Below are 55,521 nucleotides of genomic sequence, written 5' to 3' on the forward strand. Positions count from 1 at the left end.
GGGGGCATGCTTCAGCACGGCTTCCAGCACGATGGATGTGTTTATTTTTTTTATAAGGGTCAAATCGCCCGTTGTAGTTACTTTCAACTGCAATTGCCTCCGTCCATGTCGTCCATTAAGCCTATTGTAACAGAATTTCCCCGTGATTGGCTGTAGTAAACATATTAACACAAAAACTTAGTTTGTTTAATAGACAAACTAAGGATGGGAGAAATGAAGGTGTAGAAGTGGATATGCGATTCGTCCATTGTTGGACAAACAGTAATGAGGTTATTAAACGATGCAGGGGAGAAAAAGGGGAAAGCCTGTTTGAGGTAAATTTGAGTTCAAATCTACCTCTTATTTATGTTGACGCTTCGACAGGATAAAGCGTTTAAAAGCATTGATTTCATTTAATTCTTCCTCGGTCCAATCCTCGCCGTTTGTTTCTTCTTGATTAGGATGAAACGTAAGATCCATTCCATTTTCTTCGATGAGATTACTCTTCTTGAGTCCAAATCTGTTCGCGATCTTCTCGATTGCGCCCATGCGAGGCTCTTTCAGGCCTGTTTCCCAAGCGGAAACGGCTTTATTCGTAACACCTGCAATATCAGCGAGATCCTGCTGCGTTAGGTCGTATTTTTCACGTAGCTTTTTTAAATTTGCGCTGATACTCAACATAATCACTCCATACTTGTTATAAGGTAATTGTACAAAAAAGGCTGATCCAAATCAACTTAAGGGTAGAAAAAATCGTGTTTTTAACGTTGACAATCTACTTTAAGAAGAATATTATGGAAGCAACTTAGGCATACGAGAGGATGATGCAATTTGAAAAATGAATATCGCTGAAAGGAAGATATTTTTTTGATTAGTAATCTACTTTAAGTAGATAAATCCACTTATGGTGGATAGCTGTTGGCTTAACCGGCAAAGCAGGGACTGCCTTGGGGTAGGAGCCAAGACAGTCTTAAGGCAAATCTAATTATTGATAGTATAGCAAATATTGCGAGATATGAAAGGTTCTAATCAAATATATATTAAGCCCGGCAAAGGAGAAATTGAGGATGAGTGAAAAAACAACGGAAGAAAAACAAGTTATTCATCAATTAAATAGATATAAGCAAATTCAGGCTAGAATTCAGGTTCTCGATCATTACCCGATAGGAGCCGGTTTGACGATGAGACGGCTTAATCAGGACGATAAGCTGCAGGCTTTGCATCAAAGTTTGAGAGGGATGCCAAGTTATAAGTACTTAACGAAACACGAACAGAAATTGGAAAGAGCGGCAAACGCCTATTTGTCCAAACAACGGACTGGTCTCAAAAGTCAGCTTGCCGTGATTCCAAAGGAACCGGAAAACGAAGAGGACGAGATGCTTCTGGCTGAGCTGCGCGGGAAAATCAAGAAGGTGATTGCCGCACGGGGATACGATGATACGAAAAATGATTTTGACGCGGTTCTTGATCGTATAACCGAGCTGCAGTATTTGCAGGAGGAGCTTAGTCAGATTGACACCATCCTAATGGCGCTCGAGTGCTATAAACCGAATTTATCCAAGCTTCTTCGCTTGAGGTATGTTGAGGGAGAAACGGTAGAAGAAACGATCAGCCTTCTGGGGATTGTTGAACGAACGTATAAGCGTTGGAGAAAACAGGCGATTGAGCAGTATATTATTCTTTCCGCTTAAAGTTGTCCCTAAAGTTGTCCCCTTAAATGTACTGTTTTGGCAAGTCAACCCATGCTAATATGATAGTATCAAATGAAATGTTAACCAGTAGCCAGCCGCCTTCCTAGGGCGGCTTTCTACTTGGATGCCAGGCTGCGGACAATAGTTCCGCAGCCTTTTATCGTAGGCTAACATTATCGGATGATGAAGGGGGAGGAGATGCCATATGCGCTAACCAGCGGTTTGGGTGAAAAATGAAATGGGTTGATCGGCAAAGCTTTGCGAGAGCGCAGGGCTTTTTTTGTTGTCTATTCTTAAAAGGAATTGAGGTGATGCCGTGCAGATATCGATTAACGATGTAAGACATGCTGTGATTCAAGCCCTGATCAACGAATTTCCGCTAATACCGGTCTCGGGCGATGACATTAAGCAGGTGCTTGAGCCGCCGTGCTTTTACGTAAAATTGTTGGAGTCAACCCATCGGCTTGAGCCCGGCAATCGTTATCATCGGGATTTTCCGTTTCTCATTCTGTATTCCGGTACAGACGGAAACGAGGATCTGTACGATGTGGCGGAGCAGTTAACGTCGAGTTTGCAGGTAATTGCGGTAGAAAGTGGTCCATTCAATGGCGCGAACATGAGGCACCAAATTGTAGAAGGGGCACTTCATTTTAATGTCGATTACAGTTGTACGGTTAGTAAGGAAGCAACAAATATTCCACGGATGATGACATTGCAGCAAACAGGAGGTATAAAGGCATGAGCAAATCAGTGAAGCAAACCACTTATTCCAAGGCGCAAATCTTGAAGGCAAGTTGTTTTACGCCGCTGCAAAGGGATTTTCTTAAAGCCTTATTAGAAGAAGGCAAATTTTACACGGTCGACGATGCAGCAAAACAAATCGAGCAGTATCTAAAACAGGAGGCGAAGTAAAAGATGGCAGGTGGAACATTTACGATGCAAAATAAGGTCCGGCCAGGTGTTTATGTGAACGTTGGCGGCAAAGGACAAGCGCTTGGAACTCTGGGGATTCGAGGAATTACGGCGATGGCGCTTCCGCTCTCGTGGGGAGCACCACAAAAGATGATCACTTTGGATGCGGGGGACGATTCGCTGACTAAGCTCGGCTATGACTTGAGCGCCGGCTCCATTCTGCCTGTCCGGGAGGCGTTGAAACGTGCGAAGACGCTGTTCATTTATCGGTTGAATACGGGTGAAAAAGCAACCATTACAATCGGTCAGCTGACAGCAACGGCGAAATACGGCGGTATCCGGGGGAATGACCTGACGGTTGTTATCGAGAATAATATCGATGACTCCGCGAAATATGATGTAAAAACGTTTGTAGACCAGGCCCAAGCCGACCAGCAGACGGTAACGATGATTTCCGAATTGAAGTCAAATGATTGGGTCGATTGGACGGGGACTGGTGCATTGACGCCAAGCGCAGGCGCGCCGCTTGCGGGCGGTACGAATGGAGCGGTTACTAACGCAGATCATTTAAACTTTTTGTCTGACCTGGAGTTGTTCGATTTCAACACGGTTGCTTATGTTGGAACGGACAATACGCTTAAAAATGTGTATGCCTCCTTTGTTAAGAGACTTCGTGATGACGAGGGCAAGAAGGTACAGGCGGTTGTCGAGAATGATCCGGCAGCTGATTACGAAGGCGTGATTAGCGTTAAGAACGGTGTAGTACTCGGCGATGGCACGATTCTCACGGCGGCGCAGGCGACAGCATGGGTGGCCGGCGCAACAGCGGCAGCTGATGTGAACGAATCACTTACTTATAGCGTTTATGACGATGCGGTAGATGTCTCTCCGCGTTATACCAATAGCCAGATCAATGCGGCGCTCAGAAACGGCGAGTTTGTGTTTACGGCGAGTAGTGGCAGAGCGGTAGTCGAGCAGGACATTAACAGCTTAACAAGCTTTACGGCGGAAAAAACGAAAGCCTTCAGCAAAAACCGCGTAATCCGGGTTTTGGATGGCATTAATAATGATTTTGTCCGTATTTTCTCTGACTACTATCTTGGTAAAGTTTCGAATAACGCCGCAGGACGCAACTTGCTCAAGTCGGAATGCATTAACAATATCGGCACGCTTCAGGGGATTGGGGCGGTACAAAATTTTGACGCTCAAAATGATATCTCTGTATATGCCGGGCAAGAGACCGATGCGGTCAACATTGATTTGAATGTTCAACCCGCGGACAGTGTCGAAAAAATTTACATTACGGTAACCGTAAACTAAGGAGATGACTTAAATGCCTTTTATGTTGGAATCTGATGCCATTAGCGGCAAACAAGCGACGGCGACTGCAACGATTAACGGCCGTGTGGAAGAGTTGTTTTATGCAAAATCGATTGAAGCAACGATTGAAAAAAATAAAGTGGATGTGCCGGTTCTAGGGCGAACCAATACGCCGCAACGTTCAGCAGGCTGGAAAGGCAGCGGTACGCTGACGGTTTATTATGTGACTTCCGTGTTCAGACAGCTGATGTGGTCTTACATTCAGACCGGTCAGGATTTCTGGTTCGATCTTCATATTACGAACGAGCAGCCGGGATCCGCTTCCGGCAAACAATCGGTTATGCTTAAGGGCTGTAACCTGGACAGCATCATCGCAACGAAGTTTGACGCGACCAGCGACGATATGCTCGACGAGGAAATGCCGTTTACCTTTAACGGCTATGATTTGCTTGATCAATTCAATACCATTACGGGCGCCTAACAGGCGGCCTCATTTCATATACGGAGGTAGATCTCAATGAATCTGCAAGAATTTCTTAATAACCACCCTGTTGATAATCTGACAGAGGAAATTATCGTTTCCCCGCGCTTCAAGAATGCCGATGGACTGCCGCTTAAATTTACGATTAAGGCGATGACGAGCCAAGAATTCGAGGAAATCCGCAAAAGCGCGACCGAGATCCGCAAAGGCCGCAAGGTAGAGTTCGATGCGCAAAAATTCAATTTGCGTGCGGTTATTAACCATACGATTGTGCCGGATTTCAAGGATGCAGCTAGCATTCAAAAGCTTGGCTGCCGCACGGCGGACGAATATGTGCAAAAAGTGCTGCTGGCCGGTGAAATGTCTACCATCGTGAGCAAGATTCAGGAGCTTAGCGGCTTTGACGTCGGAATGAACGAATTGATTGACGAAGCAAAAAACTAATCATGGAGGGGGACGGCGAAGCCAATTACGCCCACTACGCCCTCCATCAGCTGTATATCCTCCCGGGACAATTTGTTCAATTACCCCGGGAGGAAAAGGCCTTTATCATGGCATCCATCGATATTCGGATTAAGAAAGAGAAGGAAGCCGCGAGGAAAAGGTAATCGATACGTTATTTTGGAAAGGAGGTGAAAGTTCTGGCTACATTTGCTATTGCAATCAACCTGATAAATACAATGTCCAAACCGCTTGGCGGCTTAATTAAGCAAGTGCAAAAGATGGAAGCTGCCGTTGATCGGCTAGATCGGACGATGGCAGGATTAGGCGGGATGCAAAGTCTGGTTCAAAATAATTTGAAGGTTGTACAGGTTACCCAAACCATTAATAACAACTACCAACAAATCAATAATACGCTTACTCAAACCGCCAGCAGCTATCAGCAAATCAACAATTCGCTCACTCAAACCAACAATACGCTGGGTCAAACCGCAGCCCAACAAGAGAATGTAAACGCCGTGGTTAAGCAAGGACAAGGCGTTGTAGGCTTGTTGGATAAAGGGCTTAAGGGTTTAATCAGCAAGTACGCATCTATTCAAAGCTTGCAGGACGGTATGAAGCTAAGCGACGATTATATGAATTCGCTGACTCGAATCGAAGCGATTAATGACAAGCTGCAGTCGCCTGAACAATTACAGTCGAAAATCTTTGCCGCTTCCGACCGCTCAAGAGGGAGTTATTCCGACATGCTTGGCATGGTGGGCAAGCTCGGAGCAACAGGGGCTTTTAAGAGCAATGATGAGGAGATAGCATTCGCGGAAACTATGCAAAAATCGTTCCGGTTAGGCGGAACCAGCATGGCAGATCAGAAGTCGGGGATGGATCAAGTTGCCGGTGCAATGTCGGAAGGAAAGCTGAGCGGCGACGGATTCAAATCCATTTTGGAAAAAGCCCCGATGATTGCAGCGGCTATCTCTCAATTTACGGGTAAATCAGAAAGCCAGCTGGAAAAAATGGCGGAGAAAGGAGGCCTGACCGCAAATATTCTTAAAAACTCCTTATTTGCGGCTTCGGGCGATATTAGTAGCAAGTTCGGAGAGATGCCGTTGTCCTTCGCTGATTATATGGCGCAAATGCGGAGTACAGCGTTGCAGTCCTTTGGTCCGGTCATCCAGCAAATCAGCCAGTTGATCAACAGTCCTGCCGGGGGGCAATTCCTTCAAGGCTTTGGTGCAGCCATTTCTATTGCAGCACAACTTGCCGGCCAGTTGTTCACGGCAGTGTCTGCCGTAGTGGGCTTTATGAGCGACAATATGCCGATTATTGAACCAATTATTTGGGGGCTGGTAACAGCAATGACCGGCCTATGGTTAATAACCAAATGGCAAGCTATCACGCAGGTATTCCAGGCGGTAGCTTCCGGAATCTCCACTGCTGCCCTGTTCATCCAGATGGTAGCCGTTTTTGGTCTTCGGGAGGCATGGTCAACCTTAAACGCTACGATGAAGACCAATATTTTTATCGTTATTATTTCGGTTGTTGTCGGGCTGATCGTGTGGCTTATTCATCTTTGGCAAACGAATGACCAGTTCGCAGCGGCGTTAATGGGTGTTTGGAATGCCATACTCAATTTCTTTGACCAAATTCCAGGATTCTTTTGGGGTATGGTTGAAGCTATGCTAGCACCCTACGTCTGGCTTGCTCAAAAAATTGGCTTTATTTATGATAATGTAATAAATGGAATCATTGATGGTATTAATCATGTATTGCAAATTGTAAATAAAGTCACGGGCTCGTCCTTTGAAATACAAGGTCACTTCAGTATGGAGAATCTCACCAAAGGCATTCAGTCATTTGCGGCAGATCAGAAAAAGAATGCTTTCGCAAATGCTGCGGATCAAGCTGCTAAGCGACAGAATCGGACGGATGACATCATAAAAGCTCGTGAAGAAGATCGCTTAAAGAAAGAAAAAGAAAAGAATGCCAACCCTCTAGGTAAAGGGGATTATCGTAATTTGGTAAGCGGTACTTACTCCAACCCACCAGGAACAGTACCAGTAATCGGCGCCGGCGCCGGAACTATTCCCAAGATCGGAGAAGTGGGTGAAGTCGGCAAAATCAATAATACGGTCGACATCTCCAGCGAGGATATTGAAATGATGCGGAACATTGCCGAAATGAATGCGATTCAGAACTTTGTAACGCTGACGCCGACGGTTCAAGTAACGACTGGGCCGATATCGAAGGACGTTGACGTAGACGAGGTAATCCGAAGGATCGGCAGCACGATGGAGCAGGAGATTCAGTCTTCCGCGCAGGGTGCTTACGGTTAATAGGTTATGCGAAGGCGCTCTCTATTAAGAGCGCCTTTGTACGTTAAAAAAGGTGGTGTAAAAATGGCGGAGACAAGTCCGTTCACAATGATGATCGGCTGGAACAATGGTAAGGAGGGATGGGAGTTTCCGGTCTTGCCCGACGAAATCAACATTAAACGGGATGGATCAGGCAAGGAATACAATATTGTCGGCACCGGTCCAATCAGCACGATTGAGAAGCCGGGGCTTGCGGAAATAAGCTTCAAGAGTTTTTTTCCCGGACACAACTATCCCTTTAATCAAAGTATTTATCATTGGAAAAAGTATGATCCCGTTCTGGACCGAACCGAATCCTTGAATACGATTTTTAATGTGCTGCGCGGCGTCGACTGGAAACCGAAAGTACCGGATCCCAACGCCTATGTGAACGATATAAACAGATGGATGCACAGCGGTTACCCTGTCCGGTTTATTTACGTGGGCAGCAACACCCAGGATGATTCAGCGAAAATCAGTCTGCCGATGTCTATCGAATCCTTCGAGCGTTGGGAAGAGGCGGGATCCCCGGGCGATATTTTTTATTCGCTTAAGTTGAAGGAGTATGTCTTCCATTACCCGCAAAAAGTCAAAGCCGTAACAACGGCCGACGGTAAAACGAAACTCCTCAAGGGGTCTTCTACAAGATCGGATGATCGGGTGCCCCCAAAGACGTATACCTTAAAACCGGGCGATACCCTTATAAAGGTAGCCGGCATGCAACTAGGCGACAGCGCGCGGTGGAAGGATATTCAAAAGCTTAACGGAATTACGGATGCGGAGCTCAAGCGTCTGCCGGTCGGTAAAGTACTTAAATTGCCGGAGAGGCGCTGATGCCCATGTTTGAGCTTATCGTCGATAACCGCAATGGAACGCTCTGGAACCTTTCCAAGCTTGTACCGGAATTAAGCTGGAGTACAAAAAGAACCGGTAAAGCCGGCACGCTGCAATTTACGATTATTCGTAACCCGTCCTACCAGGAGTCTCATTATGAGATCAATTGCGGCGACGTCGTCAGGCTGCGCATGAACGATACGGTCCTTTTTTGCGGATATGTGTTTGTACTGGAGGATTCCGAGGACCGGGAATTAAAAGTAACGGCGTACGATCAGCTCCGGTATTTGCTCGAAACCGATACGTACGTGAAGACGAACGTTACCGCTACCCAAGTGCTGAAGGATAACGCGCATGAGGTGGGACTTGCAGTAGGGGATATCGCGGATACGATTCATCCCATAAAGACATTTTCGCAGGATGGGCAAAAAAGGCTTGATATGATTTATAAAGCGCTTGACGAGACGTTGATCGCTAAGGGGCGCATTTACGTTTTGTATGATGATGCCGGGTATCTAACACTCAAAGATATCGATAATATGACAATCGATCTGATTCTCGGTGATGGAAGTCTCGTATACGGCTATTCGCTGAAACGCGACATTGATTCGGATACGTTTAACCGGGTGAAGATGGTGAAGGATAATCAAGAAACGGGCAAGCGCGAAGCCTATATTCTGCAGGATAGCTCAAAAATTGGCAAGTGGGGACGCCTGCAATACTATCAGAAAGTTGATGACGGGCTTAATAAAGCCCAGATCAATGCGATGATGGAACGCGTGATGGAGCTGAAGGGCCGCGAGCAGAAAACATTTAAGCTGGATGCCCTTGGCTATATCGGCATGCGTGCCGGCGTGAAGCTGCAAATCACGATTAAGGAACAGGGGATTAATCAATATTTCCTCGTTGAAGAATGCACCCATCAAATGAAAGGGGACGAGCATACGATGAGCCTGGATCTAAAGGTGTATGGCGCATGAGCATTAACGACCAAGTAAAAAAAATCGTAAAGGAATATTTAAGCTCGATACAGCCGGTGGCCGTGATGTACGGAACGGTTACGAATGTAAATCCGCTGGAAGTGAACGTTGATCAACGTCTCACCTTTTCGGCGGATTTTTTAATTGTACCGGAGCATCTCGGTTCCAGTCTGGAACTTGGATCGAAGCTGATCTTAATGCGTGCGGCCGGCGGTGAGAAATATGTAGTGATAGGGAGGTTGCCGGATTGATCTTGCCTGAAGGAGCGGTTCTGAATACCGCGTCAGAAGAAGTAGAACAGACCAGCCGAACCTATCGATTGGATATTGAGCGAGGGAAGATTACGGGGCTAGTTGATGGGCAGGATGCCGTAAAGCAGGCGATTTACAAAATACTCGATACGGAGCGATTCGCCCATTTCATTTATTCCGGGAACTACGGAAGCGAGAAAAGTGGAATATTCCGCACCGATTACGAGCGCTGCATTCGTGATGCTCTGCTGCAGGATGAGCGCATAAGCGCCGTTCAGGATTTCGAAATATCCGGAAGCGGAGACGAGGCTGCCGTTCGTTTTACGGCTCTTACGATTTACGGCTCCGTAGCCATTGAGAAAGGAGGATTCTAATTGTACGAAACACAAACCTTCGAAATGATCTTGCAGCGTATGCTTGACCGGGTACCCGGCGCCGTAGACAAGCGCGAAGGAAGTATTATTTACGATGCTCTTGCTCCGGCGGCAGCCGAGTTGGCCCAAATCTATGCCGATCTCGATATCAACTTGAACCTGGTATTCGGAAATACCTCGTCCGGGGAGTATTTGGCGCGGCGAACAGCGGATTTCGGAATCGAACGCCAGCTCGCCTCTAAGGCCCAGCGGCTTGGTTTATTTTACAGCAATGAAAATGTACTTATGGAGGTTCCAATTGGCAGCCGTTATTCTTTGGATGGCTTGTCCTACAAAGTAACCGAGAAGATCTCGACCGGCAATTATAAGCTGCAAGCCGAGACGGCTGGAAGCGCGGGGAATGCCAATTACGGACAGATGCTTCCCATTGATTATACTAACGGTCTTGCGAAGGCGGTGTTATCAGAGGTTTTGATCCCTGGAGAAAACGAAGAGGATGATCATTCCTTAAGGCAGCGATTTCTAGCAAAGGTGCAAAAACCGGGAACCAGCGGGAATGTATCCGACTATAAAAACTGGGCCTTATCCGTGTCCGGTGTCGGAGCGGCTTACGTGAAGCCTCTGTGGAACGGGCCGGGTACGGTAAAAGTGACCATCCTGGACAGCGAGATGCGACCCGCATCCGCGGCTTTGACCGAGGAAGTGCAAAACTTCATTAGTCCGCTGCCGGGGATGGGACAAGAGGTGGCTCCTATTGGGGCTATCGTAACCGTATCCCCTGCAGAGGGAGTGGCCGTAAATCTTACGGCTAAGCTGATTCTGAGCGGTTCGGCATCCTTGGCGGATGTCCAGAAGAACGTTGAATCGGCGATTGCCGCCTACCTGAAGGGACTCGCTTTTGCGGAGGATCCTTCTCCTAAATACGTTCGTATCGGTGCATTACTTCTGGATATTGAGGGAGTTAACGATTACTCCTTCCTGCAGATTAACGGGGGCATATCCAACATCCCGATATCCCCGGATCAAGTAGCCATACTTGGAATGGTGAATTTGGAGGTGTAAGCATGCCTTATCATTTTGTACCCAAATTAAATGCCAAAACAAATGGAAGCCTTTATGTAATAGAAGAAAGAGTGAAGATGACGGGCGGTTCGTATGTCGGATTTCTGGCGCACGATAACATCCTGGAGAGTACGATTCGTGTCTATACGGGGTCGAAATATACGGGCTCGTTAGTCAAAGACGTTGTCGTCTCTATACCAGCGGAAACGCCATGGAGGCGTCAGGTCAAAATCTTTTCAAATGCGGATGAAGTTTACGTGACTTACGAGACGCCGGGCGATGTCGTTGAGGCGGATGATATTAACGGGCTGCAAGAAAGTCTGGCCGCAACGCAGAAAGAAATCGAGGATTACAGAACCAACGGTGTTGTTGACGGGGGATCTTTTATAGGGGAGTGATGGAATGGCTCAAACGATACAGCTGAAAAGGGGCACAAAAGCCCAACTGGATGCTCATGGGCCTCTCGTATCCGGCGAAATGGGATTTTGTACGGACACGAAAGAAATTTTTATTGGAGACGGCAGCGCAAATACGCTTATCGGACGGGCGATGTCCGGGACGGAGGCCGCAAGGCCAACGGCATCCGTTTTGGGACGTCTCTATTATGTGACAAGCGGAACAAATGCCGGTTACATGTACTTCGACAGTGGCACGGCCTGGCAAGCGGTCAATGCGCGGAAATTAACCGAGTTATCGGGCTCCTTGGACGATATCATTGATGGATCAAGCTACGGCAAAGTGTTAAAGACCGATCTTTCAAGCGGTCACGTTAATAAGATTTCGGATGGATCGAACACTTTGACGGCGGCGGAACTAAGAGGACATCTCAATGACGCCAGTCTGCACAGGCAGATTAACGATTCCGGTTTAGCAGTAACGGATTTATGGTCGGCCCAAAAGATTAGAAATGAGATCGAACTGGCAAAAAGAAATATTGAGCCGCAAGCTTCCGTAAAAAACCGGACAACGACAGCTCCACCATCAACCCCGGCTGATGGCGACCGTTATGTCATCCCTGGCAGCGCAACAGGCGTCTGGTCGGGCAAGACCAATCAGATTGCGGAATGGCAATCGTCCACCTGGACGTATTATCCGCCTGCGGTTGGCTGGACCTGCTATGTCGACGATGAGCAAAAGATTTACTCCTGGAACGGATCGGCGTGGGTTCGGACTGGCGGCGCGCTCCAAACGGTTGGGGCCGGCAACGGCCTAACGGGCGGAGGACAAGCAGACAGCGTGACTCTAAATGTTGGAGCGGGTAACGGGATTGCGGTTGCAGCAGACGCTATTTCAGTCGTGGCAGGTAGCGGTATCACGGTTGGCTCAAGCGGTGTTGCCGTTAATATTGATGCCGCCGCTATTATCTACGATGCTGCGAATGGCAATAGGCTCACCGTAGGAACCGTAGACGGCGGAACGTTCTGATGGCCAGGAGAGCACTAATTCAGATCCGCCGGGGACTGGAGATCAATATCGGTTTGCTGGCCGAAGGAGAGCTTGGTTATTGCACGGACAGCCAGAAGCTTTATATCGGAACCAGCGGAGGAAACGTTGTGCTAGTTGCTGCCCAGACTGCCGGAGATATGCTGAAGTCCATCTATGATACGGATAATGACGGCAAAGTAGACGCTGCCGTTGCTGCAGACAACGTTCCATGGTCTGGCATAAGCAATAAAACGGCAGCTTCCGTTACCGCGGCAGGTATCGTACAGCTTAACAGTACCGTTACGAGTACCAGCACCGTGCAGGCAGCCACCGCAAGCGCGGTCAAATCGGCTTATGATTTGGCCAGTGGAAAACTAAGCCCTAGAGTAACTTGGAATCAACTTAAGGGGGTGTGAACGTTTGGCATACGGAAATGAAGTCTATGGGGCGCTGGCATACGGAGCGGAGGAGGGGGAGGACGGCAATAGCAATCTTAATGGCATTGATCTATTAGCCTATCTACCTTCCTATTACAGAGAAATAACCGAAATGAAAGAGCTTCAACAAGCCGCCGGTTATGAAATTTCGGAGCTTGCTGAGAAAGGTAATGATCTGCTGGACCAGAGTTTTATCGACACGGCAACCTGGGGATTGATGCGCTGGGAAAGCGAGCTGGGCATTGCGGCGAATCGCGCGCAGTCTTACGAGCGGCGAAGGGAGCAATTGAAAGCTAAGCTATTCGGTTCCGGAACAACAACGAAACAGATGATTATCGATACGGCGGCGGCTTTTTCGGGCGGTGAGGTCGCGGTGAATGTGTATCCGGAGCACTATCTGTTTGAAATTGTCTTTGTCGGATCGAAGGGGATACCTCCAAACATGCCGGGCTTTATCCAGATGCTTGAGGATATCAAGCCGGCTCACCTGGCTTATAGCTTCAAGTACATTTATACGGTTTGGGATAACCTGACGGAATTATCGTGGGGAGATGCCCATGCAAAAACATGGTCCGAATTAAAAGTATACGAAGGAGGAAAGCAATGAAAACGACAAGTAATCTCGGGCTGATGAAGCCCGAAGGAACAGATGTTGTAGATATTGAGAATTTTAATGCCAACGCGGATACGCTGGATACCACGATCGGCGCAATGTCCACCGTGCCAACCGCGGCAAAAAATATTGCCGGGGCAATTAAGGAAATCCATATGGCAATGTCAAACCTGGACACCACGATATCGGATGGAGAAATTACAACGGCCAAGTTAGCTGATTCGGCGGTTACAAACGTCAAGCTTGCCGCCAATGCCGTAACAGGAGCCAAGATGGCGAGTAGTACCGTGACGGCAACTCAGCTTGCCGATGGGGCCGTAACATCGGCAAAGCTTGCCGATAGCGGAGTGAGCGCGGGGACCTACAAAAGCGTGACAGTGGATGGAAAAGGCCGGGTGACTGCGGGGTCGAATCCGACAACGCTGTCGGGTTACGGGATTACGGACGCTGCGTCTTTGGCTAGCCCGGCTTTGACGGGGACGCCGACAGCGCCGACTGCCGTAGCGGATACAAGTTCGTCTCAACTTGCAACAACTGCATTCGTACTTGGTCAGGCAGGATCGACTGCTCCAACTATGAATGGCGCAGCCGCTGCTGGCACGTCAGCGAAATATGCCCGCGCCGACCATGTTCATCCGACGGATACTACTCGTGCACCACTTGCATCACCAGTATTAACCGGTACCCCTACAGCACCGACGGCAGCTGTAGGTACGAACACTCCACAGATCGCTACTACTGCCTTTGTAATCGGTCAGGCGGGAACAGCAATTCCTAATTTAAATGGAGTTGCTGCTGTAGGCACGTCGACTATGTATGCGCGCGAGGATCATGTTCACCCGTTAGATCCAGATGTAAATAAAGATATATCCTACCTTAGACGGGAACTCGCACTGATGAAACAGCGTGAGGATGTTCGGGACCTTCAAGACCGTATAGACGGTGCAACTGATCTGTTCTATGACATGATTGGCGGTAATGACTCTTCTTCAATTCTGAAGCGTGATGACACTATGGCTACTGTTGAAGTTGCTTTGGGAACCGGATCAACTACGGCCACAGTAACATATGTGAAAGGAAAGTCATTTGCAGTTGGTCAAGAAGTAACTATTCACGACACGACAACTACAACGAAGTTTGAACGGGTTCGGATCACATCTGTTCCAAATAGCACTAGTATCCAGTTTACAGCGACTACACAGGGGTATGCTACCGGTGCTGCTATTTATAGATCTGCCGGAACCATCGGAGGAAATGGAAAGCTAGTATTCGGAGGGCTTCCAAAGCCTACTACTGTAACAGTTTCAGGGTCGTCCCTTACTACAGCATCAGCTGCCATGGTAGGAAACCGGGCGGGGGATAAGTTGGTTATGCTTGATAACGGATGGTTAGTAGCTATTACTATGCTAGGAAGCGGATCTTTCACTTCGACTATGCATGTATCCAAAGATGGAGGAGTTAATTGGAGTGTTGTTTGTACGTTATCTGGATTGGGCTTATATAGTGGACCACAGTATGGAAATGGGGGGATTCTCGCTGTGGGAAATTCCATTTTTTGGTTAGCCCCACCGCAGGATAGTAGAAAGATGCTTCTGTACAGAGTTGACGTGGCTACGCAGGCTAATGTAGACCTGACAACTACTACCCCTGTGTTTCAATTTCACCCCAAAGTTGGGAGTCTATATGTAGCTGGTATAACAGCAACGGATAAAAATCTTATTGTATCATACGTTCAATCACAACCTGTTGCAGGGTATAGAATGTATTTTAGGCAATCTACAGATCTGTCCGGGGCATACTGGGACGACGAGCAACCGTGGGACAATGGTTGGGTGACTGCGTATACTAGCTCTGGCCAGCAGCTACTTCCGTGGATCACCATGCGTGCTCTGGGGAGTGAAGTGCTTATGTCCTATGCTTCTTATGACGGGTCATCCTACAGTTATAATTATATCTTCACACTTAACACAGAAACGGATGTACGTACATTTACATCCCAGATGGGGGCAAGTTCTGGGAGTAGCTATTATAGGGGCTTATCTATTTGTCATATTCAGAAAAACGGCCCATCTGCGGGGCGTTACTGGGTGGCTTATAGCTCGGGTAACTACAGTACTTGGAACATCCAGTTCCATTATTCAGATGATAAAGGTGCTACATGGTCAGCGGCTGGTGCAGTTACTAATGGTTTATTATCAGAGCAAAGTGGAGGCTTTTGTGAGGATGCAACCGGTAATATCTATATCCCGTATAACGATAACAATGATGGTTTGTCCTTTGTTAAGTGTCCTGTAGGAACTACTACCTTTGGACCTGCTGTAGTAATAGATTCAACATTTAAGGATCTAACAGGGGTATGTTTTACGCTCCCATATATTCTAGGAACAGTTACTGTTCCTCCTGTATTGTACGGTGCAGCAGCATCGTCATACGTCAAATTTCGAGGCACGTATACTTGGGCGAATAAGGTACAGCCGTTGGCCATGGATGTCCGTTATGCTGGTGATCCGTCTGACAAAATAGATACCATCGCTTTATGGATACAACGTGACATCGACTCTAATCTCACGGTAATTCCGACTGCTTCAGTTCATGTGACTAATGAAGTTTATTCAGCTATGAGTGCATCCTCAACGATCAATATCGACGGGAATACATCTGAAACAAGCTATACTTATAGAATAGGGACACCTCAGGAAAGAGCGGCTATCCGGCTGTCGGTAACGCGCTCAACGACGAGCAATATATCGGGCATTAAATCCGTATTCGGAGGGGTTGGACGATGAAGATTAAAGATCGGCGAGAGGATGGCACTTTCGAAACGAAAGTTATCGGAAAGGACCCGGAAATGGTTATTTCAGATTTAGAAGCACAAAATATGGAATACAAGGCGCGTCTTGTTGACGTTGAGCTCGCACTTGCAGAATTATTCTCTGGAGGAGGTGCATGATCTATGGCAATGGCTAATTATAAGATTCGAATCATCGCTAGTGCTTGCCTGACTCGATATAATGCAGGCGAAGGTAATATCGAAACCGTCATCCACAGCTATGATTTGCCAGAAGAAGATAGAGAATTGGTTATCGATAATATCAAAATAAAACGACCAGAATTAAATCTCAGTTCTGTTGTATAAGCGGTGCTTTTATTTTGAAAGAAAGCAGGTGATAAGATGAATTGGAGCTCAATTACGGTTGTTATTGGGGTTTGCACTGGTCTCAGCGGAATTATTCTAGGTTGGTTGGGACGGTCGCGATCCATCCGAAGTGATACGGCAGCCGCAGCAGGCAGGGATGCGACCTTGCGTACGGACGTTGAGTATATCAAACGTGGCGTTGATGATATGCGCGTAGAACAGCGAATACAGGGGCAGCGGTTCGATATTTTGGCAGAACGGGTTACGAGAGTTGAGGAGTCGTCCAAACAGGCTCACAAACGGCTCGATCGATTGGAGGCAGAGCACTAATGGAACAACAGGATATTCTCACCCTAGCCGCCCTTGTGGCGGCTTTTGTTGGTGTCGTTAAGGGTTACGGTGTCCCGGCTAAACATAGCTCGGCCATTGCTATTGGTGTAGCAGCTATTTTCGTCCTCGTTCCTTCAACGGTGCGAGACACTATTATTAACATTGCCGTAATTGGACTCACCGCATCGGGCGCATACAGCTATGTTAAAACAAAGGACAGTGGCAAGGATGCAAGCTAAATCAGCAGGTAATGTTAAGATCATTGACGTCTCTCACCATCAAGGTTCAATAAACTGGACAGCAGTAAAATCGGATGGTGTAAAGGGGGCATTCATAAAAGCAACGGAAGGCAGAACGATCCTCGATGATAAGCTCGAAGTGAACGCCAAGGGAGCTGCGACAGTAGGACTTGCAATTGGCTTTTATCATTATGCTCATCCGGAGAATAACGATCCATTGGTAGAGGCTGCTCAGTTCGTGAATGCGATAAAAGGCTTTGCAGCCCAGTTCCCGCATGTCTTGGACGTTGAAGGCAAGGCGTCTACAGTTGGCGGGGATCAATTATCCGATTGGTGTTTAACCTGGCTTCAAGAGGTGGAACGTCTTACCGGACACCCAACGATGATCTACACAGGGGCAAGTTTCGCGAAAATTTTCTTGAACAAGCAGGTCGCATCATTTCCTCTATGGATTGCTCATTATGGCGTAGAAACACCAATAGCGAACGGCACATGGGAAAAATGGTCCGTATTCCAGTATACTTCTAGCGGGAGTGTAAAAGGGATAACTGGAAATGTAGATATTAATGCCATGGAGCATGATTTTTTCGATAAGCATGTTCAACTTCCTGAGTGTATGAGGGAAAAAGAATACATCCTCAAACCTGCTGATGCGAACAAAATCATTCCGTTTTTATCCGCTGCTTATAAGGCAACGCAGGATCCGGAAGCACGTGAAGAACTGCATCGGCTAGCCAACGAACTGCGTAAAGTGTCAGGGCAAAAAGAACAGTAGGCATTAAAAGGAGCTCAAACACAGAGAAAGAGTGTTTGAGCTCTTTTTTGCTTGTTTTTAGGTGATTTTTAATACTCCGAACCCTATTTCCAAATTATTTTCAACTTGCAATAGGAACGTATGTTTGGTATATAATAGGAACACATGTTCTTATTATATAGTCTATCTATATAGGGTGAATCGTAACGGTTGTTTCGGAATTGGCATCTTCAAATATGAGGATCAGCTATTATCAGGAGGGTAGTGTGATTCGAGTGATTTTTACATTTAAAGAAATTCGCTTGGCGAAACAATTGGAGGTCAGTGACGTTGCTGCACGAATCGGTGTATCGGATGATTTGTTATTGAAATACGAAAAAGACAGCCGCATGATTCCATGCAGCATTGCCATGAAATTATGTACCCTTTATCGTGTGCCTACAATCGATCTGATTTATATCGGTAAGCTGCCGGATTAGCATTGGCAGTTTTTTATTTCCCCGTTACTTCAGTGTAATGAAGCGAACAAACGGGAATATTACTCCTGAAAAAAATGCAAAAAAATATTTTGATGAATCTTAGTTTGTTTAATAGACAAACTAAGTTGCCCGTGCTATATTATTGGTGAGCGTTTTCAAAACACACTTAGCTAACGAGAAGATTGAACTTATACTCGTACATTTTAAAGGAGGATATTCATCTCATGACGTATTTCGCTAACATCGGCAAGATCCAATTCGAAGGCAAAGGCTCCGACAATCCGCTGGCATTCAAACACTACGATCCTAAACAAGTGGTTCTGGGCAAAACCATGGAAGAGCATCTTCGCTTTGCGGTTGCTTACTGGCACACTTTCAACGCTAACGGTACGGATCCGTTCGGTAACGCAACGATGATCCGCGGCTGGGACAAATTTGACGGTCTTGACCGTTCGAAAGCCCGCGTGGAAGCTAACTTCGAATTCCTGGACAAAATCGGCGCGCCGTTCTACGCATTCCATGACGTGGATATCGCTCCTGAAGGTGCTACGCTGCAAGAAACGAACAAAAACCTCGACGTTATCGTCGCTATGCTGAAAGACCATCAACAACAAACCGGCAAAAAATTGCTGTGGAATACGGTAAATATGTTCTCGAATCCGCGTTACGTACACGGCGCTGGCACAACTTGCAACGCTGACGTATACGCATACGCTGGCGCGCAGCTGAAAAAAGGCCTTGAAGTCGGTAAAGAGCTGGGCGCGGAAAACTATGTATTCTGGGGCGGCCGCGAAGGTTACGAGAACCTTCTGAACACGGACATGGGCTTCGAGCTTGACAACCTTGCCCGTCTGTACCATATGGCTATCGCTTATGCGAAAGAAATCGGCTTCGACGCTCAATTCCTGATCGAGCCTAAGCCAAAAGAGCCTACTAAACACCAATACGATTTCGATGCTGCAACAACAATCGCATTCCTGCAAAAATACGGCCTGAAAGATTACTTCAAGCTGAACCTCGAAGCTAACCATGCAACGCTTGCGGGTCATACTTTCGAGCATGAAATCCGTACAGCTGCAATTAACGGCATGCTGGGCTCTCTTGACGCTAACCAAGGCGACCTGCTGCTCGGCTGGGATACCGACGAATTCCCAACTGACCTGTACTCGACTACGCTGACGATGTTCGAAGTTCTGAAAGCCGGCGGTCTGACTCGCGGAGGCGTTAACTTCGACGCGAAAGTGCGCCGTGGCTCGTTCGAGGATCAGGATCTCTTCTTGGCTCACATTGCCGGTATGGATTCCTTCGCTTGGGGTCTGAAAGCAGCTGCGAAGCTGATCGAAGAAAAAATCTTCGATCAAATCGTTGAAGACCGTTACAGCAGCTTCAAATCCGGCATCGGCGCTGAAGTTGTTGCTGGTAAAGCATCCCTGGCATCCCTTGAAGCTTACGCTTTGCAAAACAACCCGATCGTTAACAAATCGGGCAAGCAAGAGCGCATGAGACTGATGCTCAGCGAAGTTATTTTCAGCGTTTAATCGCCGAAGATAACTTAGGCAATGGGAGGATTATGTCAATGAGTTATGTAGTTGGTATAGATTTAGGCACTAGTGCCGTGAAGGCATTGCTCGTTGACAAGAACGGAACGGTAGCTGCGGAAGCATCCCGCAGCTATCCGCTGTTCCACGAGCATTCCGGCTGGAGCGAGCAAAAGCCGGAGGATTGGGTTCAAGCAACAATCGAAGCCTTAAATGAACTTGCTTCATCTAATGGCATTGCTGCCGATCAAATCGAAGGCATCAGCTTCTCCGGTCAGATGCATGGCCTCGTGCTGCTTGATGCTGACAACAAGCCTGTACGCAACGCCATCCTGTGGAACGATACGCGTACCACGGAGCAATGCCGCGAGATCGAGCGTACGCTTGGCGACAAGCTGCTTGGCATTACTCGCAACCCGGCGCTTGAAGGCTTCACGCTGCCGAAGATTCTGTGGGTTCGCCAATATGAGCCGCAAGCCTTCGAGCAAGCGAAGCTGTTTGTGCTGCCGAAAGATTATGTTCGTTATGCTCTGACAGGCGAGCTGCACATGGATTATTCCGATGCTGCGGGTACTTTGCTTCTGGATGTTGCGGCAAAAGAATGGAGCAGCGACGTGCTGTCTGCATTTGAATTGCCAGCAAGCTTCTGCCCGCCTCTGGTAGAATCGCACGGTCTCGTAGGCACGCTGCTTCCCGAAATTGCGGAACGTACCGGCCTTCAGCCATCGACGAAAGTATTTGCCGGCGGAGCCGACAATGCTTGCGGCGCCATTGGAGCCGGCATTCTGTCCGAAGGCCTCACGCTGTCGAGTATCGGTACATCGGGCGTTATTCTCGCGTACGAGAATGACAAGAACAAAGACTTCCAAGGCAAAGTCCATTTCTTCAACCACGGCAAAGAGAACTCCTTCTATGCGATGGGCGTAACCCTTGCTGCAGGCTACAGCCTAAGCTGGTTCAAGAAAACATTTGCTCCGAACGAATCGTTTGACGAAATGCTGCAGGGTGTAGGGGAAGTAAAACCGGGTGCAGGCGGATTGCTCTTTACGCCTTACCTCGTTGGCGAACGCACGCCGCATGCCGATCCGGCTATCCGTGCCAGCTTTATCGGCGTAGACGGCTCGCATGAGCGCATTCATTTCGCCCGGGCGGTGATGGAAGGAATCACGTTCTCGCTTAACGAGTCCGTCGATATGTTCCGCAGCGTTGGCAAAACGGTTGATAAGGTTGTTTCCATCGGCGGCGGCGCGCAAAATCCGGTATGGCTGCAAATGCAGGCGGATATTTTCAACGCGACGGTAGTGGCGCTTGAGAATGAACAAGGCCCAGGCCTTGGCGCGGCAATGCTCGCAGCTTACGGCTGCGGCTGGTTCGACAGCCTAGAAGCATGCGCGGAGCAATTCGTGAAGCATGCGGCTTCGTACGAGCCTCAGCCTGAAGCGGTTGAGACGTATAAAGGACTGTTCCGTATCTACCAGCAAGTTTACGCGCAAACGCGCGGCATGAACGAAGCGCTTGTCGCTTACCGCGGTTAATCACCGCACCCAATAACGCGAGTTGATACCGTTTCTTCCGGTTAGCCGGGAGGAACGGTTCTTTTTTTGCTGCAGCCGGGTTAGAGGCGCTTGGCCGACGCAGTGTTGCGGGCTAGAACAGTAAATAGGCCGTACCCACAGAGGGGTACGGCCTATTTACTGCTACGACTTGCTTTCGGATACGACTTCTTCCTTCGTATCGGAGACAAGCTCCTTTGCCGACGTTTTGAACTCATGCAGCGTACGGCCTACGGCGCGGCCTAGCTCAGGCAGCTTGGAAGGGCCGAATATGATTAATACGACAACAAGAATCATCATGAGACCCGGGAAACCAACGTTTTGAAGCATACGATCATCTCCATTCTGTTTATTGTTAAAGGTTCACTCTAATCGGAATTAGTCCTGTCTATGATTGCTTGGGTAAGCGGCAACCGCTTCGATCTCGATCAGCCAATCCGAATTGACAAGGCTTGCGACGCCAACGGTGGAACGGGCTGTTTTTACGGGGTTTTCTTTGGTGTTGAAGTATTTGGCGTAGGCTTTGTTCCATCCGTCGAAATCGAACTTGCCTCCTTTTGCGGCATCTGGCGCAATGTATACGCGCAGATACGTGACGTCCTTCATCGAGAGGCCTTGCTCTTTCAGCAGGGCTTCGATATTTTTGAGAACGCTGAGGCCTTGTTTTTCGGTATCGCCGTACCGTTCGTACACCGTCTTGCCTTCTTTGTTCACGACGGAAGGTACCGTGCCGCTCGTTTCGAAGGTGGCCGTGATCGCCGGCATCGCCACCGCGCTGGAGATTGCCGAAGACGGGTTGCCATAGAATTCCGGCTCGTGAATCGGGGCGAGCGGGTATTTATTAGGCGTAACCGCCGCGTATACGCTAGCCGTTGCGGCGAGGCAGGAGATTATAACCGCTCCGGCGATTACCTTCATTTTTCCTGTCATCTTCATCATTGACCCCTCCTTTGGCTATTCCTTCATGACGCGCTCATGGATGTCGGTGACAACCGAACGCGCGGATTCAATGCCGCCTGCCATCCAGGCCGTAATGTAGCTGATATGCTCGCCGGCCAGATAGACGCGGCGGTCAGGCTTGCAGAGCACCGGATAGTTGGTCTTGCGATCGTCCTCCGAGTAGGAGACCCAGCTGCCTTCGTTGTATTTGATCGTTTTCCAGTTCACGGAGAACGAAGATTCGAACTCGTTATAGTATTGCGGGTGAATTTTGGCTCCTTGTTCAAGCGCATGCGCTTCGCGTTCTTTGAAGGACAACGCGCCAATCTTATCCGCGTTGGACCCTTGGACGTAATAGCCGAGCAGGAGACCCTTTTTGGCAAAATAATTCGTTGGCGGATAATAGATCGACGAAATATCCATATTCGTCAGCGTATTGCCGCCGTAGATTTGGTCGTCTTCCTCCCAGAAGCGCCGTTTGAATTGCAGGCCGATTTTACCCGCGTTGGCATACTTCGTATTGTTGATTGCCTTCGTCATGTCAGGCGACAAGTCATGCTTAATGTTCTTGAGCACGGACAAAGGAATCGTGCAAATGAGGAAATCGCCTTCGATCTGTTTCATTTCGCCGTTCAAGAGGTCGGTGTAGGTAACCTGCACCTTATCTCCGACATGCTTGAATTCGGTCACTTCCGAATGGAATTTGATCCGGTTGCCCAGCCGTTTCTCGAAAGCTAGCGGAATCGCATCGATACCGCCGACGGGATGGAACATCATCATTTGCTGATCATAGCTGTATTCGCTTGCGAAGAAGTTGCCGAAGCCGGAGTTAATGATTGCCTTCATATCAAAAGGATCGCGGATGACGCCGGCATCAAGCCTCGAGCCCGGTTCATCCTTATAGCCGCCGCGGGAAGAGCCCTTGTAGAAAAGATCGGCGTCAAGGTTGCCCTCGGAGCGGAGGTAAGCGACGATTTTGTCCTTTTCCTCCGCCGTAACCGGAAGGTTCAGCCCGGGCTGATTGATGGATTTGGCGAGCAGCTCGTTCACGTAACCTCTGACATCGGCTTTGGCCGCCCGCTTTCGGACGCGGGTGCCGGACAAAGCGCCAACGTTCTCATTGTAATAGTAAGCACTTTCGTTGACGTTATTGAACGGCTCCATCGCGATGCCGAACTCGCGGCAGTAATCCATCGTGACGTGGAACTGCGGAATACGCATCGGACCCGCATTCAGATACATGCCGTCATCAAACCGCGCAACCTGCTTTTGTCCCCCAAGCTCGGTCACCGTCGTGCCGCGGCGCACCGACCAGTTCCGGCCGCCGGAACGGGCGCGGGCTTCGAGAATCGTACAGTTATAGCCGGCTTTTCCCAGCTCATAAGCTGCCGTCAGGCCGGCGACGCCAGCGCCGAGGATAACGATTTTTTTGCCCGAACGGTTTGTACCCTTCAAATCCCAGCTGGATGGAGGCTCATACTCCGCTGCTTTCAGCGTTTCCGGCGTAAATAACCCCATCGTCCCCATTACGCTAAACACCGCGGCGGCTCCGCCGATCTTGCCGACCGTTGTCAGAAATTGTCTGCGCGACAGCTCGTTTGGTGTCTCTTTCGTTTCCATGCCCGTCAACTCCTTCGCTTGATCGATTTGCTCGTCTCGGAAAGAAATGTAGCATGGTCCTTCAAGCCTTCGCCAATCTTTTGTGAGGAAGTCTAACATAAATAAATTTTATTAGGAAGATAAAAATAATTAATCAACCATCATTCAATAGGTAATTATAACCATTTAGAGGTATGGGGTGAAACTCCGTATCTCATAAAAACGCAAGCTTTATAAGCGTTTGAACATAAATGGTGTTCGTTTTGTTCGTTTATAATCATCGGATTCGGACAAGCTGACCAGGGCTATCGGTCCCATTGACGAAGAAACAGACCGCTGATAACATTTCGAATCAAAGAGATAGTGTTAGAAAAGGTAACATATCCGTTAGGGAGGCGTTTGACGATGAAGGACAAAGTGATGAGTATTGGAATCGTTAGCGACTTAACTGGTTTGACGGAAAGACAAATTCGGTATTACGAAGAGAAGCAGCTGGTCTTCCCGGTGAGGACCAAAGGGGGCGCGCGCAAATATTCCTTTCAGGATGTCGACCGCTTGAAGGAGATTAACGACAAGCTGAGGGACGGGTTCCATACCTTTGAGCTGAGAAAACCCGGAAGGTTGTGCAGCGAATGATTAGAATCGAGGAGACGATGACGCTGCTCGGACATCTTACGGAGCTGCGCAGGCGGATCTGGAAGAGTCTTATCGTGGTGCTTCTGTCGCTGGGAGGCGGGTTGTACCTATCGCCGAAGGTGCTGCGTTATCTGAAAAGCGTGCCGCCGGGCTCGGAAATGACATGGAACGTATTTTCGCCTTGGGACGGCATCCGCATGTATATGTCGGTTGCGCTGGCGATTGCTTTGGCCGTATCGCTGCCTTTTATTTTGTACCAGCTGTGGGGCTTCGTGAAGCAGGGGCTTCATCCCGGGGAGCGGACCGCCGCGCTGCGGTACGTGCCTTACAGCGTGATCTGCTTCTTTACCGGGCTGGCCTTTGGTTACTTTGTGGTCTTCCCGATGAGCTTCTCTTTTACTTCCAAAATAACAAAGAGCATGGAGCTTGTAGAAACGTACGGGGTTGCGCAATATTTCGGATTTATGTTCAATATCGTACTGCCGCTTGCTATTGCGTTTGAGCTGCCGGTTATCGTCATGTTTCTGACGAAGATCGGGATTCTGACGCCAAAGGCTCTCCATAAAATGAGGAGATACGCTTACCTGGTGCTTGTTATCGTGGCCAGCCTAATCTCCCCGCCTGAACTGATTTCCCACCTGCTCGTTTTTGTTCCGCTTGTGGTCCTTTACGAAATCAGCGTTCTGCTGTCGCGGATCGTATACGGCAAAAGGAAAGTAGCCCTTGCGGAGGTTTCCGGAGCGTAAAGCATACAATTAACAAGCCCTGGCCTATTAAGGCTAGGGCTGTTTTTGTGTTCTTCCGGCCCCGTTTCACCTTGTTTCAGAAAAGATTAAAAGCTTTTGCATTTTATCCGCTAAGTGAACTGCCGCAGACAGAAAGCGAGCAAATACGTCAAAATGACGGATTTCCCGCATACCTATCCATTTGGTTGTTATTTACATGTAAGATATACTAACATCATAGTGGGCAGAGTCCAAAGGAGGGTTTTATATGCCGCAATCATTCGCAAACGAATGGAAATGGAGAATTTCGGTGAGTCAAAGGCTTACGCTATCCTTCCTGGCGATCGTCATTATTTTGGCGGCGAACGGAGCGCTCAGCTTTAATCGGATGGACAAGCTGACAAGCAACGCCCGGGAGATCTCGCACGTATGGCTGGCCAATATCAAGGCCATTAACGAAATCAATTATTTGAACGAGCATATGCTTACCATCCAATACAAGATGGCGTGGGAAAGCAATCCGTTGAAGCGCAAGCTGCTGGAGGAGGACGGAGAGTATACGATCGTTATCCTGCAGAAGAAGCTGCAGGAATTTATGGCGCTTCCGAAATCGGGCGATGACATGAATCTGTCCCGCAACCTGGAAGGGGAGTGGAAGGCCTATCTGGCGTTATACCGGAATGTCATCCGTTACTCCAATCTGGAGGATGATAAGCAGATACGCGATTCCCTCCTGGCCTCGGAGCAGTCCTTCAGCACGATGCAGTCTTACATAAATACGCTCATACGGATTAACGAGGAAGGAGCGAAGGCGGCCGAGAAATCGAGTGAGAAAATCAACCGCCAAGCGGTTATGGCGATTACCGGCAGTCTAGGCGCAGCTCTTATTCTGGTTCTCGTTCTGCTCTATTACGTGCGCAGGACGATCTCCCTTCCGATCAAGCGTTCCTCGGATGTAATTGCCGAAGTGGCTGCGGGTTCGCTTTCGGTTGTTATTCCGAAGGTAAGAAACCGCGATGAAATAGGGGCTATGGTACAGGCGCTGCAAGGGATGGTTGACTCTCTGCGGACGACGATGCAAAGCGTACGGACGGCCGCAACCAGCATCTCCGCGGCATCGGAGGAGATGCTTGCGGTATCCGAGCATAATGCCGGCACGGTCGAGCAGGCTTCAGCCATGTTCCGGGAGGCGGCATCGGGCTCCCAGGAGCAGCTCCACGGCTTCGAGGAAATTTCCCGTTCAACCGAAGAGATGGCGCATGGAACGCAGCGGATTGCGGAAAGCAGCTCTATCGCGGCCGAGCTCTCGGCAAATGCGGAGCGGCAGGCGAAGGAAGGGGTTGAGACGATTGGGGAAGCCGTCCGGACGATGGCGGACATCGATGACACGGTCCGTTCGGCGTCCGAGCGTGTCGCGCTGCTCGAGAATCGTATGAGCAGCATTGGCAGAATTACCGATTTTATCGGCTCCATATCCAAGCAGACCAATCTGCTCGCGCTTAATGCCGCTATTGAAGCCTCGAGGGCCGGCGACGCGGGGAAGGGGTTTGCGGTTGTGGCGGAAGAGGTTCGCAAGCTGTCGGTACAGACGGCGGCCTCCGTCTCCGATATTGCCGGTGCTATAAGCTTGATTAAAGAGGATACGGTCTTAACCGTTCAAAAAATGAATGCGAGCCGGGACGAGACGTTAAAGGGGCTCGAAAAAGTACAAGCAGCGGGCCGCTCCTTCCGTCAAATTACGGCCGCGGCAGGCGATGTATCCGGCAAGATCGAAGAGGTTGCAGCTGCTGCCGAGCAGCTTGCCGCCAGTTCGGAGGAGGTTTCGGCCTCAATCGATCAGCTGACCGAAATCGCTCGCCGTACCTATGCTATTGCCAGGGCTGTCGCGCAAAGCGCGGACAAACAAACCGCCTCGGCCGAAGAGATTGCTTCTGCCGCAGGCGGTCTGACGGAGATCGCTCAGGATCTGAACGATCTGGTTATGAAGTTCCGTTTCTAACAAACGTTTAATAACGCTTAAAGCCGCTCCATATCGATTCCGGCTTTACCCCCAGCTCTCCGGCTATCAATTCGGCCGTAAGGCGCTGGGGCTTTTTTATTTTTCCGTTGCGTATTTTGGAAATGGTCGTAAGCGAAATCAAGGTTGATTGTGCCAGGGAAGTAGCGGTGATATTTTTGCTCAGCATCAGCATGCGGAGCTTGTAGGCGGCATCCTCCTCGCGAGCCGGCTGAAGCATGCCGGTCAGCAGGACGACATAACCCTTGAACTCTTTGTTTCCGTGGAAGAAGGGCTTGACGACTACTGTTGTCATCCGGAGCTGATCGCCGAAATACAGCCTAACATCAGTCTGCTCGGTTGTCCCGTGAGTACGCGCGTATTCCAGGATGCGGCGAAGCGGTTTGCGGCTTTCTTCCGCGACATGGTCGAATATGGAGTGGTTCACAAGGTTAATTGGCTTGAAGGGCGAGTAATACCGGGTTGCGTTTGTAATGCGGAGCTGCTCGGATACCCCGATGCTCATCAGTACTTGATTGTCCATCGCGTATTCTTCGATATATCTCTCCTCCGACAAGTCCTTGCAGATCATAATGAAGCAGGTCTGCTCGCTGGATGGCAGCCGGCGGCTGGAGAACCGAACGGGAATGGAAGCGGTGGATTTGGAGATCAGCTCCTGCTCGAGCGACTGCTCGTGATCATCGCTGAGCTGGGTCATTAGCCCGCCAAAGCTAAAGCCTCTTCTTAACAGCCCGTCGGGGTCGGCGTCCATCAACTCTGTCTTTTTATATCCGGTCAGCTTGGTAAAGGCATAATTAATATCACGTATATACCATCGATTATGCTCAAGCTCGACGATAAACATCGGATCAGCTAATAAATAAAATACATTCTCCATTGGTTTGTCACCTTCCTGGAAGTTATTATGTGAATATTGTTATAATATGACGCATGGTGTTAATAAACCTGACGCATAAGAGTATAACTTAAATTATATAAAGTTTTGTTGAAATGACAACACCTTTCATTCATAAAAGTGGGGAATGTTAGGGAATCTTAATATATTGGAAGCCTATCGAAGGAGATGAGATGAATGAGCTCGGCTATTTTATTTGATTTCGCTGACTCCTTTAGCGCCGCGCTTGCGCGGGACACTCTGCAGGAGCTGGGATACGAGCCGTTAATGCATGAGGGGAACCGCCTGCACATCCATGTGGACGGGAGCGACCTGACCTCGGCGCTGGAAATCGCCATGTCCCATGGCGGCCGGCTGGTGGACCAATCGGCGATTCAGAACGGGGCAGTCACCGACACGGCGTATTCCCTGAATGCGATAACTATTCCGGCGCATATCGTGAACGAGGATTGGATCGGGGCGGAGGAAGCAACGGACCTGCACAACCGGGACGACGACGCGGATACGCGGAACGAGTTTTTGCCGGATCCCGGCGAGTACAGCCATTTCTCGGGGGATGTGCACACGTAATACGAGCGAAAAAGGAAAAGCGCGGCGTCAGCTGCTTAAAGCAGCCGATGCCGCGCTTGTTCCCGCGCTGTGGCCCGTAGTGAATGCGGCCGTAATATTATAGCCCCCGGTATAACCGTGAATATCGAGCACTTCCCCGCAGAAGTAAAGCCCTTGGGCGAGCTTCGACTGCATCGTCTTCGGATCGATCTCTTTAAGATGCACCCCGCCGCCGGTCACAAAAGCCTCTTCGATCGACAACGTTCCGTTAACCGAAACAGGGAATTGCTTTATCCGTTTGGCCAGCTCGCGCCATGGTTCCTTCGGGATGTTGTCGTACGTGATATCTCCGTTAATTTCGCATTGGCGGAGCAGCAGCTCCAGCAATCTTTCCTGCATATAGCCGCGCAGCACATTTCTAACCGCCTTTTTCGGATCAAGCTTGGCAAGCTTCAGCGTCTCGTCAAAGATTTCGGCCTCCGAGCGGTTCGGAAGCAGATCGATGGTAACGAGAACCGTCTGTCTGCCGCCTTCGCTTTCGGAAGCTTTCCTCAGCTCCTTAACGACAAACTGGCTGCAGCGCAGCGCCGCAGGGCCGGACAAGCCGAAATGCGTGAAAATCATATCGCCCTCGTGGGAGACAAGCTTTTTGTTCTTGGCATTCCATACGGTCAGCGTAACGTCGCGGAGGGACAGGCCTTGCAGCTCCTTAGTGCGTATCCACGGCTCTGCCGAGGTGAGCGGCACCTCCGTCGGGTAAAGCTCGGTAATCGTATGACCGGCTTTTTTGGCCCAAGGATAACCGTCGCCCGTAGAACCCGTATGAGGAACGGATTTCCCGCCGGTAGCGACAATGACGGACTTGGCATGGATCATTTCGTTGGAAGCGAGTCTAATTCCCGTAACAGCACCGTTCTCGTACAGCACTTCCTTCACCGGCATGTTCGTGCGGATCTCGACGCCTTGCTCCTTCACCTTCCGGATCAGAGCGTCTACTACCGTCTTCGCCTTGTCCGATACCGGGAACATCCGTCCGCGGTCCTCTTCCTTCAAGGCTATGCCCATCCCTTCAAAGAAGGCAATGATCTCCCGGTTGCCGAATTGATTTAGAGCGCTGAACAAAAACCGCCCGTTTCCCGGAATATTGCGGATCAGTTCATCCATTTCATTCGCGTTGGTTACGTTGCAGCGGCCTCCGCCGGAAATGCCGAGCTTGCGTCCAAGCTTGTCCCCTTTATCAATAAGAAGGGTAGACGCGCCGGCACCGCTGGCGGCCACGGCGGCCATCAATCCGGACGGCCCGCCGCCGATAATAATGACATCAAACATCGTTTACATGGCTCCTGACTCATACGTTTTCTTCTATTACGTATTGTAACATTCTTTTTCTTGTTTAATGAAATATAATGATGACAACTTTAAACCGGTAAAGGAGCGAACAGCGGATGCAGCGGACGGATTGGCGGTACAGCGGGGCAAACGGAAACGAAATTTACGCGAGAGAGTGGTTACCCGATAACCGGGAGCCAAAGGCAGCGGTATGCATTGTACACGGCATGGGAGAGCATGGGGAACGGTATTCCGCGGTTGCCGAGCGGCTGACAGCCGAAGGTTACGCCGTGCTTGCCCATGACCAGGAGGGTCATGGCCGCTCCGCGGGGAAACGCGGACATCTTTCTTCCATGGAAACCGCGGTTCATAACACGAGCCTGCTGCTTGACCAGGCCAAAGCCCGGCACCCGCAGCTTCCATGCTTTCTTTACGGCCACAGCATGGGCGGCAATGTAGCCCTCAATGCCGCGCTTCGCCTTCAGCCCGCAATTGAAGGACTCGTTCTGAGCAGTCCGTGGCTTCGCCTGGCGAAAGGCCCGAATGCCGTAATAAAGGCTGTGGCCAGGCTGCTTGTGCGTATTGTCCCCAAGCTTTCTCTCTCCACGGGGATTAGCCCCGATGATCTGTACCGTCCCGGCTACGATCAAGCGGTTACGTTCCTCGGGGACCCCTTATGCCATAGCTCCATCACCATCAGGACGTTTCACATCATGACGGATGCGGGCGAATGGGCTATCGCTCATAGTAACGAGCTTCATGTTCCGGTGCTGCTGGCGCACGGGACGGGAGATAAAGTGACCTCGTTTGAGGCGAGCAAGGAGGTTGCGGAGCGTCTTGGCAACAGCTGCAAATTCGTTAAATACGAGGGCGGATACCATGAACTGCATAACGATCTGTTTGCCGTTCATTTGTTAAATATTATTACCAATTGGCTGGGGAGGCGATTGTAAAATAATGAGAGTTGTGATTTAATCGGACTATCAGGTGAATAGGTGAAGTCAGGGTATATTTCATAACATGACGTGTTTTCGTTGGGGAGACTGATCGTTCGTGTTGAAAGAATTGCTGTTACAATTCTTTATTACGCTAGTACCTGCCTTTGCCTTTCAGTTATGGCATAATTCGAGCCGTCATTGGCGGAGAATTCCCGTTATCATAGGGCTGTCCAGCTGTATTTCGATGGCATTGTGCATGTTGTTTACGAAGGACTACTACGGCTGCGAACTTAATTTCCGGCTTATGCCTTTGTTAATCGGTTCTTTATACGGCGGACCATACTTTCTATTGCTGCTGAGCGGCGTATATGCGGCGCTTCGGTTCCAATCTCTCGACAGCATGGGGGAGACGGTTGTATTCGTAACCTTTATGCTTGTTTATCTTGTCTTTATGCCGTCCATTATAAGGGCGTTCCAGCGTTCGGACCGGCAGCGCAAGATCAGAATCGTCATGCGGCTCATCGCCGGGATGTGCGCATTTGTCGTTCTGTCCTTTACCGTGGCTGTCGTAACGACCGGTATGCCGGTTAATCTCCAATTTGTGCTGCTCGCGCTTCTTACTATCGCGATGACGGTCGTATCTTCGTGGATATCGGTCTATACGGTAGAGACGTTCAAAGAAAACACCCAGCTGCATTATGACGTGAAGCGGGTGTCGCAGAGCTACCGGCAGGAAGTGGAGAAGCTTGAGCAGTTTATCGATCAGACGAAGATTGCGGTTGTTCTGGTCAACCAATACGGAAAAATCACTCATCTGAACGAGATGGGGGTTCAGATGCTCGCGGGCGGACAAAATATCGTCGGCCAATATTTTTACGAATTTTTTGATAACGGGCTGGAGGACTCCAATGCGAAGCTGCTGCGCGAAGCTCTTAACGGGCAAGGTCTTGTCCAGGAGTATCCGCAGGTGGAGAACGGCCGTACGCTACTCAAGACCGCCTTCTGCATTCGCAACCTTCAAACGGATTCCGTTACGGGGGCGGTTCTGACGGCGCATGATATAACCGAGCTGGCCCTGCTGCGAAGCGAGGTTGGCAGAATGGAGCGCCTCAGCCTGATTGGGCAGATGGCGGCGAGCATTACCCATGAGATCCGCAATCCGATGGCGGTTATCCGGGGCTTCGTGCAGCTCATGCGGGAGCGGAGCCCGGAAAGCCAACAAACCTATTACGGCATTGTGATGGACGAGCTCGACCGGGCGAATACCATCATAAGCGATTTCCTGTCCTTGGCCCAGAACCGGGCGTTAACGATGGAGGCAGGTTCGTTGCATGATATTATCCGGGAAATGATTCCGTTATTAAATGCGGACGCTAATCTGCGGGGCCAGACCATCGAAGTGGAGTTATGCGAGTTCATTCCTTCCATTCTACTCAACGAGAAGGAGATCAAGCAGCTGCTCCTCAATCTGGCGCGCAACGGAATGGAGGCGATGAGCGAGAAAGGCCGCTTGTCCATCCATACGGCTTACATAGAAGACAAGGAAGAGATCGTCCTTCGCATTCAGGACCAGGGTGTCGGCATCTCCGAAGAGCAGAAGCAGCGCATCTTTGATCCGTTCTTTACGACCAAGACGCAAGGAACGGGCCTAGGGCTCCCCCTTTGCGTGAGCATTGCCGAGCGCCATAACGGCCGAATAGACGTCGAATCGGAGCAGGGCGTCGGGACAACGTTTATCGTCTCGTTTTTCAGGCAGTCAGCCTGAGGAAGATGGAACATAAAGCTTGCGCCCGCCGCGCATACTATCGTAGTCAGCACATTCAGTTTTATACGGGAGGACGACTACGATGGCGAAAAATAAAAACGGCAACTCGCTTGAGCAAACCGAGCAAGAGAGAAAAAATAAGGCCGGGGCAGCCGCTCCTGGCGAAGCCGGTTACGACAAGAAGCTGGACGGGCCGAACCGCCCTTCCATCTAAGGAGCTAGCGATGGATAACGGCAAAGAGGACGATCCGTCGCTTGATCCGTTCGAAATCTCCTTCCTTCCCGAATTCCGAGAGGGAAGAGGGCCGCGCGAGCCGTTTGTTAACAAGCATGGCGTAGTGATCGGGGATCATGATTACGATTCGCCGAATTCGCCGCTTAATGAATGGAGCACCGAGACGGACCCGGCCGTTATGGCCGGCGACGAGTGGGTCCATCCCTATAAGGATATCGGCTTCCAAACCGCCGAGAATCGGGACTATTTCGAACGGGGGATCGCTCCTCGGGCGGGGATATTCATGCATCAGGACAAAAACAGCGCTTACCGGGCAGGAGTACCTGTTCCAGACTCGGAGGAAGCGCCGCAAAAGCAACCGGAGTGACATTGCTCCGGTTGCTTTATTTTCATAGCGGGCGGTATAATAGTAACTAAATTTAGGTTATTACAAAGGAGAGTGTTTTCAAATGTCGATGTCATTTGAGAGATATATGCTGGATATGGTTCAACCTATGCGTGACGACTTGACCCGGATCGGGATCAAAGAGCTTCGCACTCCTGAGGAAGTTGCCGACGCGATTCCGGATGCAAAAGGAACAACGCTTGTCGTTGTTAACTCGGTATGCGGCTGTGCGGCCGGTCAATGCCGCCCGGGCGTAGCGGAAGCGCTGCAGCATGATATTACGCCGGATCACCTGTACACCGTGTTTGCCGGTCAAGATAAAGAAGCGACGGCGAAGGCCCGCGAGTACTTTGCTCCGTATCCGCCGTCTTCTCCTTCCATCGCTTTGATGAAAGACGGCGAGCTGGTGCATTTCATCGAACGCCATCAAATCGAGAACCGTTCGGCTGCCGAAATCGCGGCTGATCTGACTGAAGCATTTGACCGTTACTGCCGTTAATCGGCAGGTGGAGTAGGGGGAGCCTGGGCTATGAGTTTACAACAGGAAATAATCGAGCGCTTCGGCGTACAGCCGGAGATAGATCCTGCTGCCGAGATCCGTAAACGCGTCGACTTCTTGAAGGAGTATGTGAAGAAGTCGGGGACAACGGGCCTCTTGATTGCGATCAGCGGCGGTATCGACAGCGCGGTTACGACTGGCCTCTGCAAGATGGCAACGGACGAATTGTCTGCCGAGACCGGCCGGGAGTATATGACGCTTGGCGTATTTCAGCCTTACGGGGAGCAATCCGATATTGAGGACAGCTATGCGACGGCGGAAGCGTTCCAGCTGAAGCATAAGGTGGAGACGAATATCGGCGAAGCGGTGGATGAAATCGCGCTGGAGACCGAGCACGCTCTTAAATCGATCGGGATTCACCGTCATCTGAGCCGCGGCGGCAAAGGGAATGTAAAAGCAAGAACGCGCATGGTTGTCCAATACGCGCTTGCTTTCGATCTCAATCTGCTTGTCGTTGGAACGGACCATGCATCCGAAGCAATCACCGGCTTTTTCACGAAGTGGGGGGATGGCGCGGTTGATATCACTCCGCTCAGCTCGCTTAACAAGCGTCAGGTTCGCCAGCTTGCAAGCGTGCTTGGCGTGCCTCAGAGCATTCTGGACAAAGCGCCAACCGCCGGACTTTGGGAAGGGCAGACCGACGAATCGGAGCTTGGCATTCTGTACGACGAGAACAGCGCTTATCTCGAAGGCAAAGAAATCGGAACCGAAGCGAAAGCGAAGCTTGAGAAGCAATACTTGCGTACCGAGCATAAACGCTCCCCGATTCCCGGGATCTGATACAAGCGATGATAGCGGGGATCGGACATGATGTGACGGATATGGACCGGGTGGAGGCGCTGCTTGCGGGCAGGGCGGGAGCCCGGTTCCTGGACCGGATATTGACGAGTCGGGAGCGGGATCTGGCATTCTGCTATGAGGGCAAGCGTCTTGCGCAATTTACGGCGGGGAGATTTGCGGCGAAGGAAGCCGTAGTGAAGGCTTTGGGCTGCGGAATCGGAGCCAAGGTCGGATTCTCCGACATCGATATTTTGCGCGGACCCGAAGGGAAGCCGGAATGCACGCTATCCAGCGGTGCCTGGGAGAGACTTGGACGGATGCCGGAGAGGCATCGCATTCATATTACGATTACCCATGACCGCTCGATTGCGTCCGCGGTGGCGATTGTGGAACAGACGGAATAGAGTACTAATAGAAAAGGCTGATCGGTAAGCGGCTGCTTAAGCTGAATATCGGATCAGCCTTTTCGTCTGATGATTTGTTCCTTATTTCTTGCCTGCCAGCCAGGCCGCAAGCTCGGCAATCTGCTCGTTCGTCAGACGTTCCTCGAAAGGCGGCATCGAGGATCCGCCATGCTTGATCTGCTCGGCAATCTCGGTTTCCGTCATTCGCGCCCCTACCTGTTGAAGGTTTGTTTGCGCTCCCATCCGCCCCTGCAGATCGGAGCCGTGACAGCTGACGCAGTTCGCTTTATATACAGCTCCGGCCTTCCCGGGAGCATCCATATGGCTGGTTGAGATCGCCGAGCCGGAACCGGAACCGCCGCTGCCGCAGGCAGCGAGAAGCACGGCGAGAACGGAGGATACAATCAATCCCTTTGCTAGCATGTTTTCCCTTCTTTCTTGTAACTGGACTATAATAAATCCAACATAATGATAGAACTTCCAATATGATTTTAACGTTATTGCTTATATAATAAAGTAAATAATTTACGAATACCAGACAACAGAGGTAGTCATGGACACGAGATTACAGATATTACAGAGACAATTCGATCACTTGAGGATCGACGTCATTATGGCTGCTTATTCGGAGAGGGAAGCCGGCTGGTTAAACAACAACGATGAAATCGATTATTACCGAATGTTCTATTTGGTGGAAGGACATGCCGTACTCGAGACAAAGGGAATAATCTACGATCTCGTGCCGGGCAGAATATATATGCTTCGCCCAAAGCAGAAAGTCAGCTATACTATTGCTATTAAGCAAAAGATAAAGGCCTATTGGTGCCACTTCCGCGTGCGCAATGTGGAGGATCTGAAGTTTATGAAGCTGCCAAAGCTTCCGTTCTCATCATCAGTTGATATTCAGGACGCGCAGTATGTAGTTGACATTATGCAAAAAATGATAAAGGCCCAGGAGTTCCAGACAGTTTCGTCCAACCTTAGGCTGCATTCCGGCATTCTTGAGCTGCTGGCCTATCTGCTGGATCACAGCTCTTGGAAAGATTTGAATGATGCTTATTTTATAAGCAATGAGGTTGGAAAAGAAAAATGGGATGATGTTCTTGCCTATATCGAGCAAAACTTGCATCATAACATTCAAATCGAGGATTTGGCCAAGGTCGCTTATCTTCACCCCAATTATTTGATAACCTCCTTCAAATCGATAATGGGCTGCTCGCCGATTCAATATGTAACCGAGCGGCGTCTTGAGCTGGCCAAAAAGCTGCTGAAGGAGACGGATCTGCCGATTTCCGAAATTGCCGGCAAGGTAGGGATGCTGAATCATTATTTGCCGAGGCTGCTTAAGCGGCATACCGGAATAACGCCAAAGCAGTATCGCCGGTTTATGCGGCTGGAGCTTCCGAAGGCTCTGGGGACGGCCGAACACAAAGAGGTGAAAGACTAGACAAATGGAAGCGATTAATAAGGAAGAGGCAAAGGCTTACTTCAGCCGCGAGCTGCTTGCCTGGTACCGGAGAATCAAGCGGGACCTGCCATGGCGGATGAATCAGGATCCATACCGCGTATGGGTATCGGAAATCATGCTGCAGCAGACACGGGTGGACACGGTTATTCCGTACTACGAGCGGTTTATGAATAAATTCCCTACGGTACGCGCGCTTGCCGAAGCGCCGGAGCCGGAAGTGCTGAAGTGCTGGGAAGGACTCGGTTATTATTCGCGCGCCCGTAATTTGCATGCTGGAGCACGCGAAGTCGTCGAACGGTACGGCGGTGCAGTGCCGGATGACAAAGCGGCGGTGGCGGGCCTTAAAGGCGTTGGCCCTTATACCACCGGGGCGATTATGAGCATCGCCTTTAACCGTCCGGAGCCTGCCGTAGACGGCAACGTCATGCGGGTTCTGTCGAGGTACTTCTGCCTCGAGGACGATATTGCGAAGCCTGCGACGCGCGTCGGCATTGAAAAGCTTGCGGTATCCCTCATTCCGGAAGGGGCTGCCGGGGATTTCAACCAGGCATTGATGGAGCTTGGAGCGCTTGTCTGTACGCCAAAGTCGCCAAGCTGCCTGCCATGTCCGGTAATGGAGCATTGCGAAGCCCGTCTTGCCGGCCGCGAGACAGAGCTGCCGATGAAGACGAAGGCGAAGCCGCCTCGTCCGGAGAAGCGCGTTGCCGCGATTATCGCCGGTACGGGCGCGAATGAAGGCAAGATTCTGGTGCGCCAGCGTCCGGAGACCGGATTGCTTGCCAAGATGTGGGAGCTTCCTCATTTGCTCGTACCCAAGGAGCACGAGAAGATCATTGATGCCGCTGGGGAGACCGACGGCAGTACGGCGGCTGCGGGCGAGTGGCTGACCCGGTCGATGGAAGAAGAGACAGGCCTCCTGATCCGTCCGGAGCGCTGGTTTATGGATGCGGATCATGTATTCAGCCATATTCATTGGAAAATGAGAATTTATCTGGCCGACCTTGGGACGCATGCGGGAACTGCCGAAGCAATTGGCGCAAGCCTGGCTGCGGAGTCTGCGGCCGCTTACGAAGCTGGCGGCATGCAGAGAGAATACCGATGGATTGGTCCTGAAGATATGGACACATTGGCTTTTCCGAATTTATTCATTCGCATATTGCGGGAATATTGGACGTAAAGGGGACGGTTGAGATGAGCAAGATGCTGGATTTGCTGCTTGAGCACAAGATTGTCGCGATTTTGAGAGGCATTGAGGACCATCAAGCGGACGCTGCCGGACAAGCGATGATTGACGGCGGCATTCGTCTGATGGAAATTACGATGAACACACCTGGCGCGGCCGTAATGATCGAGCGCTGGCGCAGCCGCTTTGACGGACAAGCTTCGGTAGGGGCGGGTACCGTGCTTGACGTAGAGATGGCGAAGACTGCCGTGGCCGCAGGCGCGGAGTTCCTGATCTCGCCGAATCTCGATGAAGATGTCGTCGCCTACGGACGGGAAAGAGGAGTTTCGGTATGGCCGGGCGTCATGACCCCGACGGAAATCGTAAAAGCCTGGAAGGCCGGAGCCGAAGCGGTGAAGCTGTTCCCGATGGGGACGCTTGGAACCAAGTACTTATCGGAAATACGCGGACCGCTTGATTCCATCCCGATTATGGCGACCGGCGGCGTAGACCTTCATAATATCGCCGATTATTTTGCCGCGGGTGCCAACGCCGTCGGAATGGGTGGCAAGCTGCTTAATCTGGACTGGGTGCGCGAGGGCCGATTCGATCTGATAACGGGCCGCGCGCGCCAGTTTGTTGAAGCCGTAAGCAAGCTGTAATCTCCGCAGAGTATTAGTTTGCCCGAAGATGGCTGTCCAGCCATAGCTTGGCCTGCTCCAGCATCTTGAGCGTGATCTGATGGTTGACTCCGCTGTATTCAACCATACGTAAACGCTCGGGAGCGGCGCAGGCCTTTTTATCCATGAAATAACGCTGGCTGTGAATCGGTACCGTCGTATCCTCTTTTCCGTGCAGCAGCAATAATCCTCTTTCATCCTCGAAATTTAATAAAGTGATTGGATCATGCTCCGAGAGAGCGGCATGTTCTTCTTCGCTTAAGGCCGGCCTTCCGGCGTATTTCAAATACGCTTCATAAAATTCCGTCCACGCGCAGGAGCCGTTAATCACGACGGCTGCGGCAACCTCCGTATTTTTCGCGAAGGCTCCCGCTGCTACGAAGCCTCCCGCCGAATGACCGATAATGCCGATTTTGCCGCTCCTTATACCGCCAAGCTGTTCGGCCATCTCGACGGCCTCCTTGGAGCCTTGCAGAACAATTTCGAGGAAGGTCTGTTCGAGCACGGCGGGGTCCGCGTAATTCAAATGGCCTCGATATCCGTGATGGAGGAGCTCAGGAACGATAACCGTATAGCCCCAGCCCGAAACGATGGATGCGAAAAATAAGTAGCTTTCCTGCGTGGAGCCCCATCCGTGATATAAAATGACGGTTCCGCCTGATTGCCCGATTGGATCAACCTGCAGACAGGTGACGCCGGCAAGACTGACTACTTTATGATTAGTGCCGCTCATTCTTTTACTGCCCCCGTTCTTATGTAAGCTCACCTCATTAGACTACCATGCTCTCCCTGGAAAAACAAAGTGCCTGCGGCACGGGGCCGCAGGCTGCAAGAGAGAAATATAATAAAGGGGGGTCATGTCTATTAGTATAGATTGTGTAAATGAAAGGAATCTGAGTGCAGTGTTACAAGAACATTACAATGCGGTGACTCTATGAGCATTTACTCAGACAGGGCCAGGAAAAAATAGAATTCTTTCATTCGGAAACATAGTTCTTTCATCTTTTATGCGGCAAAGGACGACTGGCTTGATTTCCTAAACCGGAGGTTGCTGCTGGCAATCCCGCCTAATATAACGATAACGCCAATCCACTGCGGCAAGCTTATGGGTTCCGCGAGCACGAAAGAAGATAGGATAACGACAATCGGCAGCTCGGATGCGGTCAGAATCGTTCCTAACCCCGAACCGACATGCGGCATGCCGATCGAAAACAGTAGGGGCGGAAGAACGACTCCGAATACGCCTAGCGCCAATCCGTAAGGGAGCAGACCCGTTACCACATCCCAATCGAATAAAAAGGTCGGCGGGAATACGATAAATATCGTGATCAGGCCACCCGTGGAAAGAAGCGCGCTTTTTAACAGGGGAGGCGTTGATCTCTCGACCGTGCTGCTCAGAAACACAAAGGTAGAGAAGGTCAGAGCGGCAAGCAATCCCCACAGGCATCCCGTCCACGATAGCGGCACGCTCCCCTGAAACAGAATATTGGCAGCCAGGACGGAACCGGTCAGCGTGAGCGCAATGGACATCAGTTTGTTTCTGGACGGCTTTTTCTTAAGTAGCAGCCACTCCAGTAACGTGCCAATCCAAACGAATTGAAATAATAGGACGATAGCGAGCGAGGCATTAAGCGTCTGCAGCGCTTGATAGTAAAAAACGCCCGTTAAGCCAAACGGTATTCCGGATAATAGGAGCTTCAAGGATTGCGTGCGGGTTGGCGCTTTCTTGTTAACGAGCAGAACAATGAGCCAGCTTAGCACAGCCCCGAAAAGATACTGCCCGCCGGTAACCGCGGAGACGGAAAATCCCGCCGCATACGCCAGTTTGACGAAGGTGGACAAGACCCCGTAACAGCAGCCTCCCAAACATACGATTAATGCGTAGTGCCATAATTTCATGAAAATCCTCCTTTTTTGAACGCAAAAAACCACACAAACGACGCGTACCGGCAGTACGGTCTTTGTGTGGCGAAAATAGAGATTGCTCTCCAGAAAAGTCCACAGCTTCCCCAATGAGTTTTAGTATTGACGTTTCGGTTACAAGTATAAGAACAGACCCGGAGCATTGTCAATGTTTAATTATTCCGAAGACCCGCAGCACAAGGAGCAGAGGCCGACGCGGCTTTTTCCGGTTCATATGCGCATACTTCCAGCCATGCTGGTCGATTTGTTTAAGCTCCCAGCTTCTGTGCCTCATCTGCTCTTCAAAGAAAAAAGGATGGTCTAACAACTCATTCACGTCCCTTTACGATTAAGTTGATCGAACGAATGTTTCCATTATAAAAAAAGAAGTATGACAGCATCCTGTCACACTTCTTCGTAACGGTTTAACATTTTTCCAATTTTGTCCTTAATCCGTTGCCTGAGCGCAGGCGGCTCGAGTACGAGGGCGTCCTCTCCAAAGCCAAGCAGCTTCTCGATCAGCCAGTCCGTGTCAATTGCCTGAACAATCGTTAGCGTAAGAGAGCCGTCTTCGTTAAACCGCTTCTCGTCCAAATAAAATTCATCCAGCACCCTTGCAAGCGACCCGGCCGCAAAATGAATGACGGCATGCTTGGTCTGCTCCTGCTCCTGATGGCCGCCGCCGGAGAGAATATCCTCGGTATGGATGTTATGCTCCCGCTCGAAGCATTCCGGCAAGGCCATTAGATCCGACATTCTGGTCAGCTTGAACACCCGATAGTCGTCCCTGGAGCGACAGTAGCCATACAAATACCAGGAGTCGTATTTGAGCAGAAGACTAACTGGCTCCACGACGCGGTTCTGTCGTTCGTTCTTTGCGTTCATGTAATGGAACACGACGAGCTGGCGGCCGTTAATGGCGGAGTGGAGCGTGCGAAGATGAGTCGTATACGATCTCCAGCTGCCAAGATCCATCGTCAGGCTTGGGGCTCTGCCGTTATCGGCCTGAACGGTCTTCAGCCGTTGAATCGTTTCCTGCGCCCGCTCATCCTCGAATACGGTAGTCGTGCTTTTGAGAAGAGTAATTAGAGAGGCGATATCATCGGAGCTGAGCAGGCTTTTGTCCATCTTGTATTCCTTCATAATGCCGTATCCGCCGTTAACGCCTTGATAAGAAACAACGGGAATGCCCGCCGCGCAGATCGCCTCGATGTCCCTGTAGATGGTTCTCTGCGAAACGCCGTATTTGCAAGACAATTCCGATGCGGACACCACTTCGTGATTAAGCAGCATATAGATGATCGAGATCAATCTTTCCAGCTTCAAAAACAATCACCGCCTCCTAGTATTGCGCTGTTAAGATCGTAGTGCACGGGGATCGGTTTTGTCTATAAAAATAGCCTTGGCCGGATAAAGGCCAAGGCTATTAGGCTAAGCATTAGAACGGGAGCTCGATAGAAACCTCTCGTTTGGCGGCGGAGGAGCGGAGCACCCCGTCGATAATGGCTTGCTGAATGACGATCTGAGAGCCCGGAATAGGGGCAGGGCGTCCTTCGCGCACGGCTTCGGAGAAATCCCGCACCTTCTCGTTGAAGAGGTTAAGGTCGGTATTCGTAACCGGAATCGGCGTCTCGGTCTGCTTGCCCATAAAATCATGGAAAAGCTTCATTTCGCCGACGCGGCCATCCCAAACGCCGGACCAGTTGCCCGTACCGTAAGGATTCACTTTAAGTCCGCCGTCCGTTCCAAGGAACATGGTGGAGCCAAGCGTATCCATGTGCATCGCCCAGGAGATCTTGAATTGCAGCACAAGGTCGTTCTCAAAGCGTACAAGCGCTACCCCGAAATCCTCGACTTCGAACTTATGGGCTTCCGGATGATAAAGCGGATTTGTGCCGAAATAATTGGAGGTATACGCCGAGACGGTAAGCGGCTTCGGATAACCAAGCGCGTTAAGCGCCATATCGAGCGAGTAGCAGCCGATATCCGCCATAGCGCCGGCCCCGGCGAGCTGCTTGCTGATAAACGTGCCGCCAGGCATACCGCGTCTGCGGCCGCCGCCGGTCTCCACGTAATACACCTTGCCAAGCTTGCCGGATTGGACGATTTCGTTAACGACTTTCATGTTTGGATCGTAACGAGGCTGGAAACCGATCGTCAGCATATTTCCCGTTTCGTTCGCCACCTGAACCATATCAATGGCTTCGTCCAAGGTAACGGACATCGGCTTCTCAAGCAGGACGTTTTTGCCTGCGCGAAGCGCATCAACGGTTGTTACATGGTGGGAGGCATTTGGCGTGCAGATGCTGACCCCGTCCAGATCAAGCTCTAGGAGCTTGCGATGATCATCGAAGCCGATGGCTCCAGGCAATTGCTCGCGCGTAACGAATTGATCCGCTTTGCCGGGAATGACGTCGGCTACGGCGACAATTTCAACGTCGTGAAGCTGTTTGTAGGCTCTTACGTGAGCAGAAGCGATACCGCCGCTGCCGATAATTCCAATACGCTGCATTTTTGACATGAATGAAATCCCTGCCTTCTCATGAACTGTGGACATTGGAAACGCGATTCTACTGCAGATTGATTTTTCTGATTTTCTCCATGGCAATCTTCGGCTCCCGCTTAATCGTAAGCAAGCCGTTAACCTCCTGCTGCACGTCCGTAATCTGCGTATAGCAGAATCCGCTTACATAATCGAGATTCTTGATCGCTTGGGTAATTCCTTCATAACGGGCCAAAAATTCTTCTTCATTTTTTACTTGGTTGCCGTAGCCCCAGCCGGATTCGCTCGTAAAGGCGATGCCGCCGTATTCGCTGATGATCACCGGCTGGCCTTTGTAGCCGTAGCCGTTAGCGAACGGATAGCGGTGCTTGTCGTGCGCGAAGTCGTTGCTGAGCAGCGCATCCTTATCCTTGTATCTGGCTTCGAGGACGGAGCCCAGCTCCTCGTAGTCGTGAAGCGTAATGATATCCGAGATCGTATGCTCCCAGCCGTCGTTGACGACCACGGGTCTCATCTGATCATAGGATTTGGTCAAATGATAGATCGATTCGGTAAATTGCTGCTGCTTCCGGTCGGTGAAGATTTGTCCGATTCCCCACGATTCGTTAAACGGCACCCATGTCACGATGGAAGGGTGGTTGTAATGCTGGCGGACCACTTCCATCCATTCCTTCGTGAACCGGTCTACGGCGTCGTCTCCGAATTCGTAGGTGGCGGCAATCTCCGACCAGACGAGAAGGCCTTTGCGGTCCGCCCAGTACAGGTATCTCGGATCCTCGAGCTTCTGATGCTTGCGCACGCCGTTGAAGCCAAGCGCCAAGGTTTTATCGATATCCTCGATAATGGCTTCTTCGGAAGGCGGAGTCAGATGCGTATCTTCCCAGTAGCCTTGGTCGAGCAGGAGGCGCTGGTAGAGCGGCTGCTTGTTGAGCAGGATGCGGTCGCCTTTAATCTGAATGCGGCGCATGCCGAAGTAGGAGTATACCGTGTCTACCGGATGACCGTCTTTCTTCAGAATGACCTCCACATCGTACAAATTCGGATGATTCGGATGCCAGGAATGGATTTTCCATTCGTTGACGTCGTTCATGACGCTTAGCTCCACTTTCAGGAACTTGCGGTCAACGTTGGTTTCGGAGGAACGGATCAGGTTACCGTCGTAACGAATAACGGTCTGGAGCGTCAAGCCGTCGAAGGAACGAACGGTGCTGCCAAGCTCGTATTCGAACGTAACCGCTGCTTCCTCCAGCTTTGGCGTAATTTTAGCTCTGCCCACATGGTTGCCGTCGACGTATTCCAGCCAGACGGACTGCCAGATGCCGGTTGTCTGCACGTACCAGCAGCCGTAATTCTTCTCGATCCAGCGCTGCTTGCCTCGCGGCTGCATCGTGCTGTTGCCGTCTTCGACGCGGAGCGTAATCCGGTTATCTCCGCCAACCTGCACGGCATCCGTAATATCGAAGGAGAATGCCGCATATCCGCCTTCATGCGAGCCGATATAAACGCCGTTCACCCAAAGCTTAGCCAAATAGTCAACGGCTTGGAAATGGAGGATGACGCGTTTGTCTCCCGTTTCTGCCGGGATGGCCACATTCCGCTCATACCATACGCATGGATGGAACGTCTCCTCGCCGATGCCGCTTGCCTTCGTCTCGTATGTAAACGGGACTTGTATCGTACGGTCCGCATTCAGCTTGCTGTACCATTTGCTGCGTTCGCCTTCAAACGAATCGTCGAAGCGGAAGCCCCACTCGCCGTTTAACAATTGCCATTCGTCGCGTACCCACTGCGGACGCGGATAATCCTTCACATACTTGTGCGTGCTAGCCATAATCTTCTTTTCTCTCCTTTTAGTTAACCGTTAGGTTAATTTAATAATGAAGTTAAGATGATTCTAGTTCATATTATGTGGAAGGACACTTCTTATGTCAATATTAAGGTTAATTTATTAATATTAAAGTTAACTAATAGAAGCGGTTAGCGGATAGATGCGGTTTTACAAAATATGCTAGTATAGAAAGGGCGCTATCTCAAAGCGGAAGGAGATCGAGTGATGATGAAACAACTGATTGTAGGGGATGCTGAACATGAACTGACGATTACAAGACGTATTCTGGAGCGCTTGCCCGACGAGCATATGGCTTGGAAGCCGCATGAAAAATCGATGACGCTGGGCGGGCTTGCCACGCATTTGATCAACCTGTTGAACTGGCAGGCCGGTATTTTACTGTCCCCTGAACTCGATATGTCAACTGTATCTGGGCGGAGGGAGGCTTTGCAAAAGCGCGAGGACATACTGGCGGAATACGATGCAAACTCGGCTAAGATTATCAAGCTGTTGGCGGAATGCGACGAGGAAAAGCTCGGGGAAGAATGGACGCTGCGAAACGGTGATTATATTATTCTGCGTCAGCCGCGCGCAATAGCGCTTCGTTCCTTTGGGTTAAGCCACATGGTTCATCACCGTGCGCAGCTTGGGGTATATTTGCGGCTCCTGGATATTCCGGTGCCCGGCCTCTACGGTCCTTCGGCGGATGAAGGAAGCAAATGAGCTTGACCAAACCTCTGCTTATTATCGTAAACGGATTCCCGGGAGCCGGAAAGACTACGCTCGCCAAACGGCTGTCCGAGGATTTGAAGCTTCCCCTATTATCCCGCGACGGGATCTACGAGACATTGTTTGACGCTCTGGATTGCGATACGCTTGGCTCTCCGCCGCTCTTGGCGCCGGCCGCTTTTACTTTTCTTTACTCCTTCGCGGGTACGCTGCTGGCTGCCGGACAATCGCTTGTTGCCGAAGGCTTCTTCGGCCGTCCGGAGCTTAGAAGCGCCGAGTTTCTTAAGCTGAAGCGGGAGCATGACTTCGAGCCCTTCCAAATCATGTGCAGAGCCGATGGACAGGTGCTCCTCGAGCGCTATTATGCGCGCATGGGATCAGCGGAACGGCATAAGGGACATAACGACGGGGAATGGATTGAGCAGCAGGGCAACAAAGAGCGACTGTTGAACGAAACGCTTGCGCCGTTGTCTATCGGCGGAACGGTCGTTGAGCTCGATACGGCGGCAGGATACGATTATAAAGGTTTGCGGGAGCAGGTTCGTTCCGGACTGAAATAGCAGGATTAAACGAGTTGATAGCAGGATCGTTACTGCCTCTCCTTCAGGCAATTCTCTATACTAGACTATATGTTTATTTAGGAGGAGAGCTTGTGAGGGAATCGTTGAATCCGAGGCTTGATGTTCAGATGTCGTGGTGGGGAATGTCGGGCCTTGCGGCAGCGGAAGGGCGAAGCATAGAGGAACAGGTGGAGATGATTGCGGAAGCGGGCTTTGACGGTATCAACGGATTTATTCCGGCTCCGCAGGACGAGGAGAAATGGAGACGTCTCCTTGAGCGATACGGCTTGTCCTTTAGCGTAAACGCGTACCCGAAGACGGCTCAGGATATGGACCAATTTCTTGCCCGGGCGAAGGAATACGGGGGCATTCAGCATATTAATGCGCAGGTCCTGACGCCTTTTCTCATTGAAGAGCCAGCCGTTCAGCTGCTCAGCGCGATCGATGCCTTATCCCGTCATGCCGGAATTCCGGTGTTTATCGAGACGCACCGCGGTACGATCACCCAGGATTTGCTGCGAACGGTGGATTATATCAAGGCGCTGCAGTCTCTTCGCTTGACCATTGACCTGTCGCATTACGTAGTGGCGGGAGAGCTCCATACGGTATCCGATGAAGCGGAGCAGCTGATCCAGACCGTTCTGACCCGCAGCGCGGCTTTCCATGCGAGGGTATCCAACGGGGAGCAGGTGCAGATTGACGTAGGCAACAACGGGGAGCATCCGATGCTGCGGCATTTCGAGCGCTGGTGGAGCTCCGGCATGAAGAATTGGCGATCGAATGCGGGAACGGGAGAGGCGCTGCCTTTTGTCGTGGAGCTTGGCCCGCCTTCTTACGCAATAACAACGGACGAATACGCCGGACGAACCAATGAAATCAGCGACCGGTGGGAGCAATCGAAGTTTTTCATGAGAACGGCCAGAAGGCTTTGGTCGGAAATGGGAAAATAGAACAACAAGGGATTCTCGCTAACATGCGAGGATCCCTTGTTTGTTCTATTTGGCTGCCGGAAGCAAGGCTATCCGGTAATGCGGGACGACTTCGATCCGGTGAAAGACCGCAATCTCAACGCCTTCGAATCTCTCAATCTGCGCCTGGTTAATAAAGGTATGCACCGTTCCCCGGCGAAGCGGGGTAATGGTCAGATGCAGCGCGGATTGCTCCAGCTGATTGTAAAAATCCTTGAGGCCGATACTCCAGGTTTTGCCGAAATGAATATGGTCGGTCAATAGCTTGCCGTTCAGGAACGCTTGGGCGACATCGCCGTCATAATCGATTTCGAGCCATACGTCTTCCACATGGGAAGGCCAATCAGTGCCGGCGAATCGCAGAAGTGCCGTATGGTCGGAAGGGTTTGAGATTGCAATTTCCGGCGCATAAGCAGGAACCTCGATCGAATAGGTGCGGAACAAGCCCTCCGTCTCTTGCTGCGACGCCATTCCTTTATTTGCGATCAGCTCAGTCTGTGGCGCCGGGAACAGGGATACCCTGCATGCCGTGCTGCCCGGCGAAGTAAAGACGAGTTGATTGCGATGGGCAACAACCGGGCAGCTGCTGATTGCGACCGTGGATTGCCCCCACAGATCGAAACGGTACGTCTGCAGCGCGTCCTGGCGGGAGAGCGTCATAAAGCGGACGGACTTGCCGTCTGTCGTCCGGAACAAAATTCCGTTGTTCCTGCCAACAACCGGGCGGATCACGCAGCTGCCGCCGGCTTCGCTAACTTGACCGTCATGAACCTCAATACCGGACAAGGAGGCTTTGGCGACTACATACTCGGGTGCCAGGCCGTCATGGGCGTAGAAGAATACAATTCGTTCCCCATCGGACGCTTGTACCTCCGTCAGCAATTGAGCGGTTGCGCTGATCAAGGAAATGCCGGAAAGCTCAAGGTTGAACGGAAGCACGACTCCGGTGTTGCCCGGCAGCAGAGCTTCTCCTTCCCTAGGGAAAGACACAGGACCGCGGGCAGTTTCCAGCTCGATGCGGAACGAGCGCTGCGGCAGCTCGACCTGGTCCTGGAAGTTGTTGAGGAACACAAAACCGGAGCCGTCCTTCTGTCTTACGCACCACCTTAGCGTTGCCGCATCGGTTGCCTCCAGGTCGGATTGGCCTTCCGGCAGTACCGTTGTCATAGGGGCCAGAACAGACCCAAACGATTCCAGGAACAGGGACAAGGAGCGAATGCGGTCATACGATTCTCCCACGCGGCCGAATTCTCCCAAGGGCGATTGATAATCGTACGTGATTTTGGGCAGAAATTGTTCATTCATGCAGCCTTTTTTGCCAACCGGGTTAGAGCCGCCGTGGTACATATAATAACCGACCAGGTTGCTGCCGCTTGCAAGCTTCACAAGCGTCATCGCTTCAATGCTGGCAGCCGGCACGGATGGCCGGGCATTATAGCTGACCTGCATGCCGCCGGCCATTTCGCAATAAGCGACCGGATATTCGTTGGTGTCGAAGTTAACGGGTTCGGCAGGTACAACCCGCAAGTCCCGGAACATAAACTCCCGGCTTGGCGGTTGATCGGGAATCCAGGAGGTATAAGCGTAGCCGGCCAGCATCGGGAGGAAGCCTTCCTCCGGAACGGCTGCACCGCCCCAAGCCGTCGCGGTAAAGAACATTGGCTTAATCCCCGCTGCCTCCGCGATTCGGCGGAGCTCTGCCAGATGCTCGTTGCCGCCGGTTCCCGCTGACAGGAATTTGCCTGCTTTATACCCCCATGCTTCGTTCGGAGCGCCGCAATGCATAAATTCATTCTCCAGCTGAACGGCGATGACGGGGCCGCCTTCCTGATAGAGGCTGCCTTTCATTTGTACCGCAATTTCCCGGTATAGCCTTTTGGCAAGCTTTAAGTATTCCGGGTCGTTTGAACGGATCTCGATCGGTTTGGCAAGCACCCAGTCCGGAATGCCGCCGTTGCGGACCTCGCCGTGGCAGAACGGGCCAATCCGGAGAATAAGCGGATACTCCAGCTTGGCGCATAGATCGATAAAGTGACGCAAATTACGGCTGCCGCTCCAATCGAATACGCTTTCTTCCTCCTCGTGAAAATTCCAGAAGACGTAAGTAGCCACAATATGCACGCCGCCGGCTTTCATTTTGAGCAGCTCTTCCTCCCACTGGAGATAGGAGAAACGGGAGAAATGAAATTCGCCAACGACGGGGATAAAGGGCTCGCCGTTCCTCGTCATATAGTAATTAGTGAAGCCAAAGGATTCTCCTTTTGGATTGCTGCCGCCGTTTGCTCCCAATTTACCCGGACGTACCTCTACCTGGGCGCTTTCGGTCAGATTAAGTCTTGTTGCTTCGGCCATTGCTCGCATTGCCTCCTTATGTTATGTTGATTGCGATGAATTCTACTGTTCTAAAAAACGTATTATTCATGTATTTGTCTACTATTGTAGGGCAATCGCCAGATTGTGAGGTAGTGCTGATATGGCTAAAGAACAAACCGATTATGCTATTTATAACTGGCGTCCGTACGGAATTCTGATTGCGGGCTATTATAGCGAGTCTTCCGAATATGCCGTCCAACGTCCATCGGGCAGCAGAGACTGGCTGTTGATGTATACCGTCTCGGGCGAAGGCAGGGTTCAAAAGAACAACCAGAGCACCGTCGCGTGCAAGGCTGGTGATGTCGTTATACTTATGCCGGGCATCCCTCATCATTATGGAACAAAAGGGACGTCGTGGGAATTTATTTGGGTTCACTTTATTCCGTATCCGGAGTGGAGTACGTGGCTCCGGCTGCCCGGCTCGGACGAGCGGTTTTTCTTCCGGCATATCGCGGGGGACGAGTCGCATCACGGTATTCAAGAAGCGTTAATGCGGATGGTCCGGCATGAGGCCTCTGCGGGAAGCTCGGAGCTGCACCGCCGTCTGGCGGAAATTGCGCTGGAGGAGACGCTGATCTATATCCAACAGACTTGCCCGGCAGAGAATGCCGTTTCGATGGATCCTAGAATCGCTCAGATTCTGAGGGAGCTTCAGCTGTATCCCGCCCAAAAAGTCAGCTTGCCGGAGCTTGCGAGAAAAAGCTGCTTATCCACCTCGCGGCTGTCTCATCTGTTCAAGGAGCAGGTGGGGGATACGGTCCTCAATATCGTAAGTAAAATCCGGATGGAGAAGGCCGCCCAGCTGCTGACGGGCACGAACCGGCAGATAACGGAAATCGCCTCGGACGTGGGATTTGACTGCACGATTTATTTTACCCGCAAGTTCAAAGAGGCTTTTGGCGAGACCCCTTCGTTGTACAGGAAGCGGGAGCAGCCGGCAGCTCTTAGGGAATAGAATTAGAAAAAGCGGCTGTGCGATTGGCACGGCCGCTTTGGTTTTATTTAGGCAACGGGGAAGCGACAATCACTTCTATTTGGTGGTCTTGCAGCAGCTTGTCGAAAGGAGCAGGCGGATCAGCGTCCGTAATAAGCAGGTCGATGGCATCGAATGCGCATACGCGGTGAAACAGGCTTTTTTCAAATTTGGCCGAGTCGGCCAGCATGATGACCTGATGTGCCCGTTTGATCATTTCCCGCTTGAGATAAGCCTCTTCTTCCGTAGTGGTGAATAAACCCTCGGCCGTAATGCCGCATGTGCCGAGAAAAAGCTTGTCTACCCGGATGTCGCCCAGCATCTCGAGCGTACGCGGCCCAAAGGCGTACCGGTGCCAGGTATTCAGCATGCCGCCAAGCAAATGGGTAGCGATCTGCGGCTTGTCGCAGAGCACGCCGGCAATATCGATCGAATTCGTGACAACCACATTGTCCGCGGTGGACATAAATTCGGCGACGTATTGCGTTGTGGTTCCGGTATCGAGCATTAAATATTCTCCGTCCCGGATAAGGGAGGCGGCTGCCATCGCGATGGAACGCTTGCTTCCCGCGTCGGTTAATCTGTCTTTGTAGCTGCTCACCGATTTGGTCATGGACGAGAGAATCGCTCCGCCGCGCACGCGGACAATCAGACCGTCCGCTTCCATCTTGACCAGATCGCGCCTTGCCGTGTCGTAGGATACTTCGTACAGGGTGCAAATATCCTCCATGCTGATATTCCGGTTCAGCTTCATATAATCAACGATTGATTTAATCCGTTCGTCTTGCGTCATCTTTTGACCACCTTATTTATTCTTCTTCCATTATAAGCACCGGCACTTTTTAATGACAAGCTAAAATAAGGAGGATTTGCGTGTTTCGCTTGGATTCTATCTGGTTATATATTTATTATAATTACAAAAATAAGTTAAATAATTAAAATGACATTGAAATACCGCATTTCATCTTTTATACTGGTGGAGTTGGGACAGAGAACGGAGGGGAGTGCAAGTCATGAGCAATGTTAAAGTCGGATTGGTTGGCTTCGGATTATCGGGGCAGGTTTTCCACGCACCGCTTATTCGGGCGGTTGGAGGAATGGAAATCGCGAAAGTCGTGTCCAGCAATCCCGAAAAGGTAGGACAATACTTGCCGGACTCGGAAGTTATCGCCTCGCTCGAGGAGCTGCTGGCCGATGAAAGCATCGATCTGGTCGTGATTACATCGCCTAACCAGACGCATTATCCTTTTGCGAAGCAAGCTTTGCTTGCGGGCAAGCATGTTGTTGTCGAGAAGCCGTTTGTTATTTCGTCGGAGGAAGCGGATGATCTGATTGAGACGGCCCGGCAGCGAAACAAGCTGCTCAGCGTCTATCAGAACCGGAGATGGGATAACGATTTTCTCACCGTCAAGGGCCTTATCGAGGCTGGAGAGCTGGGAGAGATCGCATCCTACGAAGCGCATTATGACCGTTACCGTCCGGAAGTATCCAATAGATGGAGAGAAACGGCAGGTCCCGGTTCCGGCATGCTGTACGACCTGGGCTCGCATTTGATTGACCAGGCCCTCCATTTATTTGGTAAGCCGGATACCGTATATGCCGATCTTATGGCGCAAAGAGCAGGCTCCGAGGTGACCGATTATTTCCACTTGATCCTGAGCTACGGCACGAAAAGAGTTATCCTGCACAGCGGTTCGCTTGTGTTGCAGCATGGTCCCAAGTTCCAGGTGCATGGCAGCAAGGGCAGCTTTATCAAATACGGCCTGGATTCGCAGGAGGACATGCTGCGCAAAGGCGGCTTGCCGGGCCAGCCGGAGTGGGGCATGGATCAGGAAGAGCGGTACGGCGAGCTAACGGTAACGGTAGACGGCAAGGCCGAGACCAGCAAGGTGAAGACGCTGCAGGGAAGCTATGAACGCTTCTACGAGGGAATGGTTAAGGCGATTACGGCGAATAAGCCTGTACCCGTTGCGGCTGAAGATGCCAGAAACACGATTAGGATCATTGAGCTGGCTATCCAAAGCAGCGCGGAGAAGAGAGCTTTGCCTTTCGAATAAAAACAGAAGTGCCTGGCATGAGATTGGATCATGTCAGGCACTTCTGTTTTTAAGAGGGAACATGGTGAAACCACTTTTTTACAGGATCGTATTGTAGTAAAGTAATTTTACCTATACTAGGAAGATGCGCAAATGATGGAGGGAACTTTGTAAAGTGGAATCGGACAGGAAGAAAGAAAGTTTTTGGAGCTTGTTGAAAAAAGGAAATACGTCTTCGGCAACGGCGGCGGTCGGAAATACGGCGGTGGCCATCGTAAAAGGCGTTGCCGCGGTGATGACGGGAAGCGGCGCGATGTTCGCGTCCACCATGCACTCCATTGCGGATGCGGTGAACCAGGGCTTCGTATTTGCGGGAAGCGTGCTTGCGGAGAAAAAGCCGACGCAAAGATTCCCGACCGGATTTGGCCGGGTTATTAACCTGTTTTGCATGATTGCCGTTATCGTGGTTACCGTTATGGCCTACGAAACCATCTTGGAAGGCTTTCATTTGCTGGCTCATCCGTCGGAATCCCATGGCTTCTGGATAAACTTTATTATCCTGCTTATTTCCATTGGCGTTGACGGGTTTGTTTTACATAAAGCGATGAAAGAGATTCTTCACGAATCGCGTTCCGAAGCCAAGGGGCTTGCGATTGTTGCAGCAGCGTTCAAAAACGTCGGACGGGCCGCTCCTCCGACGCGTCTCGTATTTTATGAGGATTTGGTTGCTACAACAGGCGCGTTTCTTGCGCTGGTTGCCGTCGCTGTCACCTCTCTTACGAGCTTTGCGTTGCTGGATGGCGTGTCGACCATATTGATTGGTCTGCTGATGGCAGCGGTGGCGTTCCGCGTGGGCTACGATAACATGGTTGGGTTGATTGGCGTGGCCGCGCCGCGCGAAGTCGAGGATAAGGTTGCGGAGCTGATCTTCTCCCACGGGGAGGTAACCGATATTTATTCGATGCGGATTTTGCAGGAAGGCCGCTATTACCACGTGGAAGGTCTAATCGAGCTGAAGAAGGGGATGACGCTTGCGGAAGCCGACGATATCAAGTTTAAGGTGAGGGATACGCTCTTGCTTGATCCGGCAATCGCAGACGTTACGATAGGCATTATCGAAGATAACGGAGTCCGCGACTGGCAGCCGCAAGAGGCCGGCGTATAAAGAATGAAGGCGCTGTCCTTGGGACAGCGCCTTTTTCTTTGAAACCTCTCTGGAGATAGATCCTGGCGAGGTTCAAAATAAAGCACAATAGGTCAGTTCATAGCATGATAAGTGCTTATCAAGCCGCCTCTAGTACCGGATAATTGGAGCTAGAATATGTGGAGCTTAGGAGGATTAGCGCATGTCAGCAGAACGGGAAAAGAATCAGCCCTACGAGGCTTATCTGTTTGTGCACTTTACCGGTGAGCATGAGAATGGGGAGCAGGTTTATTTTTCGGTAAGCCGGGACGGGCTTCATTGGAATGATCTGAATGGCGGACAGCCGGTATTGCAAACCGGTATCGGCGAGAAGGGGGTACGGGATCCGTTTATGATCCGTTCTCCGCTCGATAACAAATTCTATATCATTGCGACGGATCTCCGCATTGCGAGCGGCAAAGGCTGGGATACGGCGCAGCATGGCGGCAGCCGGTCGATTATCGTGTGGGAATCTCCGGACATGGTGAATTGGACGAAGGAGAGAAGCGTTGAGATCGGTCTTCCGGAAGCGGGCTGCGTCTGGGCGCCGGAGACGATCTTTGACGAGGAAGCGGGAGAGCATCTGATTTTCTGGGCGTCGATGACCACAGAAGGAGACCGGGAGGCCAAGCAGATTATTTACAGCTCCCGGACGAAAGATTTTATGGCTTTCACGAAGCCAGAAAAATATATCGAACGCGGCAATCACGTGATCGATACGACGATTATCCGGGAAGGAAGCACGTATTACCGTTATTCGAAGGACGAGACAACCAAGTGCATAACGGTCGAGCGCAGCGATTCCTTATCCGCTTCCTCGTTCCGGGAGCTGCCTTCGCCTGTGCTGGACGGGCTGTTCGGAGTGGAGGGGCCGGAAGTATTCAAGTTCAACGACCGGAACGAATGGTGCCTGATGGTCGATCAATATGCCGCGGGCAAGGGATACCTGCCGCTAATTACGGAAGACTTGTCCAGCGGGCAGTTCCGTATTCTGAATCCGGAAGAGTATGATCTCGGGGCAACGAAGAAGAGACACGGATCGTTCCTGAATCTGACCGGAGCCGAATACGAGGCATTAGTGAAAGTCTGGGGCACGCCCGGACAATAAGGCGAAAAAAGCTTGGCATGGACAGCTCCATGCCAAGCTTTTTTCAATTCCCGCATAGATTCGTTTCACCATCATACATAATATTGGGGTCAATTGGGAAACAGTTATAGTTAAACGCAAGGAGGCAAACCGATGTATATGAAACATGCTTTGTCGTATATTCTGTTGATCGTTATCGGATTTTCTATCATCATATTGGCAGACTTATTATCCGGAATGCCGCTATCCGAAGCTTTGAACATCATTCGGCATACCTTTAGCATTCTGACGCCAATCGAATACATACTCATTCCGGCAGCGGCTATATTGCCGTTTATTACGATCGGATGGAGGAGAAGAAGGGAATAATCGTCTTAACCTTCTTCTTCCTTCATCTGCTTCTTGAACGATGTTCCTCTCATGCCGGCCCTTCGAATATAAGCCTCTACTTGAACCTCGTATTCGCTTTGCGCGAAAATTTTCGGCCAATCCTTGCTGAGTTTCTTCCACTCCTCAGGATGGGTTCTCTCGATAGTCGAGCCGAAACCAACCACATCCGATTCCGCTTTCTGTGCAGCTTTAATGGCAGCCGATATTTCTTCTTTCGTTTGAGCCTTCCACTTGTCTTGAATTTGCAGCATCGCTTTCCGGCTGTCCAAATCGGAGGAGCAGCTGGTTTCCCCAAGAATGCCTTCTTCTTTGACGTGAATCAGAAATTTCGGCTTGCCGTTATTTATGCTGGGATTTACCTTCGTTTTCGAGCGAACGACAATCACGACGTCATTGTCCTTGGTATCCCCGCAAGGGAGATTCATAGCGGTGCCCTTCATTTTATTGCGAGTCCTCATCACGCCTCTGGCAGGCTGATTATCGAGCCAGCCTGTTAACTTCCCTTTTTTCATCAACGCTATGCCGTTGACCAGAATATAAGCGGGAGGGTTAGCGTCTTTCGAGTTTTTATCCGTAGTGGCCTCCGTTCTGTCTCCAATCATTTGGATGCCCCCGATAATCGGTTCACCCGGCCCGACAAGATCGTTGATGATCTCCTTGGCATTTGTGGCGGCGTTCTCCGCCCAGACCTCGGAAGTAATGCGGGATCTTCGCGAAATCCCAATCGAGGGGGTCTTTTCGAGC

Annotated in this window: 64 protein-coding genes (2 of these 64 running past the window's edge); 48 read left to right on the top strand and 16 right to left on the bottom strand. The window is 50.7% G+C overall.

Annotated elements, in window-relative coordinates:
- Window positions 1-87, bottom strand: the beginning of a protein-coding gene (locus tag FHT67_RS21355; protein WP_167201252.1) for an ROK family transcriptional regulator. 1,077 nt of this gene lie to the left of the window's left edge; 87 of the gene's 1,164 nt are visible here — the first part of the coding sequence; it begins with the start codon at window positions 85-87; the stop codon falls past the left edge of the window.
- 252 nt (window positions 88-339) lie between these two features.
- The gene (locus FHT67_RS21360; protein WP_167201327.1) at window positions 340-657 is read right to left on the bottom strand and encodes a helix-turn-helix transcriptional regulator; all 318 of its coding nucleotides are present in this window, start codon (window positions 655-657) and stop codon (window positions 340-342) included.
- A gap of 389 nt (window positions 658-1,046) precedes the next feature.
- On the opposite strand from FHT67_RS21360, the gene FHT67_RS21365 reads away from it, so the two are divergent.
- From FHT67_RS21365 to xylB, 26 genes are all read left to right on the top strand, one after another.
- Window positions 1,047-1,670: an ECF-type sigma factor gene (locus FHT67_RS21365; RefSeq protein WP_167201253.1), complete on the top strand. Its 624-nt coding sequence runs from the start codon at window positions 1,047-1,049 to the stop codon at window positions 1,668-1,670.
- A gap of 316 nt (window positions 1,671-1,986) precedes the next feature.
- Complete coding sequence (locus FHT67_RS21370; protein WP_167201254.1) at window positions 1,987-2,412, top strand: phage tail terminator family protein; 426 nt, start codon at window positions 1,987-1,989, stop codon at window positions 2,410-2,412.
- The gene (locus FHT67_RS21375; RefSeq protein ID WP_167201255.1) at window positions 2,409-2,582 is read left to right on the top strand and encodes a hypothetical protein; all 174 of its coding nucleotides are present in this window, start codon (window positions 2,409-2,411) and stop codon (window positions 2,580-2,582) included. The genes FHT67_RS21370 and FHT67_RS21375 overlap by 4 nt, the downstream gene beginning before the upstream one ends.
- 3 nt (window positions 2,583-2,585) lie before the next feature.
- Window positions 2,586-3,902 carry a phage tail sheath family protein gene (locus FHT67_RS21380; protein WP_167201256.1) on the top strand — a complete coding sequence of 439 codons (1,317 nt, stop codon included), beginning with the start codon at window positions 2,586-2,588 and terminating at the stop codon, window positions 3,900-3,902.
- Between the two features lie 13 nt (window positions 3,903-3,915).
- Window positions 3,916-4,383 (top strand): phage tail tube protein, encoded by a 468-nt coding sequence (locus tag FHT67_RS21385; RefSeq protein WP_167201257.1) that lies wholly within the window; start codon window positions 3,916-3,918, stop codon window positions 4,381-4,383.
- A 36-nt stretch (window positions 4,384-4,419) separates the two neighbouring features.
- Window positions 4,420-4,827, top strand: coding sequence for a phage tail assembly chaperone (locus FHT67_RS21390; protein ID WP_167201258.1), 408 nt, complete (start codon window positions 4,420-4,422; stop codon window positions 4,825-4,827).
- Window positions 4,828-4,829: 2 nt separating this feature from the next.
- Entirely contained in the window at window positions 4,830-4,991 is a 162-nt protein-coding gene (locus FHT67_RS29735) for a hypothetical protein (RefSeq protein WP_208403410.1), read from the top strand.
- Window positions 4,992-5,015: 24 nt separating this feature from the next.
- Window positions 5,016-7,157 carry a tape measure protein gene (locus tag FHT67_RS21395; RefSeq protein WP_167201259.1) on the top strand — a complete coding sequence of 714 codons (2,142 nt, stop codon included), beginning with the start codon at window positions 5,016-5,018 and terminating at the stop codon, window positions 7,155-7,157.
- A gap of 63 nt (window positions 7,158-7,220) precedes the next feature.
- Window positions 7,221-8,009: a LysM peptidoglycan-binding domain-containing protein gene (locus tag FHT67_RS21400; protein WP_167201260.1), complete on the top strand. Its 789-nt coding sequence runs from the start codon at window positions 7,221-7,223 to the stop codon at window positions 8,007-8,009.
- The gene (locus FHT67_RS21405; RefSeq protein WP_167201261.1) at window positions 8,009-8,989 is read left to right on the top strand and encodes an XkdQ/YqbQ family protein; all 981 of its coding nucleotides are present in this window, start codon (window positions 8,009-8,011) and stop codon (window positions 8,987-8,989) included. Before FHT67_RS21400 ends, FHT67_RS21405 begins: the two co-directional genes overlap by 1 nt.
- Window positions 8,986-9,240 carry a DUF2577 domain-containing protein gene (locus tag FHT67_RS21410; protein ID WP_167201262.1) on the top strand — a complete coding sequence of 85 codons (255 nt, stop codon included), beginning with the start codon at window positions 8,986-8,988 and terminating at the stop codon, window positions 9,238-9,240. Before FHT67_RS21405 ends, FHT67_RS21410 begins: the two co-directional genes overlap by 4 nt.
- Window positions 9,237-9,614 carry a DUF2634 domain-containing protein gene (locus tag FHT67_RS21415; RefSeq protein ID WP_167201263.1) on the top strand — a complete coding sequence of 126 codons (378 nt, stop codon included), beginning with the start codon at window positions 9,237-9,239 and terminating at the stop codon, window positions 9,612-9,614. The genes FHT67_RS21410 and FHT67_RS21415 overlap by 4 nt, the downstream gene beginning before the upstream one ends.
- On the top strand, window positions 9,615-10,676 hold the full coding sequence (locus FHT67_RS21420; protein WP_167201264.1) for a baseplate J/gp47 family protein: 1,062 nt from the start codon (window positions 9,615-9,617) through the stop codon (window positions 10,674-10,676).
- A 2-nt stretch (window positions 10,677-10,678) separates the two neighbouring features.
- The gene (locus FHT67_RS21425; RefSeq protein WP_167201265.1) at window positions 10,679-11,074 is read left to right on the top strand and encodes a phosphoglucomutase; all 396 of its coding nucleotides are present in this window, start codon (window positions 10,679-10,681) and stop codon (window positions 11,072-11,074) included.
- Between the two features lie 4 nt (window positions 11,075-11,078).
- Window positions 11,079-12,101, top strand: a complete 1,023-nt coding sequence (locus FHT67_RS21430; protein WP_167201266.1) for a DUF2793 domain-containing protein — start codon at window positions 11,079-11,081, stop codon at window positions 12,099-12,101.
- Window positions 12,101-12,517 (top strand): tail fiber protein, encoded by a 417-nt coding sequence (locus tag FHT67_RS21435; protein WP_167201267.1) that lies wholly within the window; start codon window positions 12,101-12,103, stop codon window positions 12,515-12,517. Before FHT67_RS21430 ends, FHT67_RS21435 begins: the two co-directional genes overlap by 1 nt.
- 4 nt (window positions 12,518-12,521) lie before the next feature.
- On the top strand, window positions 12,522-13,145 hold the full coding sequence (locus FHT67_RS21440; RefSeq protein ID WP_167201268.1) for a YmfQ family protein: 624 nt from the start codon (window positions 12,522-12,524) through the stop codon (window positions 13,143-13,145).
- On the top strand, window positions 13,142-15,937 hold the full coding sequence (locus tag FHT67_RS29740) for a hypothetical protein (RefSeq protein WP_208403411.1): 2,796 nt from the start codon (window positions 13,142-13,144) through the stop codon (window positions 15,935-15,937). The genes FHT67_RS21440 and FHT67_RS29740 overlap by 4 nt, the downstream gene beginning before the upstream one ends.
- On the top strand, window positions 15,934-16,101 hold the full coding sequence (locus FHT67_RS21450; protein WP_167201269.1) for a hypothetical protein: 168 nt from the start codon (window positions 15,934-15,936) through the stop codon (window positions 16,099-16,101). The genes FHT67_RS29740 and FHT67_RS21450 overlap by 4 nt, the downstream gene beginning before the upstream one ends.
- Window positions 16,102-16,104: 3 nt before the next feature.
- Window positions 16,105-16,287: a hypothetical protein gene (locus tag FHT67_RS21455; protein ID WP_167201270.1), complete on the top strand. Its 183-nt coding sequence runs from the start codon at window positions 16,105-16,107 to the stop codon at window positions 16,285-16,287.
- A gap of 36 nt (window positions 16,288-16,323) precedes the next feature.
- On the top strand, window positions 16,324-16,617 hold the full coding sequence (locus FHT67_RS21460) for a hypothetical protein (protein WP_167201271.1): 294 nt from the start codon (window positions 16,324-16,326) through the stop codon (window positions 16,615-16,617).
- Complete coding sequence (locus FHT67_RS21465) at window positions 16,617-16,856, top strand: hypothetical protein (protein WP_132310515.1); 240 nt, start codon at window positions 16,617-16,619, stop codon at window positions 16,854-16,856. The genes FHT67_RS21460 and FHT67_RS21465 overlap by 1 nt, the downstream gene beginning before the upstream one ends.
- A complete protein-coding gene (locus FHT67_RS21470; protein WP_167201272.1) occupies window positions 16,846-17,631 on the top strand; it encodes a glycoside hydrolase family 25 protein in 786 nt (261 codons plus the stop codon). The genes FHT67_RS21465 and FHT67_RS21470 overlap by 11 nt, the downstream gene beginning before the upstream one ends.
- A 245-nt stretch (window positions 17,632-17,876) precedes the next feature.
- Complete coding sequence (locus FHT67_RS21475; RefSeq protein ID WP_132310511.1) at window positions 17,877-18,089, top strand: helix-turn-helix domain-containing protein; 213 nt, start codon at window positions 17,877-17,879, stop codon at window positions 18,087-18,089.
- Between the two features lie 224 nt (window positions 18,090-18,313).
- On the top strand, window positions 18,314-19,627 hold the full coding sequence (gene xylA / locus FHT67_RS21480; protein ID WP_167201273.1) for a xylose isomerase: 1,314 nt from the start codon (window positions 18,314-18,316) through the stop codon (window positions 19,625-19,627).
- Between the two features lie 38 nt (window positions 19,628-19,665).
- On the top strand, window positions 19,666-21,162 hold the full coding sequence (gene xylB, locus FHT67_RS21485; protein ID WP_167201274.1) for a xylulokinase: 1,497 nt from the start codon (window positions 19,666-19,668) through the stop codon (window positions 21,160-21,162).
- 162 nt (window positions 21,163-21,324) lie between these two features.
- On the opposite strand, the gene FHT67_RS21490 is transcribed toward xylB, so the two are convergent.
- From FHT67_RS21490 to FHT67_RS21500, 3 genes are read right to left on the bottom strand one after another with little or no spacing between them, the layout of a single operon-like run.
- Window positions 21,325-21,510 (bottom strand): twin-arginine translocase TatA/TatE family subunit, encoded by a 186-nt coding sequence (locus FHT67_RS21490; RefSeq protein ID WP_132310505.1) that lies wholly within the window; start codon window positions 21,508-21,510, stop codon window positions 21,325-21,327.
- A gap of 48 nt (window positions 21,511-21,558) precedes the next feature.
- Window positions 21,559-22,119 (bottom strand): RidA family protein, encoded by a 561-nt coding sequence (locus FHT67_RS21495; protein WP_347813057.1) that lies wholly within the window; start codon window positions 22,117-22,119, stop codon window positions 21,559-21,561.
- Between the two features lie 15 nt (window positions 22,120-22,134).
- Complete coding sequence (locus tag FHT67_RS21500; protein WP_167201275.1) at window positions 22,135-23,739, bottom strand: flavin monoamine oxidase family protein; 1,605 nt, start codon at window positions 23,737-23,739, stop codon at window positions 22,135-22,137.
- A gap of 384 nt (window positions 23,740-24,123) precedes the next feature.
- Between FHT67_RS21500 and FHT67_RS21505 the strand changes: the two genes are divergently transcribed.
- The 3 genes from FHT67_RS21505 (at window position 24,124) to FHT67_RS21515 (ending at window position 27,078) form a co-directional block, all read left to right on the top strand.
- Window positions 24,124-24,354, top strand: coding sequence for a MerR family transcriptional regulator (locus tag FHT67_RS21505; protein ID WP_132310501.1), 231 nt, complete (start codon window positions 24,124-24,126; stop codon window positions 24,352-24,354).
- Window positions 24,351-25,100, top strand: a complete 750-nt coding sequence (gene tatC / locus FHT67_RS21510) for a twin-arginine translocase subunit TatC (protein WP_132310499.1) — start codon at window positions 24,351-24,353, stop codon at window positions 25,098-25,100. The genes FHT67_RS21505 and tatC overlap by 4 nt, the downstream gene beginning before the upstream one ends.
- Before the next feature lie 247 nt (window positions 25,101-25,347).
- A complete protein-coding gene (locus tag FHT67_RS21515; RefSeq protein ID WP_167201276.1) occupies window positions 25,348-27,078 on the top strand; it encodes a methyl-accepting chemotaxis protein in 1,731 nt (576 codons plus the stop codon).
- 7 nt (window positions 27,079-27,085) lie between these two features.
- Here the strand turns inward: FHT67_RS21515 and FHT67_RS21520 are convergent, their stop codons facing one another.
- Window positions 27,086-27,973 carry a helix-turn-helix domain-containing protein gene (locus FHT67_RS21520; RefSeq protein WP_132310495.1) on the bottom strand — a complete coding sequence of 296 codons (888 nt, stop codon included), beginning with the start codon at window positions 27,971-27,973 and terminating at the stop codon, window positions 27,086-27,088.
- 195 nt (window positions 27,974-28,168) lie between these two features.
- On the opposite strand from FHT67_RS21520, the gene FHT67_RS21525 reads away from it, so the two are divergent.
- Window positions 28,169-28,561, top strand: a complete 393-nt coding sequence (locus FHT67_RS21525) for a hypothetical protein (RefSeq protein ID WP_167201277.1) — start codon at window positions 28,169-28,171, stop codon at window positions 28,559-28,561.
- A gap of 27 nt (window positions 28,562-28,588) precedes the next feature.
- Here FHT67_RS21525 and FHT67_RS21530 read toward each other — a convergent pair whose 3' ends face one another.
- On the bottom strand, window positions 28,589-29,869 hold the full coding sequence (locus FHT67_RS21530; RefSeq protein ID WP_167201278.1) for a BaiN/RdsA family NAD(P)/FAD-dependent oxidoreductase: 1,281 nt from the start codon (window positions 29,867-29,869) through the stop codon (window positions 28,589-28,591).
- A 116-nt stretch (window positions 29,870-29,985) separates the two neighbouring features.
- Here FHT67_RS21530 and FHT67_RS21535 point away from each other — a divergent pair, with 116 nt between their 5' ends.
- From FHT67_RS21535 to acpS, 7 genes are all read left to right on the top strand, one after another.
- Window positions 29,986-30,822 (top strand): alpha/beta hydrolase, encoded by an 837-nt coding sequence (locus FHT67_RS21535; protein ID WP_167201279.1) that lies wholly within the window; start codon window positions 29,986-29,988, stop codon window positions 30,820-30,822.
- Window positions 30,823-30,922: 100 nt separating this feature from the next.
- A complete protein-coding gene (locus tag FHT67_RS21540; RefSeq protein WP_347880113.1) occupies window positions 30,923-32,572 on the top strand; it encodes an ATP-binding protein in 1,650 nt (549 codons plus the stop codon).
- Window positions 32,573-32,654: 82 nt separating this feature from the next.
- Window positions 32,655-32,786: a hypothetical protein gene (locus tag FHT67_RS30400; protein WP_279513598.1), complete on the top strand. Its 132-nt coding sequence runs from the start codon at window positions 32,655-32,657 to the stop codon at window positions 32,784-32,786.
- Between the two features lie 10 nt (window positions 32,787-32,796).
- Window positions 32,797-33,174 (top strand): DUF3905 domain-containing protein, encoded by a 378-nt coding sequence (locus FHT67_RS21545; RefSeq protein WP_167201280.1) that lies wholly within the window; start codon window positions 32,797-32,799, stop codon window positions 33,172-33,174.
- An 82-nt stretch (window positions 33,175-33,256) separates the two neighbouring features.
- Window positions 33,257-33,691 (top strand): BrxA/BrxB family bacilliredoxin, encoded by a 435-nt coding sequence (locus FHT67_RS21550; RefSeq protein ID WP_127491824.1) that lies wholly within the window; start codon window positions 33,257-33,259, stop codon window positions 33,689-33,691.
- Between the two features lie 30 nt (window positions 33,692-33,721).
- Entirely contained in the window at window positions 33,722-34,531 is an 810-nt protein-coding gene (nadE, locus tag FHT67_RS21555; protein WP_167201281.1) for an ammonia-dependent NAD(+) synthetase, read from the top strand.
- Window positions 34,532-34,539: 8 nt separating this feature from the next.
- Complete coding sequence (gene acpS, locus FHT67_RS21560) at window positions 34,540-34,935, top strand: holo-ACP synthase (protein WP_132310485.1); 396 nt, start codon at window positions 34,540-34,542, stop codon at window positions 34,933-34,935.
- Window positions 34,936-35,016: 81 nt separating this feature from the next.
- On the opposite strand, the gene FHT67_RS21565 is transcribed toward acpS, so the two are convergent.
- On the bottom strand, window positions 35,017-35,358 hold the full coding sequence (locus FHT67_RS21565) for a c-type cytochrome (protein ID WP_132310483.1): 342 nt from the start codon (window positions 35,356-35,358) through the stop codon (window positions 35,017-35,019).
- Between the two features lie 130 nt (window positions 35,359-35,488).
- On the opposite strand from FHT67_RS21565, the gene FHT67_RS21570 reads away from it, so the two are divergent.
- From FHT67_RS21570 to FHT67_RS21580, 3 genes are read left to right on the top strand one after another with little or no spacing between them, the layout of a single operon-like run.
- Window positions 35,489-36,382, top strand: a complete 894-nt coding sequence (locus FHT67_RS21570; RefSeq protein ID WP_132310481.1) for a helix-turn-helix domain-containing protein — start codon at window positions 35,489-35,491, stop codon at window positions 36,380-36,382.
- Window positions 36,383-36,386: 4 nt separating this feature from the next.
- The gene (gene mutY, locus FHT67_RS21575) at window positions 36,387-37,580 is read left to right on the top strand and encodes an A/G-specific adenine glycosylase (RefSeq protein WP_167201282.1); all 1,194 of its coding nucleotides are present in this window, start codon (window positions 36,387-36,389) and stop codon (window positions 37,578-37,580) included.
- A 14-nt stretch (window positions 37,581-37,594) separates the two neighbouring features.
- Window positions 37,595-38,227, top strand: coding sequence for a bifunctional 4-hydroxy-2-oxoglutarate aldolase/2-dehydro-3-deoxy-phosphogluconate aldolase (locus FHT67_RS21580; protein ID WP_132310477.1), 633 nt, complete (start codon window positions 37,595-37,597; stop codon window positions 38,225-38,227).
- Between the two features lie 13 nt (window positions 38,228-38,240).
- Here FHT67_RS21580 and FHT67_RS21585 read toward each other — a convergent pair whose 3' ends face one another.
- The 5 genes from FHT67_RS21585 to FHT67_RS21605 form a co-directional block, all read right to left on the bottom strand.
- Window positions 38,241-38,978, bottom strand: a complete 738-nt coding sequence (locus tag FHT67_RS21585; protein WP_132310475.1) for an alpha/beta hydrolase family protein — start codon at window positions 38,976-38,978, stop codon at window positions 38,241-38,243.
- A gap of 272 nt (window positions 38,979-39,250) precedes the next feature.
- Window positions 39,251-40,144, bottom strand: a complete 894-nt coding sequence (locus FHT67_RS21590; protein ID WP_167201283.1) for an EamA family transporter — start codon at window positions 40,142-40,144, stop codon at window positions 39,251-39,253.
- A 408-nt stretch (window positions 40,145-40,552) separates the two neighbouring features.
- Complete coding sequence (locus FHT67_RS21595) at window positions 40,553-41,473, bottom strand: helix-turn-helix transcriptional regulator (RefSeq protein WP_167201284.1); 921 nt, start codon at window positions 41,471-41,473, stop codon at window positions 40,553-40,555.
- Between the two features lie 112 nt (window positions 41,474-41,585).
- The gene (locus FHT67_RS21600) at window positions 41,586-42,668 is read right to left on the bottom strand and encodes a Gfo/Idh/MocA family protein (protein WP_132310470.1); all 1,083 of its coding nucleotides are present in this window, start codon (window positions 42,666-42,668) and stop codon (window positions 41,586-41,588) included.
- A gap of 49 nt (window positions 42,669-42,717) precedes the next feature.
- A complete protein-coding gene (locus FHT67_RS21605) occupies window positions 42,718-44,481 on the bottom strand; it encodes a glycoside hydrolase family 2 protein (RefSeq protein ID WP_167201285.1) in 1,764 nt (587 codons plus the stop codon).
- 222 nt (window positions 44,482-44,703) lie between these two features.
- Here FHT67_RS21605 and FHT67_RS21610 point away from each other — a divergent pair, with 222 nt between their 5' ends.
- The 3 genes from FHT67_RS21610 (at window position 44,704) to FHT67_RS21620 (ending at window position 46,717) form a co-directional block, all read left to right on the top strand.
- The gene (locus FHT67_RS21610) at window positions 44,704-45,201 is read left to right on the top strand and encodes a DinB family protein (protein WP_167201286.1); all 498 of its coding nucleotides are present in this window, start codon (window positions 44,704-44,706) and stop codon (window positions 45,199-45,201) included.
- A gap of 2 nt (window positions 45,202-45,203) precedes the next feature.
- Entirely contained in the window at window positions 45,204-45,767 is a 564-nt protein-coding gene (locus FHT67_RS21615) for a P-loop nucleotide/nucleoside kinase family protein (protein ID WP_167201287.1), read from the top strand.
- Between the two features lie 92 nt (window positions 45,768-45,859).
- Window positions 45,860-46,717 (top strand): sugar phosphate isomerase/epimerase family protein, encoded by an 858-nt coding sequence (locus FHT67_RS21620; protein ID WP_243711744.1) that lies wholly within the window; start codon window positions 45,860-45,862, stop codon window positions 46,715-46,717.
- Between the two features lie 45 nt (window positions 46,718-46,762).
- On the opposite strand, the gene FHT67_RS21625 is transcribed toward FHT67_RS21620, so the two are convergent.
- Window positions 46,763-49,087: a beta-galactosidase gene (locus tag FHT67_RS21625; protein WP_167201288.1), complete on the bottom strand. Its 2,325-nt coding sequence runs from the start codon at window positions 49,085-49,087 to the stop codon at window positions 46,763-46,765.
- Window positions 49,088-49,208: 121 nt separating this feature from the next.
- Between FHT67_RS21625 and FHT67_RS21630 the strand changes: the two genes are divergently transcribed.
- Window positions 49,209-50,063 carry a helix-turn-helix domain-containing protein gene (locus FHT67_RS21630; protein WP_132310460.1) on the top strand — a complete coding sequence of 285 codons (855 nt, stop codon included), beginning with the start codon at window positions 49,209-49,211 and terminating at the stop codon, window positions 50,061-50,063.
- 43 nt (window positions 50,064-50,106) lie between these two features.
- Here the strand turns inward: FHT67_RS21630 and FHT67_RS21635 are convergent, their stop codons facing one another.
- Complete coding sequence (locus FHT67_RS21635; protein WP_132310458.1) at window positions 50,107-50,874, bottom strand: DeoR/GlpR family DNA-binding transcription regulator; 768 nt, start codon at window positions 50,872-50,874, stop codon at window positions 50,107-50,109.
- Window positions 50,875-51,094: 220 nt separating this feature from the next.
- Between FHT67_RS21635 and FHT67_RS21640 the strand changes: the two genes are divergently transcribed.
- From FHT67_RS21640 to FHT67_RS21655, 4 genes are all read left to right on the top strand, one after another.
- Window positions 51,095-52,138, top strand: coding sequence for an oxidoreductase (locus tag FHT67_RS21640; protein ID WP_167201289.1), 1,044 nt, complete (start codon window positions 51,095-51,097; stop codon window positions 52,136-52,138).
- A 154-nt stretch (window positions 52,139-52,292) separates the two neighbouring features.
- Window positions 52,293-53,282 carry a cation diffusion facilitator family transporter gene (locus FHT67_RS21645; RefSeq protein ID WP_167201290.1) on the top strand — a complete coding sequence of 330 codons (990 nt, stop codon included), beginning with the start codon at window positions 52,293-52,295 and terminating at the stop codon, window positions 53,280-53,282.
- Window positions 53,283-53,463: 181 nt separating this feature from the next.
- Window positions 53,464-54,408 carry a glycoside hydrolase family 43 protein gene (locus FHT67_RS21650; protein WP_167201291.1) on the top strand — a complete coding sequence of 315 codons (945 nt, stop codon included), beginning with the start codon at window positions 53,464-53,466 and terminating at the stop codon, window positions 54,406-54,408.
- A gap of 132 nt (window positions 54,409-54,540) precedes the next feature.
- A complete protein-coding gene (locus tag FHT67_RS21655; RefSeq protein WP_167201292.1) occupies window positions 54,541-54,756 on the top strand; it encodes a YczF family membrane protein in 216 nt (71 codons plus the stop codon).
- A 5-nt stretch (window positions 54,757-54,761) separates the two neighbouring features.
- Here the strand turns inward: FHT67_RS21655 and FHT67_RS21660 are convergent, their stop codons facing one another.
- A protein-coding gene (locus tag FHT67_RS21660) for a Ger(x)C family spore germination protein (protein WP_167201293.1) crosses the window boundary here: on the bottom strand, window positions 54,762-55,521 show its 3' portion. The gene runs 458 nt beyond the window's last position; only the last 760 of its 1,218 coding nucleotides appear in the window; the start codon falls outside the window, past its right edge; the stop codon is at window positions 54,762-54,764.

Source organism: Paenibacillus sp. BK720 (assembly GCF_011761545.1).
Lineage (GTDB): Bacteria > Bacillota > Bacilli > Paenibacillales > Paenibacillaceae > Pristimantibacillus.

Bases quoted from the DNA above. Each gene is read 5' to 3' on its own strand.
- xylB (WP_167201274.1), top strand. From the start codon at position 19,666: ATGAGTTATGTAGTTGGTATAGATTTAGGCACTAGTGCCGTGAAGGCA.
- FHT67_RS21470 (WP_167201272.1), top strand. From the start codon at position 16,846: ATGCAAGCTAAATCAGCAGGTAATGTTAAGATCATTGACGTCTCTCAC.
- mutY (WP_167201282.1), top strand. From the start codon at position 36,387: ATGGAAGCGATTAATAAGGAAGAGGCAAAGGCTTACTTCAGCCGCGAG.
- FHT67_RS21550 (WP_127491824.1), top strand. From the start codon at position 33,257: ATGTCGATGTCATTTGAGAGATATATGCTGGATATGGTTCAACCTATG.
- FHT67_RS21425 (WP_167201265.1), top strand. From the start codon at position 10,679: ATGCCTTATCATTTTGTACCCAAATTAAATGCCAAAACAAATGGAAGC.
- FHT67_RS21365 (WP_167201253.1), top strand. From the start codon at position 1,047: ATGAGTGAAAAAACAACGGAAGAAAAACAAGTTATTCATCAATTAAAT.
- acpS (WP_132310485.1), top strand. From the start codon at position 34,540: ATGATAGCGGGGATCGGACATGATGTGACGGATATGGACCGGGTGGAG.
- FHT67_RS21605 (WP_167201285.1), bottom strand. From the start codon at position 44,481: ATGGCTAGCACGCACAAGTATGTGAAGGATTATCCGCGTCCGCAGTGG.
- FHT67_RS21405 (WP_167201261.1), top strand. From the start codon at position 8,009: ATGCCCATGTTTGAGCTTATCGTCGATAACCGCAATGGAACGCTCTGG.
- FHT67_RS21630 (WP_132310460.1), top strand. From the start codon at position 49,209: ATGGCTAAAGAACAAACCGATTATGCTATTTATAACTGGCGTCCGTAC.
- FHT67_RS21580 (WP_132310477.1), top strand. From the start codon at position 37,595: ATGAGCAAGATGCTGGATTTGCTGCTTGAGCACAAGATTGTCGCGATT.
- FHT67_RS21435 (WP_167201267.1), top strand. From the start codon at position 12,101: ATGGCCAGGAGAGCACTAATTCAGATCCGCCGGGGACTGGAGATCAAT.
- tatC (WP_132310499.1), top strand. From the start codon at position 24,351: ATGATTAGAATCGAGGAGACGATGACGCTGCTCGGACATCTTACGGAG.
- FHT67_RS21650 (WP_167201291.1), top strand. From the start codon at position 53,464: ATGTCAGCAGAACGGGAAAAGAATCAGCCCTACGAGGCTTATCTGTTT.
- FHT67_RS21515 (WP_167201276.1), top strand. From the start codon at position 25,348: ATGCCGCAATCATTCGCAAACGAATGGAAATGGAGAATTTCGGTGAGT.
- FHT67_RS21585 (WP_132310475.1), bottom strand. From the start codon at position 38,978: ATGAGCGGCACTAATCATAAAGTAGTCAGTCTTGCCGGCGTCACCTGT.
- FHT67_RS21520 (WP_132310495.1), bottom strand. From the start codon at position 27,973: ATGGAGAATGTATTTTATTTATTAGCTGATCCGATGTTTATCGTCGAG.
- FHT67_RS21410 (WP_167201262.1), top strand. From the start codon at position 8,986: ATGAGCATTAACGACCAAGTAAAAAAAATCGTAAAGGAATATTTAAGC.
- FHT67_RS21640 (WP_167201289.1), top strand. From the start codon at position 51,095: ATGAGCAATGTTAAAGTCGGATTGGTTGGCTTCGGATTATCGGGGCAG.
- FHT67_RS21565 (WP_132310483.1), bottom strand. From the start codon at position 35,358: ATGCTAGCAAAGGGATTGATTGTATCCTCCGTTCTCGCCGTGCTTCTC.
- FHT67_RS21500 (WP_167201275.1), bottom strand. From the start codon at position 23,739: ATGGAAACGAAAGAGACACCAAACGAGCTGTCGCGCAGACAATTTCTG.
- FHT67_RS30400 (WP_279513598.1), top strand. From the start codon at position 32,655: ATGGCGAAAAATAAAAACGGCAACTCGCTTGAGCAAACCGAGCAAGAG.
- FHT67_RS21380 (WP_167201256.1), top strand. From the start codon at position 2,586: ATGGCAGGTGGAACATTTACGATGCAAAATAAGGTCCGGCCAGGTGTT.
- xylA (WP_167201273.1), top strand. From the start codon at position 18,314: ATGACGTATTTCGCTAACATCGGCAAGATCCAATTCGAAGGCAAAGGC.
- FHT67_RS21400 (WP_167201260.1), top strand. From the start codon at position 7,221: ATGGCGGAGACAAGTCCGTTCACAATGATGATCGGCTGGAACAATGGT.
- FHT67_RS21600 (WP_132310470.1), bottom strand. From the start codon at position 42,668: ATGTCAAAAATGCAGCGTATTGGAATTATCGGCAGCGGCGGTATCGCT.
- FHT67_RS29735 (WP_208403410.1), top strand. From the start codon at position 4,830: ATGGAGGGGGACGGCGAAGCCAATTACGCCCACTACGCCCTCCATCAG.
- FHT67_RS21455 (WP_167201270.1), top strand. From the start codon at position 16,105: ATGGCAATGGCTAATTATAAGATTCGAATCATCGCTAGTGCTTGCCTG.
- FHT67_RS21570 (WP_132310481.1), top strand. From the start codon at position 35,489: ATGGACACGAGATTACAGATATTACAGAGACAATTCGATCACTTGAGG.
- FHT67_RS21490 (WP_132310505.1), bottom strand. From the start codon at position 21,510: ATGCTTCAAAACGTTGGTTTCCCGGGTCTCATGATGATTCTTGTTGTC.
- FHT67_RS21385 (WP_167201257.1), top strand. From the start codon at position 3,916: ATGCCTTTTATGTTGGAATCTGATGCCATTAGCGGCAAACAAGCGACG.
- nadE (WP_167201281.1), top strand. From the start codon at position 33,722: ATGAGTTTACAACAGGAAATAATCGAGCGCTTCGGCGTACAGCCGGAG.
- FHT67_RS21450 (WP_167201269.1), top strand. From the start codon at position 15,934: ATGAAGATTAAAGATCGGCGAGAGGATGGCACTTTCGAAACGAAAGTT.
- FHT67_RS21655 (WP_167201292.1), top strand. From the start codon at position 54,541: ATGTATATGAAACATGCTTTGTCGTATATTCTGTTGATCGTTATCGGA.
- FHT67_RS21460 (WP_167201271.1), top strand. From the start codon at position 16,324: ATGAATTGGAGCTCAATTACGGTTGTTATTGGGGTTTGCACTGGTCTC.
- FHT67_RS21465 (WP_132310515.1), top strand. From the start codon at position 16,617: ATGGAACAACAGGATATTCTCACCCTAGCCGCCCTTGTGGCGGCTTTT.
- FHT67_RS21545 (WP_167201280.1), top strand. From the start codon at position 32,797: ATGGATAACGGCAAAGAGGACGATCCGTCGCTTGATCCGTTCGAAATC.
- FHT67_RS21635 (WP_132310458.1), bottom strand. From the start codon at position 50,874: ATGACGCAAGACGAACGGATTAAATCAATCGTTGATTATATGAAGCTG.
- FHT67_RS29740 (WP_208403411.1), top strand. From the start codon at position 13,142: ATGAAAACGACAAGTAATCTCGGGCTGATGAAGCCCGAAGGAACAGAT.
- FHT67_RS21495 (WP_347813057.1), bottom strand. From the start codon at position 22,119: ATGATGAAGATGACAGGAAAAATGAAGGTAATCGCCGGAGCGGTTATA.
- FHT67_RS21390 (WP_167201258.1), top strand. From the start codon at position 4,420: ATGAATCTGCAAGAATTTCTTAATAACCACCCTGTTGATAATCTGACA.
- FHT67_RS21535 (WP_167201279.1), top strand. From the start codon at position 29,986: ATGCAGCGGACGGATTGGCGGTACAGCGGGGCAAACGGAAACGAAATT.
- FHT67_RS21590 (WP_167201283.1), bottom strand. From the start codon at position 40,144: ATGAAATTATGGCACTACGCATTAATCGTATGTTTGGGAGGCTGCTGT.
- FHT67_RS21610 (WP_167201286.1), top strand. From the start codon at position 44,704: ATGATGAAACAACTGATTGTAGGGGATGCTGAACATGAACTGACGATT.
- FHT67_RS21525 (WP_167201277.1), top strand. From the start codon at position 28,169: ATGAGCTCGGCTATTTTATTTGATTTCGCTGACTCCTTTAGCGCCGCG.
- FHT67_RS21430 (WP_167201266.1), top strand. From the start codon at position 11,079: ATGGCTCAAACGATACAGCTGAAAAGGGGCACAAAAGCCCAACTGGAT.
- FHT67_RS21375 (WP_167201255.1), top strand. From the start codon at position 2,409: ATGAGCAAATCAGTGAAGCAAACCACTTATTCCAAGGCGCAAATCTTG.
- FHT67_RS21505 (WP_132310501.1), top strand. From the start codon at position 24,124: ATGAAGGACAAAGTGATGAGTATTGGAATCGTTAGCGACTTAACTGGT.
- FHT67_RS21530 (WP_167201278.1), bottom strand. From the start codon at position 29,869: ATGTTTGATGTCATTATTATCGGCGGCGGGCCGTCCGGATTGATGGCC.
- FHT67_RS21625 (WP_167201288.1), bottom strand. From the start codon at position 49,087: ATGGCCGAAGCAACAAGACTTAATCTGACCGAAAGCGCCCAGGTAGAG.